Raw genomic sequence first — 57,671 nt, 5'->3', positions numbered from 1 at the left:
GATTATATTGTTGTTGGTACATATGATATTTATTCGGTAGATGAGACGCTGAAAATTTTAAGCGAGATTTTAGATCTGGATGTGAGACGCACTGATAGTGTGATAATGGTAGCCCGCGGCAACAGTGTTGATTTGTAGAAAGATATTCGTTTAGCTATTTGTGCTGCGGGATATTGTTGTGTAATTTTGTGTAGGCTTTATATGAAAGGTCGCCTTTTTTAGGTGGCCTTTTTTTGTGATAAAAAGGTAAAAAATAATTTTATGTCATAAAAAATTCACTGCGCTGGCCTAAATTGGTGGCGCTCAATAGAGCTTTTTTATCCCCTTCAGTATTTTTGTGCGACAAAAATATAACCCATTTCTTAGTGGTGAGTATTTTAGGGGTGATAAAGGTGTTGTCACGGATGGGCTTTTTGGCTCAAGGGGGGGGGTATGCGTAGGTGGTTTTTTGTTTGTACATTTGCAGGTGCTGTATTGGTCGGTACGAACGCGTCAGCATCTGATTTGGTTGTGCGGACGATAAAAAAAAGCGAAGCGATAATTATGCCCGTTACAATTAATGGGCGGATTCTGAAAACGGATCTAAACGGCAAGTTGCGTGAGACAGGTTTGCAGCCTGGTCGGTACGATGTCTCAATAGGCGAAGGTGAGAATATTCTCGAGTTTACTGTTGAGCTGAAAGAGGACCAGATCATTTATTTATCCGCCGTTGTGGATAGTTCAGGGCACATACGGGTAGGTTCACGTAAAGCGCCGTTGAAAAAGGACGATGCCGCCACCGGAGAAGTGAGCTTGTCGGTAAAAAATTCCAGTGGAACGCCCCTGGAAAACGCTGCATGTTTTTTAGCCGATGGTGTCGCATTGGGACAGACAAATTCAAAAGGCTTACTGACGTTTGGCTTGAAGGAAGGCCAATACGAAATAACGGTTAGCCAGGATCGCTATGATGATGTCCTGGTGTCAGTCGACGTTGTTGCGGGTATGGATCTGACCATGGACGTGCTTTTGCCGGATTCAGATAGCGGCGAAGGACGGGTAGAGGAGGTTATAGTTAGAGCAGAGTACCAGCCATCATCAAGTTTGACTTTAATGCGTGATGCGTCTGCAGTTGTAAATGTTTTGGATATAGAAGATATCTCTCGGGTGGACGAATCAAGTATTGCCGGCGCTTTGACGAAAGTGAGTGCGGTATCTCTTGAGGACAACCGGTTTGCAGTGGTTCGTGGCTTGAAGGGGAGATATGTATCCACCACCATAAACAATGCAGCCTTTGGCGGTACGGATCCTTACCGACGCGATATATCTCTGGACCTGTTTCCTTCGTTCATACTTACCAACATCGAAGTCCAAAAATCATTCAGCGCGAATAAATCCGGCGAGTCAACTGCGGCAAATATCAATATTAATACGCCTAAAATCCCCGATAGTGGGTTTTTAAAATACGCTTTTTCAACCACGCAAATCGATAGTGTGACCGGAAAATCTGCACCATCGCACTACGGGAGTGAATCAGACTGGCTGGGGCGCGATGACGGACTCCGTGATCGACCTGATATTGTTGTTGAAACCACGGGCGTCACCAATCTCGGTAGTCGTGATCTGGCGGTCATAAATGAAGAAATAGCTGAATCGTTTTTACAGCGTAATGAGGTGACAGACCAGGAAATACCGTGGGATTTAAGCACGTCTGTGAATACCGGTAGTCGGTGGAACTTTGGTGGCGGAATGCACCGGTGGGGTTTTGTTGCAGGTCTTAAGTACAGTAACAACTGGGATCTGAGGCATGAAAACCTGAAACAGGTAGAAGATTATACCGCTGATTCTGACGATGACCCTTCTATACGGGTATTCCGTCCCTTTTCCCGAGGGACAACGGCGCGTGAGCGTTCGAGTAATAATGTTGAATGGGGAGGTATTTTTACCCTATCAGCAGAGCTTTGGGAAAGTCAGCAAGTTACTTGGAATACCGTTTGGGTTCGTGACGCGGAAAAAGTTACCAGCGTTGACTATGCAACGACATATTTTGCAAGCACTGGCGATACTGCGGTTAGTGGGCCAGACAAGCTCAATCCATCGATCTATGAAACTGGTCGTAACGTTGTATTGCAGTGGACAGAACGGGAGGCGGTGCTGCAACAGCTTCTTGGTGATCACAGCATATCTGCGATTGGAACCTCAATTTCGTGGCAGGCCAGTCGCTCGAACACGACGTACAACCAGCCAGATCGAATTGCGTACCGATTTATGGTTGATGGCACTGCCCGCAACTCCACCGGCAACCCGGTGGAACCCATCTTCGATACGTTGCAATATATTCGCAGTTACGAAAATCTCGATGATGAATTGGAGCAGCTTGGCATTCAGGTCGAACAAAACTTGTTTGAAACTGAACGATTTCAAGGCAGCTTGGCTATTGGTGGCGGATATCTCGGGTCTGAAAGGGGGTTCCGTCGCTACACCTACGGTATTGCACTGCCGACGGGCTTGTCGCCACGGCAATCGCCGATCATCGCGTGTGGGGAAAATTGCGATCCTTACGCATTGAATCCTAATGACTATTTACGCCCTGCCACGTTCGGCGCTAATTATTTCTTCGAAGATCTTTCCAACGAGGGCCCAACAAATATTGGCCTTTACGACGCTGATTACAGCATACGCTCGCGTTTCGCGACGCTCAGTTTTTCGTGGATCGATCGACTTGATCTCTCCGTCGGACGTCGGGAAGAAATATTCCATCAGGGTATATTGCCCTTCGCGCAGGATAAAGTGTTCGCGCCTCAGTTTGTTGAGGAACCCGATACGATCGACAATAGCATTATTGATTCGGACGATTCGCTAAGAGCTTTAAACCTTACGTTTTATTTGCCTTATGAAACCCAGTATCGTTTTGCTTATTCCGAGACCGTAGCTCGGCCAAGTTTAACCGAAGCGGCAGATGGCGCTTTTAACGATACTGATCTGGGGGTGCGCATCTATGGTAATCCGAACATAAAAATCACCGAAATCAAAAATTATGATTATCGCATAGAGCATTATTTTTCGACTGCCGAATCCGTATCACTGGCCTATTTTAGAAAATATTTTGTTAACCCCATTGAGCTTGCTCATTTTCGAACATTGCACGATGCGAATGTCGAGGAGTACACCTACGCCAATGCGGATTCAGGGCATGTTGAAGGCTTCGAAGTTGAGGTAGTAAAAACGTTTTCTGTTGGTGACGGCGAAATATTTGCGAATTCGAATTTTACACTTGTCGATTCTGAACTGGTGCTGGGCCAAGCGTTTGACGTGCACCAAGTGAATGCCGAGGATGAAGGCGATAGTGAAAAAAACGTTCGGCAAATGAGTTATCAGCCCGATTCTATTTTTAATTTTACAATTGGGTACGACTATTTTCCTTGGGATTTTTCGGCCACGCTGACGTACAACAGAACCGGAGAAAAATATTCACGCATACTTGATCCCGATCTTGATCTGATTTCTGAAGATGCGACTGAAAACGTGAAGCTCCTTTTTCAGAAGAAAATACAGTATGGGATTTCTGATATTGGTGTTTCGTTTTCGATTGATAATTTGCTGGAGAGTGAGTTTAGCGAGAGTATCGGTGATTTGCATGATTATCGGGTTTACGACCGTGGTCGCGCTTACAAACTTAAGCTTTCTGCCGAAATTTAATACGCCGTGGAGTTAGTATGTTTAGCTTAGAAACTTTAGTTACAAAAGGATATTTGATTGCTTCGCTGGCTTTGGTAACACTGATAGCCGGTTGTGGAGGTTCCGATACCTTTAAAAAACCGGAGGAAAAAACTGTAACCATTGGCGAACATGTGGTGCCAGCCGGGTCTGTTTGCGCGGGTGTAGTTGGAGCGACGCTGATTGATATACAGGTCAGCGAAAGCGTTTCAGTCGATAGTGACGCCGGTAATACTGATAATTATATGACCCAGCTCTGTGAAATCTCTGGTGTATTCGAAAACCGTAAATTACATCTTCCTGCGATCAACAGTGGTTACCGTATTCAGTGGATTATTGTCGGTGATGTGGTTGTGACCGGTTCGAGTGCGGGCTTTGTCGTCGAAGATGGCTATGTGCTCAAAGCGCGCGAAGGCGCATCGCTAACTATTGGCGATGGCGCGGATTTCGATGTGGGGTTCAGGGGGGTGCCTCCCAGGACGGGCGGGCATGCGATCAGTCGCGATTTTGATGTTGGCCTGCGTATCGAACCTTATCAATCGGGAGGAACCTGGAACGGCTTAACTCTGAGTGGTGGCGACGCGAACTATAGCCAGCTCAAAGTCGAAAAGCTTGTGCTGATGGGGGGCTCATTAACCATTACCAATGTCAATGATGAAAATACATTGAGCCATTCGTTTAAGACAATTCAGATCGTTGACAGTCCAGCTAGTGCGTTAAACATTATTAACTCTGCGATTGATCTGGATGAGGTGGCTATCGTTAATGCCGGCGCTGCAGCGCTTGATGTAATTGGGCCTGCACTGCCCCGGTTTAAACGCTCACTATTTCATACAACCGCAGATAACGCAATTTCTGTCGAGCCGTCGTTGCTTGCTTCGCCTGGTTTGGCAAAGCCCGCTGATTCTCACTCGCGATTGGTGTTAGTGAACTCATCCATTCTCGGTGCAGGAAGCATGGACTCAGTCTCCGCATCGGGTATTGCAGTAAGTACAGGCGATAGCGCCGTATTGCGGGTGTTTAATTCGGTGGTGCTGGGCTTTAATGCCTGTTTCGATTCGCTAGCAGCGGGCGCCCAGCTTAGAAATGTAGCATTGGCCTGCGACGTTCTTACTGCAGGTGAGACTGGACAACAATCTGACGCTGGGAAAGGCATTTATTTTTTGTCCGTAGAACCGGGTGTGGCGCTGTTCGACGGGTTTACAATTCCCGCGCTGGACGTTCAGTCACGCGATTATTTTCCGTTTGATGTTGGTGGTGACAGTGAATTCCCCGACATCGATTTGGCTGACCCTTTCTATCAGGGGGCACTCGATGCGGGTCGATTCTTCGGGTTTCTTACGTCTGAATCGGATACGGGTGAAACTCTGATGAATATCGGGTTCGCGCTCTATCAGGGCGATCCGAGTGAGCGTTGGTATGTGGGTAACGACATCGGTATTGAGATTGTTTTACCTGTGCCTGTGTCCGCATATTGCGGTGGCTTGGGCAGTTTGTCGTCGGCACGTCGCAATGTCAGTGGTGAGTCTGCACGTATTTGTGTGCTTGCCCGAGGTCTTGCGCTCGACGGGCTGAATGCCTTCGTTGCTGATAATCCAGATACGGAGGCCGATGAATCCGGCCGGGTCGTCTGGGTTGTTAGTGAAAATATTGTTGTCGGTGATGGGAACCCGGATGAAGATACCTCGTCATTTACACTGGATGCCGGAGCGCGCTTGTTGTTTTTTAAAGGGGTCGGTATTGTTGTTAACCGGGATGGGCAGTTCGTGGTCGAAGGGACAGCCACAGAGCCTGTGGTGTTGTCGTCATTCGATACCGATTTTGCTCTTGCAGAAGGCATACTGAAAAGCACCGGCGAAGTTGACGACGATAATCGGGATATTCGCGAGCCAGTATTTAACAGCGAATGGCGGGGTGTTGTGGTTAATGGTTCTGCGCCGAATAATCGGTGCAATGGCGAGACACCGGCTGAAGCGCCTTGCCTTGTTGACGGTGAGTTTACGCACGGCGGCGACGACAACACTCGTGTTAACACCCGCATTCAGCACATGCACGTCTACGAAGCCGATGTTGGTTTAACACTAAATAGTGTGAGTGCTGCATCGGCGTTGGATCATTTGGTGCTTGGTATGAACGTGGTTGGTGGATTGATTATTGACGGCGGAGCGCCCTCGGTGCGTGACAGTCGAATTCTCGATAATGCCTTTGGTGGTATTCACTGGAAAAACGGCTACACCGGCGTTATTTCCAAAACGGTCGTTAGTGCTTCGCGTAACCAGTCGGTAACCGACCCTCTGGATAATTCCGCGCTTTACAATACGGTAGATAATATAGCCTCGCCGCTCGTGTTTGGTGAGAGTCATTCCGCCGACAGCAGCGTCTCACCCCGTTCCAACCCGCTGTTAGCGAATGTGACACTGGTCTATGAAAGTACCCTGCTCCAGTACAGTAATCGTCAGATATTACACGGCTTTGGGCCTCAACTGGGGTTGCGCTTGGCAAACGGTTCAGGGGTCAATATTTATAATTCGATTATATCGGCCAGTGATGCGTGCATCGATATTGCAGATGCGGAAACACGCGAGTTTCTGATGTCGCACTCACACTTTAAAAATGTGTTTTTCGATTGTGAAGCCGCCGCGATGGCTGAGTTGGTAGATTCTGAAACTGATTTTACTACGCCCGTGTTGCAGTCCACCGTGTTACATAACACCCATAGCGGAAGAGCGCGAACGCTGGCCTCTCAGGTCGACGAACTGTTTACTGCGCGCTATTTCGCGACTAAGGCATTCGGACCTTCGGATGTTCTCATTTATGATACCTCCGCCATCGGCGCGTCGCAGTCAACTCATGCGCCTATCGATACGCAGGCCTATCCGACCGAGGTCTTGCAACAAACCACCTACTATGGTGCTGTTCCTTATGAACATAAAGTGCGCACCAGCCTTTGCTCCTCGGATCCGTTAGGCTTGCCCGATTGTACGGAAGAAAGCTATCTCGAAGGTACTGCCTGTAGTTTATCTACATTTCCAACCTGTACACCATCCGTGATCTTGAGTGGACAGGCGTGTGTTGTGCGGGCCCCGGTAAGCGATACGGCACCGAGCTTTTATATGTTACGTCTGTCCATTTCTTATGGGGATTTTCCTGAGGCGTATTATCCCGAGTGCACCGCGGAACAGATTAATAATTACAACCCATTAACGGGCGTTATCTCGGGTTCGGACAGTATTTGCTATATTCCGCGCTACGTCGATTTAAATGATGGTTACAAATCGGGTGATTCCGGTACTATCGCCAATTACGAACAAGCGTATTTTGATAATCAGAGCCCAGGTTGCAAGCCAAAACTGGCCGCATGCTCTAGCGATAATCCGGTATTTCCTTGTTTTAATGGTGATGACCCGCTGACACCGGCAAGCCTTCAAATTGATGGCGACACCGCAATCGCGAACTGCGCGAGCGACATCTCGAGTTTGTGTATCGAATTTACCGCATTAGGAACTCCGGAAAAAATTCAGTTCGCTAACGGTCATTCAATGGCCTATGTGGATCGCAGTCTTTTTGCGGATCGCTGTGATGGGGTTGACAACTATCCGTGTGTGAACATTTTTCCGGATGCAAATACGTTTGCTTCGGTGTGGCTCAATCCGTTGGTGCAAGTTCCCTCATGTATTGAACAGCCGGATGCCACGACCTGTGCTGAGTTTCTCAAAAGCGAGGAGGGGGTTTTCAACCTCAATATCAAAGGGCCGGCGCCACTAGCTATATGCGACAATGCTGGTACGACATTTCCGTGTCTGTTGTTGACGAACAATTCGGTAGAGCGTGTAGAGATAGACGTTTCCAATAGCATACCAGTGTGTCGGGATGGCGAAGATTTTAATGTGTGCCTGATGTTGGATGACAGTTTGAACCCGGGGTATTTTAAACGTAACGGTCGCGAAACTAATGTACTGCTGAGTGATTTCTTAAACTGGCCTGCTGAGTGTGGTCAGTCGCCACAACCGGTCTGTATAAATCGCGTGTTCGGTATCGATAACATCGTAACGGTATTTCTTTCGAACGACGAGCGCTTCACTCTTGCGGAGCGTACTCTTCCCGCTTGTAAAGACAATGGGGATACAGCCCCGTGCGTGGTTTTTGATGATGACGGTGCTCTGATAGGCATCTTGACCAATGACCAGGTGTTTTCCATAGCACAATACTTTTCCCTGTCGGCAACGGTGGGCATTCCGGAGTGCGACGACGCCACGGGGCCACTGCCCTGCCTACTAATAAATGGCGATTTGGGCCCCTTTCGCTTGTTGCTGGACGCGGAGCATTCGGCGTTGTTCGCCTGTTCAATTAATTCCGCAACGCCCTGTTTTTCTACGGAGGCGTCGGATAATTTTAATTCGGGTAATATCACGATTACAACGGCAGCGGGGCAGATCACGTTGGGCGATTTCGCCGAAGACGAAGGTATTGACCTGACGCCGACACCTGAGCCTGATTCAGTCGCTATCCCCTTGTGTACGGAAGGAGCCGGGCCCATGCCGTGCGTGATTGTTAACCCCAGCCTCGGCATATATCGGCTACCGCTCACGCAGGATCATCTATTGTTCGCCTGTAACATCAGTTCTGTGCAGCCGTGTTTTACCAGCGAGGTAACGGAGAACTTTACCGATCTTAATATTCAGATCAACACGCCGGATGGCGCGGTGAACTTGCGGGTGTTTGCAGAGAATGAGGGAATTAATCTTGCACCCGAACCTGAGCCGGATCCCGTGCCGATTGCACTGTGCACCGATGGCGCAGGGCCCATGCCGTGTGTGATTGTTAATCCCAGCCTCGGCATATACCGGCTACCACTCACGCAGAATCATCTGTTGTTCGCCTGTAATATCAACCCTGCGCAGCCGTGTTTTACCAGCGAGGTAACGGAGAACTTTACAGACCTTAATATTCAGATCAACACGCCGGATGGCGCGGTGAACTTGCGGGTGTTTGCAGAGAATGAGGGAATTAATCTTGTGCCCGAACCTGAGCCGGATCCCGTGTCGATTGCATTGTGTACCGACGGCGCGGGGCCCATGCCGTGTGTGATTGTTAATCCCAGCCTCGGCATATATCGGCTACCACTCACGCAGAATCATCTGTTGTTCGCCTGTAATATCAACCCTGCACAGCCGTGTTTTACCAGCGAGGTAACGGAGAACTTTACCGATCTTAATATTCAGATTAGTACGGCTGATGGCGAGGTAAGCTTGCGGGCGTTTGCAAAGAAAGAAGGGATTACGCTCCACTAGACGATAATCAATATCCTAACGATCATCCGATTCGATAAATTTGATGTGATTTGCGGCTCCAATATTGGTTTTGCATAGATAGTTGATAACCAAATTAGTGTTAGCAGGCTAGATTGGCGAACCTTTTTGCGATATATCGATTGAAATATGTACAGTCGTGACTGGCTTTGCTCCCAGCTAAAGCCAGTCACTTATAGATTGCCCTAGAGCGTAAGGGCCTCCGGTTTGTCTAAATCATTGATAACCTGCCAGTTGCCTCCGCCGCCGACCACTTTATCGCTCCATTGGCTCAGTCTGTTCAGGTACGCTTGCGGGTTCTGATTATCGGCGCGCAGTTTGGTTACATTTAGTGCCTTTACAGTAAATCCATCTAAGGTCAGATCGAAGTCGCGTACGTAACCTGTGGGAAGGTCTTCTTTCAGGTCTGAATAAATCATAATGGTTTTACGTCCAACCTTGGCTTCGTTCAGGTACTCCACGCCCTGCAAAATACCCCCGGAAATATCGGTATAAGCGCTGCTTTTTACCTGTTTGACAAAAATATCAATTTGTCGGGCAAAATCCCGTTTCTGTTTGTTTGCTGTCGACGGCCGACCGTCGAGAACCACTTTGGCTATGATGTCTTTTTCTGAGAAGCTGCCGCTGTCGATCCGCGCCACCGCGAAGGCGTCGCCAGCTTCCAAAGTGGCCAGCAAGTAATTAATAACCTGTTGCGCTTTGGCCAGTTCTTGTGTGTAGGTGCCGGAGGTGTCCAGGAGTAAGTAGATCCCTTTCGCGTAGCGGGCGTCTGGCGAAGATTCACCGCAACCTGCGAGTAAAAACATAGTCAGCAAACATGCTCGAAAGCCCCACGGTTTTACACTAATAATTGCACTAGTAAGTTGTCTCATGGAGTGTCCCTCAAAATTCTTCGGTTTGCGCCGCGTATTGATTTTCTGCTTTGCGCTGTTTTTGCCGGATAAGGTTTTCCACCCACAACGGGGCGGCAATAAGTAGATCATAAAGGCCGATGACCACAACACCGGTATGTTTAATTCCCGAAGCGGTTAGACGCAGAATGCTCACCGACGCCGCCAGGAGAATTTCGGCCAGGCTGCCCAGCAGAGTGCGCGCGGTTTGCAGTAAGTATTCAAGCGGAATTGCGACCATGGTCAGCGCCAACGGCAGGATGAACCCAAGCACCATATTCGCAGCCAGCGGTATCCAGCTGTTAATTCCACTGTGCCCTTCAGCACTGTCTACGCCGGCGAGAGACGCCCGCAGGTTCGCGAGATCTAACGCAATTTGATCGCGCATAAATGCCAATGCGGACTCGGTGCTGGCGAGTATTAACAGCAAACAACTTGCACAAATCATGATGGCTCGCCGCACACGATCGTCCATGCTGCCAATAAGCGGGAATAGTTGAGTAATGCGCAGGCTTTCCAGCAGAAATATACCTGCGGTGGTCTCCAGACAAATAATGACCAATGCCGCTAAGTCCGCAACTTTTACTCCGCCAATCCGTTGGGCGGAACCCACCATCTCGGACATTGGCAGGGCAATTAAATGAAAGTTAAAGAAGGCGCCCCCCGCAGCAACGGCTATCACCAAGGCGGCGATCACAAACTGAGTGATCGAAGAAGCTTTCAGTGCGCGCTCTGCCTGGTGGGTACCTGCAACTATCTCGTTAAATTTCAGCATCTGCTGATCAATACTTTGTGCACGCGTTGTTATTTCTTTTAGCCGATTGCCCACCTCATCCACGCTGTATGCAAGCTTGCGCCAGTAGGGCGTCATCGCTTTTAGAATACGATGACGGTTGGCAGTGCTTTTTCGGTAAGCCGCGAGATTTTCCTTGTGCTGAACGTCGGCAGAGTGATGAATTTGCTCGAGGATTCTACCGTTTGTCGCCGCCGCCGGGTCGGTCTGTTTAATGGTCGCGATTGCGTTGACGGCTTCCAACCAGTCAGGTGCCGAAGTCGGCACCTCCCGGCTATTGTCGTAGTCATCCCGGATGCGGTTCACGGTTTCCTGGATGTCGCGTTGCAGTTGGGGGTAGCCGCCAAGGTCGTTTTGGACGAATTTGTTTATCTCGAAGAAGGCTTTTTCCAAGTCGCGCTCGGCATGCTGACGACCTTGTTCAAGCAGCACATCCCGATTTCGGTTGGCTAGTCGTTGGCGGGTTTTGTTTACAGTGCAGGCACAAGTGCGCAGCATCCGGTAGAGAGCAAAAAACACAGCGTTGATTGTCTGATGTGCCGGCTGCCTGGCAAGATAGAGCGCCAGTGTGGCACCGAGTAAAAGAATTAGGAAAGTTGGCCACGATCCCAGCGCGGCTTGCAAGTTGAGGGTGGTCATAGTCGCACCTCTGCGAGTATTGGTTGTACGGGACTTCCAAGTGAGCTGGAAATCCATCCGCAGCAGAGGTTAGTGGCCAAAAGTGGGTATGAAGGGGTGATTTCGTGTCAGAGAGTGATCAATTATGGCGAATTGTGGCAGTTAGCCGCTCATTGAGGGAGGTCCGGCCTCGAGCTAGCCGGGAACTCTCTTCCATAAACCAGTCAAAGAAACAAGCTTTCACAAACCAGTCAAAGAATCAAGCAAATCAGTTACAATGCGCCACCTTACTGGGAATGTGGTGCTTTAGTCTCAATTGAGACTGAAATGGTCGTAGAATGTTCGGTTTTGACTGACGTGCGCCCCCAGAAGTAAATAAGTCGAGAATAATTTTCTTAAAATCGGATAACGGACAACCTCTAGAATGCTGTGTCGTAAAACCTATCTATTTGTAACCCTACTTTTACTGTCGTTTCTGCAAGCCTGTGGCAGCGATAGTGGACGCTCTAAGACCCCGGTATCCGATTACGAGAATTATCACGATCTTCACCTCAGCTCGCTGACATTGACTATCAATGGCGAAACTGTGGAGCTGATGCCGTCATTCACCTCTGAGCGCGGTGGCCCTTACCGTATAGATGTCGACGAAACCGTAACCTCGATTACGCTGCAGCCAGTCGCTATGGAAGAGGAGAGTGTGATAACCATCTCCCGTAAAGGCATTTTGTATGAGGATGGCGAGCCAGTTAAAGACAGTAACGGCAATTTCCAGATGTCCAGTTATGGCGACGAGACCATTCTGGCGAGTGGTGAAACCGACACCAAGAGTATCTATGAAGGGGATAACCTGATTGCCGTGCGTGTGTTCTCGGCAGATAAGTCATCCACTTTTGTTTATACCATCATGGTTCGCCGCCCCAGCACCGAAGCTAAACTGACAGATCTTTTGGTGCGTGATCTGGCGTATTCAGGCACAAACACAAGTCAGTATTACCTCACTCTGGACCCGGCGTACGATCCAGATGTAACAGAATATAGCGCGAGCGCTGGCTACACCTCGTGCACTGTTGGGGCCTTGGTGCGGACTCCTGACAGGAACACCCAGGTGACGGTAAATGGAGCGCGTCTTTCCAATCTGAGTATCCGTCCTGTTGATCTGAATGTTGGTGCCAATACGCTGGAGATTGTTTCTACCCCGGAAGTCGGAGCGGGCATTCAGACGTACACCATAGAAATTACCCGCGCGGCAGGTACAGAGGCGGAACTTGCGGCGGACGCCAATCTTGCTGCTCTCACTGTCGACGGCGGCGAACTCACACAACCGTTCAATTGTCTGACCCGCAACTATGCGGCGCTGGTTAACAACGGTACTGCAAGCGTCACAGTGACGGCGTCGCCTGCCGCTCCGGGCGCAACAATGCGCATTGGTGACCCGATATATAACTCGTCGACGGGCGCCTTGGTCGGAGTGACAGAAGACGAGGAACTGGTGGCCGGGCAGGCGGTGAGCATTGACCTCGAAGTGGGTGTTGATTCAAAGGTCATTCAAGTGGTCAGTGAAGACGAATCCGCGGGCCGGCTTTACCTTATTAACTTTAATCGCCTGCAGACCAACCGTGTGTACGCAGAAAATGCCGCAGAGTTGCAAGCTGCGCTGGAGAACGCGCAACCGAACGATGAGATCGTGCTGACAGGTGTAATCTACGAAGGCGGGAGCATCGCTTTTGGCGAGAGTGGCGAAACCGCGAGTTTTTACAGCACCGCCAGTGGTACAGAAGACAAGCCTATTTACCTGCGTAACGCTGTTTCCGGTTACAAGCCTCTGATTACAGGTGAAGGTTCCTCGACGTTCGTGCTGGGTGGTGACTACTGGCGCCTGAGTAACGTCGAGTTTGATGGCGGTCGCGATACCCTGGTACTTGATGGCGCTAACCACAATACGATGACCGGTTTAATAGTGCGCAACGCGGAGGAGCGCGGAGTTCACATTCGCAACGGTAGCTCCTACAACATCTTGCAACGATCAATTATTCGCGATACTGGCTCGCTGCCACGAGTGGGCTACGAAGACTACATTGAGGGCCTGGTGGTCGGCACCGCTTCTGAGGAGTGGATGAGTGCACCTAACGGCGACTCAGACAAGCAGGACGACTTCAACATCATCGCTGGTAACGTATTTGGCCAGGGTATTCGCGGTGAAGCGATAGATATAAAGGCGGGCACTACTGGCACGCGCGTAGTTCATAACGCGTTTTTCGCAGAGGGCACCACTGCACTCGCTGAGGGCGGGAGTTTTGTTCTTGCGCAGGGTAACGATATTGAAATTGCCTATAACCGGTTTGTTAACGAATCGGGCTCTGGTCTGGATACGGTGGTTACCCTGAACAAAGTTGATCGTGAATGGGTTGGCGATAGCTGGGGCGAGGATTCAAAAACCTACCAGAATATCGCAGACTTCGCCGGCGGCGAGATGACGTTTGTAAACAGTACTGATGTGATTAACGCTTGGGTTGGCGACAATCGTCGGGTAGACGATTTGGATGTTGAGTACGCGGGCTTGGGCATCGACTCCACTTTTACAACGCCGATGGTGCGTATCCGGTTAGGTAGTGATAACGATCTTTGTCTCGCGGAGAGTATTTCTGCTGGTGCAAATTCTGGCTTCTTAACCAGCCAAACCTGTTCTGATGATGCGTCCCAGAGCTGGCAGCTGGAGAGTGATGACAATGGTTTCGTGTATATTTCTAGTGCGGGCGAAAATGAGAGAATTCTTCAGCCACAGGTGCTGAGTTACATAAATCAGCTTGCGACTACGCCAGTACTCAGCGCCCCACGTGGCGCAGGAAATACCGCAAGTGGGAATGTATACCGGTGGCAGGTTCTTTACAGTCAGACAGGTGTAATGCTGGCAAATAAGGGCTACAGCGGCACTGTTGTCTTGGAGGCTTCGGATGAGGTTGACGGAATTGCGCTGATGCAAAGTTTCAGTGGCGCAGACGGTCAAACATTGGTTATCGAAGACTTTTAGACGCGGCCTCTAATTCAAAATTAGACAAGGCATCCCCCGAAAAGCGCACTTTAAAAAGTGCGCTTTTTTTATCGGCGATAGAATAGTGGTGATTGATAGTCTAGCGCTCGTAGACCCAGTTTTGAGTTACGTTATCGCAAACGATAATGGTGCTGGTTAAAAACTGGCAGGCGGTAATATCTTGCGGGTAGTTCTGGTTGTAGCGTGTTCGTATGGCATTGTGGGATTTTTCTGTTTTTAGCATCTCATACATCTCTGCAAAACGTGTATTGAAGTCACCGCCAGCGTCTTCCACTGCGTCGTAGGTGGCTGCAAATCGTGTTAACGACATGGTTGAATCCCCAAGACCAATCGCCAGCATCTTCTCGATATACTGCGGGTAGATCCTGCTTAAAAAGTCCAATTGCGCCTCACCTGTGTTTCGAGCAGGGAACGACAATCGGTTTTCAGCACTGAAGACCGCTGGCGTTAACGCATCGTTCTGTAGATTGACTCGAAGCAGGTAGTAATCGTAACCGCATTGAATCTGGTTTTTCAGCAAACTGCAGCGGTCGATACCGCTGAAGCTTGGCCGCGCCGGGGGCGCGCTAGGGCGGGACGTAGGCGTAGGGGGAGACTTGTTCGTTTTTGCTTCGTTGCTGTTAGGCTCCTGTATACTGAGTTTTTTGTCCGCTGCCGTGCCAGACGGTTTGTGTTCGCGATCAGCGTTTTGCTCAGGTATCTCGACCCCGGCTTTTTTCGCGGGTTTTTTGAGTATCAGCCGCTGCATGCTGGGCGTGTTTTTACGGAAATCCCCCAGGCTGGGCAGCTTTTTTCCTGCTGGCGTTGCACGCACGTCGCAGTAGGCGGCTTCCAGATCGGTGCGCGCCAGCGCGTGGCAGTTTGCGTCTGCGAGAGTTGCAATGCTAATTGCTGTGCAGCTAGCACCTATGCTGAACGCCAGTAAATCAGCGAGCTGCCATTTTCTACAGATTTTTGTTTGCCATCGCGGCTTTTGCGTAGTCATAGTCATCTTGCGTATTAATATTAAAAAACGGCGGCAAACTTGCTGTGTTCGTGCGCGAAAACTCGACTTTTACGGCATTCTGTCCGCACAGGAATTGACTCACTTTGCGCTCCCCTGAGTCGAGGTAATGCCGCAAGTCTGCCAAACAGTCTCTATGCCAGAGTGCTGCAAGGTAATAAGGGTTGTTGTCGCACACGGCAAAGGCACATTTGGCATCCACAGATTGGTGGCGGCGAATGGAGTTCATCAGCAATTCGCTGAAATTGCGTGGGATGCAGAGGGTGTCGCCGGGAATTGTTAGTAGCCAATCCGAATCTGTGTGTTCCCGATTGAGCCAATCGAGAGCACTGACCACGCCGGCAAGCGGCCCCTGTTGAATATACTGCTCACCGCATTGCGCATCTGTCACAACTGCGATGTTCGAATGGGCCAATAGGTTGGCAACCCGTGCGGTGCTTACGAGTAAAGAGCGGGTTTGAGGTTTCAATGCTGCTATCTGAAGCTCAAGCAGACTTTTGCTGCCAATCGTAAGCAGGGGCTTGCAAACGCCGCCCATGCGTTCGCCTTTACCGCCGGCTAGAATGCAGCCAATTGGGGAACTTGCGTAAACCATGCTTCTGACGATTGCGTAATAAAGTCGATAACATTAGCATTTGTGCCCTCTCATCAACCAGTATCTACGTTCAAATACATGAATCTTGAAGACATTCGGCGTGAGTATCTGCTCGGTGGTTTAAATCGGGAAGACCTGCTACCAAACCCCATTGATCAATTCAACGTCTGGCTCGAGCAAGCGATTGCCAGCGGTGTGCCAGACCCTACGGCAATGACACTAGCTACCGTATCGAAGAGCGGTCAGCCCAGCCAGAGAATCGTGTTACTGAAACATTTGGATCAACGCGGGTTTGTGTTTTTTACCAACTACCGAAGTCACAAGGCTGAGGACATAGCGGGGAACCCCTGCGTTAGCCTGCATTTCCCGTGGCATTTCATGGAACGGCAGGTCAAGGTACAAGGCGAGGCAGTAAAAATTTCGACCGCCGAAACCCTGAAGTACTTCCTTACGCGGCCGCGGGAAAGTCAGCTTGCTGCCTGGGCGTCAGAGCAAAGTCAGCGAATAGATTCGCGCAAGGCACTGCTCAGCCAGTTTGAAGCGATGAAAGCAAAGTTTACGAAAGGCGAAATCCCGCTGCCGGATTTCTGGGGCGGGTACGTGGTGAAACCGCAGGCGATAGAGTTCTGGCAGGGGGGCGCCAGCCGTCTGCACGACCGCTTTTTGTACTGCAATGAAAATGGATCGTGGCAGATTTCACGCCTTGCGCCATGATCTTTCACCAGTCATTTGTTCGTCACAATAGTGAAATAAGCTGACGTCCGTTTCGTTTTGACTATCAGGACTACCTGCATGATTAAGAAAAACCGCGGATTCACCCGTTTGGTAAAGGCGTCTCGCTATTCCTACAAAGGTGTTGTCGCAGCCATTCGCAATGAGGCTGCCTTCCGCCAGGAGCTGGCCGCCGCGACGGTGTTGCTGCCAATCGCGTTTTGGTTGGACGTGACCAAGCTGGAAAGAATCGTGATGATTGCAACGGTTTTCGTGGTTCTGATAGTGGAGCTACTCAACAGTGGGATTGAATCAGTTGTGGATCGAGTTGGCTACGAGCACCATGAATTGGCTGGTAGAGCGAAGGATATGGGCTCAGCTGCCGTATCACTCAGCTTGCTACTCTGGTTGTTTGTGTGGGCGGGAATTCTATTTTTCTAGCGGTTGGCTTACGAGTCGAGTGCCGTACCAGCTCAGAGCCGCGGCCAACAGCTTGGATGACGACTGTTAGCTGCTGTTGCTTATTTCACTTTTCTCCTGTTTTCTGAATACTATTTCGAATACGCATAAGGCGCTCGCGTTACCTTTGGTTGAACAGTGCGCTACGCCCCCTGAACACTGAGTTCCATACAGTCTCCTGCCAATCCTGCAAGTCAATAATTTTAAAAATTTGCGCTAGAACACTTTTTAGTTATAAAGTCTGAATGCCTTCTTGAATACTGGTACTTATGTGCTAAATTAGAAGTTGTTAACGTATTTTGACTCAGATCTCCTGCGGGTATCGTTCGTTAAGTTGTCAGTTTTCAATCTGGTATTATGTGTTACTAGTCCCAGCCCACCTTATGGTGGGCTTTTTTTTGCCCGTTTATCATTCCAGTCGTAGCGGCTACAGGGGCAGACTGGTGGTGAATTTAATCTGTTTCAGTGCAAATACTGAGTTGACTGAGGCCACATTGGGCAGGTGAACCAGCGTACTTTTCAACAGCTTTTCGTAGTGGTCAACACTTGCTACCACGATTTTCAGCAGGTAGTCCTTGTCGCCTGTGATGGAGTGACATTCCACGATTTCAGCGACCGGTTGGACGGAGGATTCGAATGCGACAAGAGAGGATTCGTCGTGGCTTTTGATAGTGATGTAGGCATGGACTGCAACACCCAGGTCGAGTTTGGCAGCGTCTAACAACATAACATTGCCGCGAATATATCCCAATTCCTCCAGGCGCTTAACTCTTCGCCAGCAGGGGGTGTGGGATAGGCCCACTTTTTCTCCCAGTTCATTCATTGAGATGCTACCGTCCATCTGCAGCAAGCGCAGAATTTTGTAATCGTGGTGGTCCAGCTCGCTTGAGGCCATGGTCTGTCACCGGTTTGCAGGGTAGAATCGACGCCTTTCACTTTAACTACTTACTAGCGTCCACACAATCTATGTTTGAGAGCCTGCAGCCGCTTGCCGCGGACCCGATACTCGGCGTTATTGCACAATTTAATAACGATCCTCGTAACAACAAAATTGATTTGGGGGTGGGTGTTTATCGCGATGAACAAGGTAACACGCCCATACTTGCTGCGGTGAAGCGCGCAGAAGAGATGTTATTTGCGGAGTCCACAACTAAAGCCTATGTCGGGCCGTTGGGAAATATCCAATTTAATCAGCTTCTCGCGGGCTTACTGCTCGGAGATGCGCATCCATCAACGAGTTCACTGTCGCTGGTGCAGACGCCCGGAGGCTGCGGTGCTTTGCGCGTGGCCGCAGAGTTCATTAAGCGATCGAACCCCTCAGCGACTATTTGGGTCAGTGACCCTACCTGGGGTAACCACGTTCCATTGCTGGGGGATGCGGGAATTAATTTGCGCTCTTATCCCTACTACGATTTCGCTACGCATACGTTAAAATTTGATGAAATGATGTCTGCACTGGAAGAAGTCAAGCCTGGCGACCTCGTACTCCTGCATGCATGCTGCCACAACCCCAGCGGGACAGATCTTTCGGTGGAGCAGTGGCAAGCAGTGGTAGATCTTGCACAAAAGCGCGGCTTCGTTCCGTTTATCGACATTGCATACCAGGGCTTCGGACAAGACCTGGATAGCGACGCTTATGGTGTACGTTTAGTCTGCGAGCAATTACCCGAAGCCATCGTTGCCATTTCCTGTTCCAAAAATTTTGGCCTGTATCGTGAACGTGTGGGCGCAGTTGCAGTATTGTCACAGGCGCCTGCGGTAGCGAGTTCTCACATCGCCAGTATTGTTCGCGGAATCTACTCTATGCCGCCGGATCATGGAGCGGCGATCGTTGCCCGAATTTTAGCAGACGAAGATTTGCGGAATACTTGGGTAAATGAGCTGACCGCGATGCGTAGTCGCATTCGAGATATGCGAGTGAGTTTAGTTGGCGAGCTCCAGAAACATAGTCTTGCCCAGCGGTTTTCGCATATCGAGCGACAGCAGGGCATGTTTTCTTTTCTGGGCCTAACTCCCGAGCAAGTGGCCAAACTCGCCGATGAGCACGCGGTGTATATGGTGGAATCTAGCCGGATAAACCTGGCGGGCTTAACACCGACAAATATTCCGGTATTTGCCGACGCCCTGAGTCGCACACTCTAAAAACCTGCAAGGGCACGCCAAACAACTATACTGAATCAATGGTCGCGCGGGGAGCGACCGTGTGTTCTGAGCAGTTGAACTTGGTATGCAGTGAGTGTGTGGGGAGACATGGCAAAAACTGTCAAAGTGCATGTCAGCGACTTGCGGGTCGGGATGTTTGTTTCAAAACTGGATCGCGACTGGCTCGATACGCCATTTATTATGCAAGGCTTTCTGCTCGAACAGCGGGAAGATATCGATATTGTTTCTGAGTTTTGCGAGTACGTTTGGGTCGACGTCGACCATCGTGACTCAGGTAGCATGCATAGCTCCAATATCGGGTCAGCGACTCAGGCTCGCCAGCGTAATTTTGCCGAACCTAGTGTCTCTGTGGAGGAAGAGCATCGCAAAACCTACCAGACCTTCCGCGAAGCGCGTAGTATCACGCGTACTCTACTCGACGATATTCGTCTCGGCGGTGCACTAAATGGTGATACCGCGCGGGATGTGGTGAACGACTGTGTTCAGTCAGTTATTCGCCACCCAGATGCGTTGCTGTGGATGGCGAAAATCCGCGAAGAACGCGAATACACCGCTGAACATTGTTTGAACGTCTGTATTTTGGCAATAGCCTTTGGTCGTCAATTGGGGATGGACGAAGCGGATCTGCACAATTTGGGGTTTTGCGGTTTATTACACGATGTTGGCAAGGTGCGCGTGCCGCGCGAAGTGGTAGACAAGCCCGCTAGGCTAACCACTAAAGAAATGCGCATGATGATGGCCCACACGGTACATGGCCGCAACCTGTTGATATCAGGTAAAAATATCTACTCCGGGGCAATCGACGTGGCCTACAGCCACCATGAGCGAATAGATGGTGAAGGCTACCCGCGCAAATTACCCGGTAAAGGTATATCGCGGTTTTCGCGAATTATTTCTCTTGTCGATGCCTACGATGCAATGACCGCCGACCGCTGCTACGCGCCAGCAAAAACCTCTACCGAAGCCTTAAAAATTATTTACAACGAGCGCGGTAAGCAATTCGACGAAGAACTCGCGGTTAAATTTATCGAAACCATCGGCCTATACCCGGCAGGTAGCTTAGTGGAGCTCTATTCCGGCGAAGTCGGAATTGTGATTGAGTCCAACACCCGTTTCCGCCACCTGCCACGCGTCATTCTCTTGCTGGATAGCGAAAAGCAACCACTGCAAAAAGAGCTGGTAAAAGATCTGGTGAATATTGAAAAGGGCGAGTTGCCACGCAAGTATTTAATAAAACAAGTTTGGCGGGACGGTAGCTTTGATATTCGATTGCGGGATTATCAGAAAAAAGGATTGATTCTGAAGCGTTAAGTAGATTCGTTTTGTAAAAATCAAATATTCCTCCGGTTTTCGCATGTTAAAAACCGAGTGACCATGCTTTTTGTGGTGTGCATGGGGAGCTGGTACACTGCTTTGCTTTGGCGCGGAGCCACATACAGGGGAATTGATTTTCCTTTGGTGTAGCGTGATACTTTACTGAAAATGTTGTTTTGTAGTGATAAGTTGCTGCTTGTTGGTGTCGCGCTACAACTAAAAATAATCCGGATATATTCTGGGCGCTAAAGTTTAGGTGTTAAATTTATTTCGCATTGTTGGCAATTTTTACTTTTTTTATTTTCAACGCTACCCAATTTTATATGAGTACACCACTAATCACCGAGGAAGGTCTGACTAAGCTTAAATCCGAGCTGGACTATCTATGGCGAACCGAGCGGCCCGAAGTTACAAAGAAAGTTACGTGGGCAGCGAGCTTGGGCGATCGAAGTGAGAATGCTGATTATCAGTATAATAAAAAAAGATTGCGGGAGATAGATCGCAGAGTTCGATACCTTCGTAAACGAATAGACTCGCTGAAAGTAGTGCGTTATGCAAAAGAACAAGAAGGTAGTGTGTATTTTGGTAGTTGGGTAAAAATTGAAAACGAGGCCGGCGAAAATAAAGAGCTTCGCATTGTGGGGTACGATGAAATTTTTGGTGAAAAAAACTATATATCTATTGACTCGCCAATGGCAAAGGCATTGCTTCGTAAAAAAGTGGGGGACGAAGCTATTGTCAAGACCGAGGTGGGTGAATTTTGTTGGGAAATAATGGAGATCTCTTATCGATGAAATGTGGGATTTCGCTAGCAGCTATTTTGATTTTGAAATTGGGGGTATTGATGTGCCTTCATGTGGGCCATGGTAGTGTTCAATATTAATAATTGATTATAGGTATCAAATACTTCTATATATTTAACAAGCAAAACAGCGCCTAACTTTAAGGGTGTTGCCAACATTTAGCGTGACCCTAGGATACGCTAAGCATCTCACAGGCAATGCCGCGCGCTCACTTTCCCCGTGTAAACATTGTGAAAAATCTTCTTATCCGAATCCTTATTTCGCTTGATGTTTAAGTCTAAGCATATTGTGTCAGTAGCGTAAACTTATCCTCCGATTTTAATTGCCCCTTCTAACTGTTATTCATCCCGTTCCCGTTGTTCGCTAAAGTGATCTGATAAAGCTTGGTGACATGACCCGTTTCGCTTGAAAGCCGGTCGTTACGTCTTTGAGCTAAATATCATGGTGTTGTAACGTCGTTGCCTTAGGGCGTGCTCGATGATCTGTGCGTACTTTGAAAACTGAATAACACATATTTTCTCAGTTTTTACGTGATGGATAAATCGTGCAGATTCCTTGAGGTCATGAGGTTTGAGTTACGTTTTACTGCTTTTTGGGATGTCCTTGTAACATTTAACTGTGGCGCCCTTGGTATATAGAAATGCGCATACTGAAACCAGACCCAAGAGATAGGATCTCCTGGAGCGAGTGGGCGGCAAGTTATTTTAGTGGAGCCTTAGAGAAGCAAGTCAAAAGAAAATCGGTATTTAAGATGTGTTTGAGAACGCACAAGCGAAAATTGATATTAGGGAATGAGCTTATAGCTCTTGTCGTTTAGCAATATCAGTGAGATTCGTTATGTCTGAATGGTTCTGCCGATTTGGTGCCGTGGTTGATGGCTAACATGTAGTGTGGCACCTATTACATATAGTGCTTATGAGACTAACGTAGATATACTTGCCATCTCAATGGTTTCTGACGACAGTATTGTTCTACTTAAGCGCTGATCTGTTAATTGATGAATTCTAAGGGTACAGCTTGGAAGGTTTTTCAGGACGATAATTTATTTCTGTATCCAGTAAGAAAATAATAGTGTTCTAGCGTGTGCGGTCGATTGCTTTGCTTAAAAATAATTCATCTGAAAAATAGATGATGTATGTGTCATGATGAAAATGGAATTGGGTGTTTGTTATCACTTTGGATATTTTATAAGTGTGTGGTGCTTCGCAAATTGGAGTAGCCTAAAAAAGAAGATATAAAAGTTCCTTTATAAATAAAGGAATAATCTGTATGAATGGGTGCCAAAATTTTATTTGATATAGATTTATACAAATTAACATGTATAGAATGGCGACAAATAATAATCGTATAGAAAATTTAAGTGCTCGAGCGAGGTTGAGGTGTGGTGGCGCTTGATTGGTCGGGCGTCCTTTCTCGAAGCTCGGTCGAAGATCCAAAAACGCAATATTTTTTAAAAAATAATCTAATAGGTTGTAAGGCATACCAAATGCGGCGACGTTTCAAAATTAAAAAATAGCTGGTCCTCAAAGAATTAGACGTTGGTATATAAATCTATAAGTATATAAATATAAAAAAATTCATTTCCCAAAATTAAATCAAATTTAATTTTTCCATATATTTAAATGGGGTGGCGTCTATGCGCGTAAATAAAGTCAACACCGACAGCGGGGTTGAACTCCATTTCTCGGTAGAAAAGTGTGGCATCGAACGTCCGTGGTTGGTTTTTGTATTGCCGTTCGGGCTTGAGGTTTCTTCGGCAGCCGCATTTTTTACGGCATTTCAAGGTCAATTTAATGTGTTGACCTGGCAGTGCAGGTTAATTCTAAGCGATGAAGAGCTTAAGCAAGGTCAAGATTCCTTTTCCATATCACAGCATGTCAATGATCTTAATGTACTGCTTAATGATCAGGGTGTAGAGCGTGTCATTTTGGTTGGCTATTGCTCGGGTGCTGGCGTCTCGCTGGCGTATGCTGCCGCACATAAAGATATGATATCCCAGTTGGTGCTAATAAATGGCGACTATGTGATTCTGGATGAGGCGGATTGTGTAACTCAGCATGGCAAAGATGTTGATAGTCTTTTTCCCTTGGCTGCTATGGATCAAAAAAAGTCTGCGTTTGTTTTGGACCGTATAAATCAGAGCGATGACGACGGGGAGCGTGCCAGGCTTGGCTTGAACAAGCCATTCAGTTCGCCACTGTATTTTCAGCGATACGCGATGAATTATTTGTCCTATAGAGAGGCCAATTTTAAAGAATTAGCTAAGTCGATAGAGCACCCCGTGCTAGTGATAGCAAGTGGCATGGATAAGCAGGCTAACGTAACGAGCTCTAAACGAATTGTTGAATGTCTGCAAAATGCAGAGTTCTACCTGGATGCAAATGCAGATCACTACGAGCCTTTGCGGGAGGGGTCTCATATACTCGCCTACCTTTACGATTATTTATCGAGGATTAACTATGACGGTATCGGCTAACTCAGGCGTAAGCCGCCGTTACAAAACGATCATCGAAGCATTCGAAGAGGCAGTCTTAAGGCACCCGGAAAAAATAGCCGTTCGTAAGCAGGATGAAATCTTAAGTTACCTTCAGTTGCACCAAAAATCCAATTCGGTGGCCAGTGCACTAATATCATCGGGAGTTCAACCCGATGACGTCGTCGCCTTGTATCTATCGCGATCTATCGACTTGATCATTGCCATGTTAGGAATATTGAAAGCCGGAGCAGCTTATTTGCCGTTGGATAAATCTGACCCACCTACGCGCATAAGCAGTATTTTGAATGCGGCGCGCGTTTCTGTCGGGATAGGCGATAGTGGGGGGCCAGACGAGGTGCAGATAGTAGAGCAATGGGTTTCAGTGCGCGAGTTGGTTGAGCTCGGAAACGAAGTCCCCAATGCTATCTTTACCAGTGCTACACCAGATAATAAATGCTACGTAATGTTTACCTCTGGCTCGACAGGAGCGCCAAAGGGTGTCGTTATACCCCACCGCGCCGTAACGCGATTGGTTTGCAATTCAAATTATATTGATATTGGTGCCGACGATGTGTTGGTGCTCTTCTCTCCAATTACTTTTGATGCCTCGACATTTGAGATATGGGGGGCACTACTGAACGGAGCAGAGCTCGTTCTCTATTCTGCTGACGTATTCAATCCCAAACTTTTTCATCGTGAAATTGATAAATATGGCGTGACGATACTCTGGTTGACGGCCGCACTCTTTCATATGGTTGCTACGCGCTATATAAAACTTTTTGGGGGTTTGCGAGTGTTGCTCGCTGGTGGCGATGTACTTTACCCACATGTAATTAATGCAGTGTTTGATAGTTACCCTGATTTAATCATTATCAACGGTTACGGTCCCACCGAGAATACGACATTCACTTGTTGTCACGCTATGACGACCAAGAATAGGCCGGCGGAAAGTGTGCCAATTGGAAAACCGATATCAGGTACTGAGGTATTTATTCTGGATTCAGAGGGCAACGATATTTTTAGCGGCGATACTGGAGAGCTGCACGTTGCGGGGGCCGGTGTGGGGTTGGGCTATATTAGCTGCAATGCCACCGCTAATATGGATGATAGTGAAAACCCGTTTTATGTCGATGAGGACAAGGCATCTGGGCTTCTCTATAGAACGGGTGATCTGGTTTACAGGTCTGAAAATGGTGATATTTTTTTTGAGGGAAGACGCGATTTCCAGGTAAAAGTTCGTGGCTACCGTATTTCGCTAGAAGAAGTGCGACTTGCGATAGTTAAAATAGAGAATGTTGACGACGCTATTGTGTTAGTTGACAAGCTAGAGAATGGCGATCAGCAGCTGGTCGCATACCTACTTAAAAATAGTGTCAGCAATTTATCCTCTGATTCAATAAAGAAAATACTAGCTGAAAGTCTACCGAAATATATGGTTCCAGATCTTGTATGTTTAAGGGAGGATCTTCCTATTAACAAGAATGGGAAAATAGACCGAAAAAATGTTATTGAATTACATAAACGGGGTGTGCCAGAAACTGCTTGAGCGATCGTAGTGTATATGGCATGTCTGCCAAGCTATGAAAATAGCTGTTTACAGAAAAATAAAGGAATGCTGTGTCGTAAATTAATCAATGGCTGTAGTTTTTTCAACGTGAGGAAAATGAGAATGAATAGCGATGAAATTCGTAAGGTGATCGTTTCCGTTTTGGATACAAAACCTATCTTAAAAGGTGTCTCTCCGGAAGCTGATTTTTTTGATCTAGGAGCATCTTCTTTGACTGTAGTCGATCTGCAGCTTCAGGTAGAGGAGGTGTTATCTATTGAAGTTGATACAGCGCTTCTAATGGCAACCCCAACATTGAATGGGTGGGTGAAAATCTACATAGAGTCGACCCCAGCCGGAGCAGAAAGTAACGATGAAGCTGCAACAGCTACTGCTTAACAAAAATTGAGGATATTATGAAAAAGTTTAGTTTAACCGCAGAAGAGCTGGAATCATTCCGAAAGAATGGGTACGCAGGTCCCTTTGATTTGTACGAGGAAGCTGAAATTATAGAAAAATACAAGGCGATCCGTCCGAAGCTGTTTGATCGCTCTCATGCGGCGTATGATTTGGATAATAAAAGCGTAATTTCTGGGTATGATCGCCATCTGGATATCAATGAGCTGAGTGAGCATATTAGTCGGCGAGAAATTGTAGATCGATTAGAAGGTATTCTTGGCCCGGATATTATCTGTTGGCGTTCCGAAATGTTCCCTAAATATCCTGGAGATGAAGGTACAGACTGGCATCAAGCGGACACCTTTGCGCATGCATCTGGTAAAAAACAGATTGTCTGGCCGACGAATACAGATTTTGGTGGAGCAATAACCGTTTGGACGGCACTGACCGAGGCGAGTGAAGAGAACGGTTGTCTCCGATTTATACCTGGTACGCATGAAGAAATGTTTTATGACGAAAGTAAAGGTATGAAATATGCGCCAGAAGAGGTAAACAAACTCGATAAAGACGGCGTTAAGCGCGGATTTTTTGGGTATGACTACCGGAACCTGCAAAAGGACCCAAGTTTTAAACCGGACGAATCGAAGGCCGTTTCTATAGAAATGCGGGCCGGTCAGTTCATTATATTTTGGTCTACTTTGATGCACTCTTCGCTACCAAATACGACACAGAATAGAACGCGCCTGGGCTATGCATCTCGGTACGTTCCCGCTAGTGTCAGCGTATATCCTGATGTTAGCAGCTTCGAGGAATATGGCAGCGAGATATCACTGGATCGTTTTGGCGTTGTAGTCGTATCGGGTAATGATCCTTCAAAGCACAACCGGGTCGTACGCGAAAACCTTCGGGGTTACGCATTCGCAAGCTAAGGGTTGTCACCGCATTGGGTTAGAAGTTTTCTTACAAAGCGGGATAATGGATTGTTGTACGGTCCATTATCTCGTTAGCAAATATTTTTGGATGGGTCATGAATGCGATAAAAGTAGTCTACAAAAAACACCCTATCCTTATTCTTTTTATTGCTTTTATTGTACTTCCTTTAGTTTGCACACTTACTATATTTTGGTCTCTAGCGCTGGAGACCTTACCGGGGGATGACTATGCCTTTCTGTCGCCCAAGGTTAAAGCGGATGTTTCTATTTCCAGAGATAGGCACGGTGTTGCTTATATAGATGCTATATGGGATGAGGATGCTTTTTTTGGCGTTGGGTATGTGCATGCCCAGGATCGTCTTTGGCAGCTTGAGCTGATTCGGCGTATGAGCCGGGGAGAGCTTAGCGAAGTGCTGGGCAAGAGTACACTTGGGTTAGACCTTTTCGTACGCACGCTAGGCTTGTCTCAAGCTGCGGATAGTGCGTGGCAGTCTTTAAATGAAGATTCTAAAAAAGCTTTAATCAAGTACACAGAAGGAATTAATGCGTGGCAGGAGCAAGTAACGCATTTGCCGATAGAATTCCGCTTGTTAGGTATGAAGCCAACGCCATGGCAGCCGAAAGATGCCCTTTGCTGGATGAAAATGTTTGGCCTGGGCCTCGCTGGCAATTTTCAAAAAGACATCAGGCGCTTTGCGGTGACTCAATCGCTGGATATCGCTAAGGCCAATAACCTCCTTGATATCGAATCGCCAATAAAAAGGCTTGTCACACACTCATCTATGGATTTTGGTTTGACTGAACTGCTGATAGGGATGCAGGAACTTAACTCCATTTCCGAAAAATGGCAACTAAGTGGAAAAAATCTAGGGAGTAACGCCTGGGTGATTGGCCCAGAGCTAACAGCTGACGCGCATGCGGTGTTGGCCAATGATCCACACCTAAGTACTCAGATCCCTTCCCAATGGTACGCCTTACAAATTCATACGAGGCGCTTAAACGTGCAAGGGATGAGTTTAGTCGGTCTTCCTTTTGTTATGCTGGGCAGCAATACAAATATCGCATGGGGCGCCACGAACATGATGGCGGATACCATGGATCTATACTTTGAACGCACATCCTATGATGCTGGCGAGAAATACCTTTCGAGTGAAGGATGGAAACCATTCCATGAACGTGAAGAGATTATATCGGTACGAGCTGATTTCCCGCATTTTTTAAGAACACCCCTTAAGCCTGTTAAGCTCAAGGTGCGAGAAACCGAGCGCGGCCCACTAATTTCTGATTTGTTTCATGCGTTTTCTATGCCGGTATCGCTTAGCTGGACGGGGCTTCAAAAAGGGGATACCTCCTTTGAGGCTTTTTTGGCATTACAGTATGCAGAGAACTGGAAGCAATTTTCCAACGCGATGAAATTACATGTCTCGCCTGCAATGAATATGCTTTACATTGATAGCAATCAAAATATCGGCTATCGAGCTATTGGAGCCGTGCCACTCAGACGTGCAGAGGTGGGGATGTTTCCAACAGAAGGTTGGTTAGCCACCAACGCATGGAATGGGTATATACCCTTTGACGAAATGCCGAGTGCTTATAACCCAGAGTCATCAATTATTGTTTCTGCCAACAACAAAATTGTAGATGATGATTTTCCCTATTATATCTCCAATGACTGGGCGCCACGGTTCAGGGCTCAAAGAATAGAAACACTTATAAATAATAGCCTGGATACTAAAGGTAAGATCGACCGTAGTGATATCAAGCAACTGCAGTTGGATACCAGAGATGAATCAGCGCGTGCATTGAAGGGGCTCTTAGAACACGTCACGTTTGCTGATGATGATATGCAAAAAATGGCAGATTACATCGTTGCCTGGGACCAAGTCGCGGATATCGAAAGTGTCGGGGCAACTGCTTATTACACCTGGGTGCGGCATTTAAAAAGTCGGCTATTAATCGATGACTTTAAGAGCTATTGGAACGAGAGAGAGCTAAGGCAACAGCAACGAGAATTTTTGCAGGAGCTGGAAACCGCTGAGCTCGTACGTCTGATGGAAGACGAATCGCTGGATTGGTGTGACGACCAGAGCACCGTGACTGTCGAGGCGTGCGCCGAAACGGTTGAAAGCGCTCTTAGGGATGCTTATGTCGAGTTAAAAGGGCTGCTAGGCGGTGATGTTGAAAATTGGGCATGGGGGAATGCTCATACAGTTGAATTTGAGCATATGCCATTCAGTAGCGTAAAGGGTTTGGATTTATTGTTTTCCCGAAAGGCTGTACGTGGCGGGGCTCCCGATGCTGTTAACGTGTCTGGTTTTAAATTTTTTACGGACCAAGGCTATAGGCAGAAAGTCGGTGCAACTTTTAGGCAGATTGTCAGTTTTGGAAACAACGGCGGGGAGCAGGAGTACGTGATCGCTACGGGACAATCTGGGAACGTTTTTAGCGAGCATTATGACGATATGCTTTCATCGATGGCTAAAGGTCAATTTTACGTTTTTCATAATAAATACGTTGGTGCGTGTGAACTACGATGTGTTCGCATCTTGGCGGGAAATAATAATCTATGAAAATATTCAAAACGCTGACCGCCGAGGCGCCGGAAAAGGTGTTTGTCTCTCTGCTGCTTGGTGTGTTTTCAGGGATAGGCTACGCGTTTTTAATACCACTTATTCTAGTCAGTTTTAATGGGGATTCTGCTTTTGAGGTAATCGCTCCAGCGGAAGGTGGCTCGAGTATACTCGAAATCAAAAATGCCAAGTTTGCTTTGGCATTTTTCAGTTCGTGTCTGCTGATCATTTGTTCCAGAACCATTTCTCAGTTGATACTCACGCGAGTTGCAATTGATGCTACGGTGGCGCTCCGGACCAAATATTACGAATCAATTCTTTACGCTCCACTTGAGTGTTTGGAAAGGGTTGGTGAGTCAAGACTTATCGCATCAATTACTAACGATATTCGTTCGGTGATTCAGGGGGCGCAGCTGATGCCGGACTTGTTGATAAGTCTGGTAACAATCACTGGTATGATGGGTTTTTTAGCGTATCTGAATATCGATATCTTTAGATTTATTTGCTGGGCGATATTTTTTGGAGTGATCAGTTTTCAGATTCCAATGATCCTCGCGGGAAAACTAGTAAAGAAGTCGAGAGAGAAGGTTGATGATCTTCATGAGTCCATCAATGGCGTTATTAAAGGAGTGAAAGAGCTAAAGCTTTCGTCTGATAAACGACATTACTTTTTTAAAAGCAACCTTTTGGAATCGGAGTCGCAGCTAAAGAAATCCAGCAAATCTGCATTGTCTGTTATGCGCGCGGCTATTAATTACGGCGATATGATGAGCTTTTTTGTGGTCGGATATATTGCGTTCCTTTTTGCCAGCTTCAACCTAGTTAGTGATGGCGAATTATTTGGCGCAATAATGGTGTTGCTGTATATAACTGGTCCGATTAGTGTGATTATGAATGCATTGCCGCAAATAGTCACATCAAACATTTCTCTGGATAAAGTTGAAAAAATATTTGGCGATATGCCCAAAGAAACTGTTTTACAGCATAATTTCAGCTTTTCTGAGTTCAAAAGCATTCATTTTAAGGATGTACGTTACTGTTATGAAGATCTGTCAGGGGGCGGTGCATTTGAGGTAGGGCCCTTAAGCTTTTCCATTAAAGCGGGTGAGGTGATCTTTATAGTGGGCGGCAATGGATCGGGTAAGTCAACGCTCGCGAAAATGATAACTGCGCATTACAGGCCATCTGCGGGTGTAATAAATGTTGGTTTGCAGGCTGTGGACGATAAGACCATTGTTGGGTATCGCAACAATATCGCTGCAATTTACACGGATTACCACCTGTTTGAAAATATACTTGGTGACACGAGCGAATCGTTTGATGCGTTTGTTCGTGAATTGTTGGTGCGGCTAAAATTAGGTCATGCGGTGAGTTACCAGAGAGGACGTTTCTCTACGTTGAAATTGTCGGACGGACAAAGGAAAAGACTTGCACTTATATGCGCTTTGCTTGAGAACAAGCAACTCTATCTATTCGACGAGTGGGCTGCCGACCAGGACCCGGAATTTAAGCAAGTCTTTTATCATGAGATCTTGCCTCACCTTCGCTCACAAGGAAAAATTGTAGTAGTCATTAGTCATGATGAAAGATATTTTTCGTCAGCAGATAGAGTAATCGAGCTGGAGGATGGAAAAATATCGAAAGTAACAGTGATGTCTATCGATGCGCCAGGTAGGTCAAGGCCTAACGAGAGTGTTGCAGACGCAAATATATTATAAGAACCAAATTGGGAGGTTGCTTCCTCGTGAAAACTGATCGCTTTCCACTAACACTCTCACAAATCGATATATATTTTAATCAACTCCACAATCCAGATAACCCTTTGTATAACGTAGGCGGTTACATTCGTTTACCTGCTGTTGATCGAATCCGTTTGTCCGAGGCTCATGCATCTCTAGTTCGTAGTCATGACGCATTTGGTGTTCGTATTTACCCAGATATTGATGGTGTTAGCCAATATATCAGCGAGGTGCGTACGCATAAGCTACAGTTCCTCGACCTAAGCGCTGAATCGAATTCAATAGAGGCAGCGCAAAATTACGTGAACGATTTTTTCGAAACGCCTATGCCGTTTACGGAATCAGAGTTGTTTCGAGCTTGGCTATTAAAGATAGCGGAGGATGAGTATTGGTATGTCGGTCTCGCACACCACCTGTGTATGGATGGTTTTGGGTTTGCAAATTGGGCTAAAGAACTTGGACTACTATACGATAATGAGCAAAATGAATTGCGCCAACCGATATCGATTAAGGAGTTGGTGCTAGACGATATATCCTACATGGAAGGTGCACGTTGTAAAAAGGATAAAGAATATTGGTCCGCTAAAAAAATCGATCGTAAAGAAGACTATTTTCCGATAAAACCTGTTGTTGTAGATAATAAATCTATTAGAAGTGGTCGTATAACAAAACGCTTGGATATTCAACAAGTCGCACAGGTACAAAATCTAGCGGAAAAACTGAATGTTGGAATTCATGTTATTTATCTGTCCTTATTTGCCATATATTTAGGGCGGATGTATGGTTTGCGCGAAGTAATCATAGGTATCCCAGTACACAATAGAAGGGGGTTTGCACAAAAAAATATGCTTGGAGTGATGGCAAATATTACTCCGTTGAAAGTTGTGGTTGAGCTTAGTCAACCTTTCGATAGTTTTGTTAAATACGTAAGCGACCTTCAAAAACGTGATTATCGGCACCAGCGGTATCCTATGGGTCACATCTCTCGCGATTCAGGTGTTGGGCATGACATTGGAGGCTTGTATAAATCGGTATTTAATTATTTAGCCTTGGATAGTGAGTTGAATATAGGTGGTTCAGATTGTGAGTTGGTATATTGCCCACACAACCACGAAAAGAATCCCTTGATGTTCACACTCTGGCGGTACGCTGCGGGCGATGTATTTGTCCACCTTGATTACAATCATCAATATTTATCAAGTGCGGAAATTGAAAACCTCTGGGCCTGCCTAGAACAGGCGTCTATCAGTGTTAGTGCAAACGATGCGCTGCCGCTTAGTGAGATCGAATTTCTTAATGCTGAGTCTCTGAGTATACTTAAAAAATATTCGATTGCGCCCAAGATTCCGTGTAATACCTTTCTGGAAATCCAACAGTCTTTTGATTATTGGGCGAAGAGTACGCCCCGAGAAATTGCCGTAAAGTCGAAAGGGGAGCATCTCACTTACGAGCAACTGGGTATTCAATCGGACATGCTGGCATCGCAGCTCTATGAGCTCGGGCTAAAAGACAACGAAGCGGTGGGCATCTGTCTCTCACGCGACTTGACTCTGCCTGTGGCTATCTTGGCCGTATTAAAAGCTGGAGCGGCTTACGTCGCTCTCGATCCGGCTTATCCTATTGATCGACTGAAATATATTGTGAACGACGCGTCTATCAGATTTGTAATATCAAGACCTTCCATTTCTGTTGTTTATCAGCTCGGTGTAGACACAATTCTTAATCCGGATGATCTCGATTCTAAACCAGCACGAAGTGGTGACAAGGACCCTGCAGCCACATATCATCTCGAGCGCTCCTATAAAGCAAATAATCTCGCCTATATTCTATATACCTCGGGTTCGACAGGCTATCCAAAGGGTGTGCTCATTGAGCACAAAAGCGTGATCGCATTGCTAGAGTGGGTTAAAAGCGCCTTTTCTCAGAATGAGCTGCGTGATGTTTTATGTAGTACGTCCATAAACTTTGATCTGTTCGTTTTTGAGTTTTGGGCTGCCCTGGGCACCGGAAACCAGCTTACGCTGGTAGACAACCTGTTCGATATTCTCGAATTCACCAATCTAACTCCTACGCTCATTAACACTGTGCCTAGCGCGATAGCGGCTGTGGTGGAGAAAACGATGTTAATGGAAACCGTTGCGACGGTGAACATTGCAGGCGAACCGCTTAAAAGGTCGCTCGTAAATACCTTATTTGAACGGTCCAGGGCAAGTCGGATACTTAATCTTTATGGGCCGTCAGAAGACACCACATACAGCACCTTTGCTGTCTTTGAAAACAAGTTAGAGGTTGAGCCTACGATTGGAAAGCCAATAGCGAATGGTGAGGCTTTCGTGATCGATAACGGCGGTCAGTTGTGTCCGGTTGGTGTAACTGGCGAGCTTTTCTTGTCCGGTACTGGATTAGCGCGTGGGTACCTGAATAAGCCAGACCTAAATTACGAAAAATTCGTAGATGTAGCGCTGCTCGGGCAGTCTCGTCGATGCTACAAAACTGGCGATTTGGCGCGATGGAATTCTGATGGTCAGCTAGAATTCCTGGGAAGAGTGGACCACCAAGTCAAAATACGTGGATATCGAATTGAGCTTGGAGATATTGATAGCGTTCTACAAAGAAGTGATCTTGTGAGCGATATCGTTACTGTCGCAGTTGATGAGGCAAGTAAATTAGTTACGTATTTTGTACCTAGATCGAAAGTCGATAGTGACTATGCTATAGATGCGGAGTTGAGAAAACTGGTAGAGCAGTACCTGCCCGCTTATATGATGCCCGCCTTTTTTTTTAGATTAAATTCTCTCCCCCTAACACCTAACGGAAAGATAGATCGTAAAGCCTTACCTGCGGTGGATCTAAGTTCATCTTTGGGATCTACTGGTGAAAAGCCACGCACGTCGCGGGAGAATCTTATCGCGAGCAGCTGGAGTAAAGTGTTGGGTATTCCGCTCGATACAGTGGATATCGACAAAGACTTTTTTGAAGCGGGTGGTGACTCCATTATTGCTTTGCAGTTTGTTGCCAAGTGTAAAGAATCCGGTCTCCAGATAAATTTGCAGGATATCTTTAGACGCAAAACTATACGGAAATTGGCTGCTCTCGCTACAAAAAAACAGGCGTTTGAATCGGCTGCAAGCTTGCCTAGCGAAGGTGAGCAACAATTGCTACCTATTCAATCATTACTTTTTCGGGATGAAGTACACTCGATACGTAGTTTCAACCATTACGTGACCTTGAAAATCGATGTGCCGGTAACGCTGGCAAAAATTAAGCGTATTGTCAACCTATTAATAGGAATGCACGATGTTTTTCGCCTGGATTTCGTGAATGATGATAAAGGTTGGAGTTCGCGTTACCTTCCTACAGAAGAGATAGATGTAGATAGTCATATAGCTTTTTATCAAATAACCCCGCCACTTGCCGGTGGCGATAAGCGCCAAAGAATCGCAAAAGTAATAAAAGAGCAAAACCGCGCAGTTGATTTGCTGCGAAAGAATCTTTTTAAATTTGTACTCATTGATGACGCGCGCCATAGTTACCTTTCTATTATTTGTCATCACCTGATTGTCGACGGCGTCTCTTGGCGTATTCTAACTTCTGATATTGAGCAAATTCTTCAAAATAATGAGCTCAATGATATTGTTAAAAATTACCAGATATCAACCTACCAAAGCTGGGCTGAGCTGTTATGGGGAGACAAATCCAGCGCAATATTTTTGGCCGAAAAGCCATACTGGATATCCCAGTTGGATAGCGCAATTGTTCGGATGCACTGTGCACAACCAGGGCGGTCTACTAAGCACTTATCTACACGCAAACATCGTTGGAGAATGCCCCTAGAACAGGCCAGTAGTGTGTTCGCTGTTGTATTCGAGCGATTTCGTTGTGAAGCGCATCATTTGTTGCTAGCCGCTATTCTGTTATCGCTGCATCGTTGGTCATCGCAGTCTGCCTTTTGCGTTGGCCTTGAATCGCATGGTCGCAATTCGCTACTGGATAATGAATACGAACCCAGCACTATAGTTGGTTGGTTTACCAGTTTTCATAAGCATGTTCTTAGACTGCCAGACTGTTGCCAGTATGAAGATGTACTTTTGTACACTAAAGAAGTACTTCGAAAAATTCCCAATGGTGGAATTGGCTACGGCGTTTTAACGGAAATCATTAAAGACGAGGAATTTCGTATACTCGATGCTGAAACGCCTGTCGATCTTTTGTTTAATTACCTCGGCCGGATGGATCAGGCTTTCGCGAGGAGTACCGAAATAAGTCTTGATGCTGACTTAAGTGGATATTATGTAGATCCACAACGCAACAGAGATTGCTTGTTGGGATTTAATGGCATGATAGCTGGCGGGGAACTCTTCTTTGATATTGATTATTCATCTGAGGAATTTTCTGAGCAGGACGTGAAGTGTATTGCAGATGAGTTCAGTAATGTCTTATTTGAGTTTGGTTCTTTAGGGCTTGCTAAAGATTTGCCGCGTTATTCTCCAAGTGATTTTCCGGCTGCCCGCGTAAATCAGACGCAGCTTGATTATTGGGTTGAGGAATACGGTAATATTTCGGATATATATCCCGCTACGAAGACACAGAAAGGAATGCTTTATCATAGTAGTGTCGACGCGGGTGCCTACATTACGCAAATTGTTCTTCGTTTTAGTAAGGATCTGCATCCAGCCCTTTTCAAAAACGCCTGGAATGATATCGTCAAAAAGTACGCGGTTTTTCGTACCCGTTTTTCCGTTGACTACCTCAATCAGATTGTTTTGCTAGAAGATGACGTTTGTTGGGAGGAGGTTTGTGACAGGTCGAATAGTATTGCTGCCGATACGATTTTGCATCGAGATAAAAAATCGATTGAAGATGGTTCAATTACGCCCTTAGTAAGATTTACTTTGGTTCAAAAGGGCGATTGTTGGGAGTTTTTCTGGACGTTTCACCATGCTATTTTAGATGGTTGGTCGGTTGCGCTTGTATTGTCGGATCTCTACCTATTTTATCGTGATTATAAAAATGAAAGAGTCCCTAAGCTAACTGAAAAGTATTCTTATAAGAATATAATTCTTTGGCTCAATGCTCGGTCGACTGCTGATTCAGTAGCCTATTGGAAAAAACAACTTAATCAGTTTGAACACCCTTCAACGTTTAGCTTTGAAAAGCCAATACGCACCACAAGTACGGCGGCTATATCAGACGAGGTATCGATCAGGTTGAATGCCGAGCAGGGTATGGTTCTAGCTAAGTTTGCCAAGTCGGCAAAGGTGAGTTTGAGTAGCGTTTATAAAGCTGCTTGGTCAATATTACTTGCTCGCCTGGGGGGCGACATGTGTGTATCTTTCGGTGAGACTCATTCGGGTCGAAATATATCCATCGAAGGTGCTGAAAGTGTTGTAGGGCTTTTATTAAATACCGTGCCGGTTATTGTCGATGTTCAATTGTCCTCAAGTTTAGAGAGTTTTCTTCGGTGCGTGCATGAAGATAGCCTGATTCGACAGGAACATTCGCATTTACCCCTGATCGATATCATGAGTTGTTCCCCAAAACCTGGCACTGCACTATTTGATACAGTTATTGTTTTTGAGAATTATCCGTTAGACGAGTTATTATTTGAGAAAAACAATGAGTTGAATATTTTAGATTTCAAGGCTTATGAAAGCACACACTACGGATTAACAGTTCAAATTTATCCGGGTGATTCACCAGAAATCTGTCTAAAGTTTAATTCATCGCGATACGATGCGCTGCGGATGTCACAGTTATTACGCTATTTTGTGAGTCTGCTGCGTGTATTTCCAAATGCCGTCGATCAATCTATTGGAGATATTCGCTACCTCGAGGACGAGCTGTATCAGAAAATTCTTAACACTTGGGGTAGGGGTTATTCGCTTAATTTAATATCAGCTGAAAAATTAGATACGCATATTTATCGTCTTTTCGAAAAACACGCAGAAACGCAACCGACGTTACCGGCCCTCGTTATGGGCGATACCCAGGTCAGTTACGCTACATTGAACGCGCGAGCCAATCAGGTAGCGCACGCGCTCATTTATCAAGGTATCGTACCGGGCCAGCGAGTGGGATTGTGTGCGGAACGCAGTCCGGACATGATCATCGGTTTATTAGGTGTGTTAAAAGCCGGTGGTGCCTATGTGCCGCTGGATCCGCAATACCCCGTTCAGCGGTTGCAGTTTATGTGTGAGGATGCAGACCTTTCAGCGGTGATCTGCCAGCGCCAACTTGCTGATCATCCGGCGCTGAAGCCTTACAATATTATTTTTGTTGACGAGCCTGCTTACGCCTCAACCTATCCGGAGAGTAATCCCAATGTGCCAGTCCAGGCAGAGGGTCCTGCTTATATCATTTACACGTCGGGTTCCACAGGAACCCCAAAAGGGGCGTTGCTCGCGCACCGGGGCTTAACGAACCTGGCACTGCAACTGCGGGGACAGTTGAATGTTGGCCCACAAAGTCGGGTTTTACAATTTGCCTCAATCTCTTTCGATGCTGCGACCTTCGAATGGACGCTGGCACTGTGCTCGGGTGCGCAACTGCATTTAGTTAGCGCAGAAGCTGCCGCTACCCCGGCGTTATTGGATCAGGCGGTGGCAAGCGCACAAATAACTCATGCGTTGCTACCGCCCATCTTATTACCGCTGTTGGATCGGCAGGCGTGGGCGAGTGTGACTTGCCTGTTGATCGGTGGGGATACCTGTCCCCAAGTCTTGGCCGATACCTGGAGTGACGGTAGGACGTTATATAACGCGTATGGCCCGTCAGAAGCGACCGTCATCTGTACCCTTGGTCAATACCGTGCAGGTCAAGCGGAGCTCCATATTGGCAGACCGTTGGGCCTCTGTCAGGTGTATGTACTGGATGAACGAGGCCACCCGGTGCCGGAAGGGGTTGAAGGCGAGCTGTATGTCGGTGGTGTTGGGGTGGCGATGGGGTACGTCAACCGGCCGGAATTGACGGCGCAGCGTTTTGTTGAACCGGCGGTGCTCGACTACCTTGATGAGCGATTAAGATCGCCCTTGTATCGTACCGGAGATCGGGTGAAGTGGTTGGCCGATGGCAACCTCGCCTATCTCGGGCGGGTCGACAACCAGGTGAAAATTCGCGGTTTTAGGGTGGAGCCCTCCGAAGTTGCAAATCATCTGATAGCCGCGGATTTTATCGATGATGCTGCCGTCACTGTCGAGGGAGAAGGGCTCAATAAACACTTGGCTTGTTATGTTGTTCCAAACAGAATCGCTATGTCCGAATGGGTTCTGTCTGAAGCTAAACATAGTTTTGTCCAGAATGTTAAAGTGGAATTAGCACATGCTTTCCCGGAATACATGATCCCAACCCATTATGCTGTGCTTGACTGCATACCTATTTCGCCAAACGGAAAACTGGATAGAAAGGCACTGCCAGAGGCAGATGTGCTACCGGCAAACGACGTGTTTGAAGCTCCGGAGACTGAGATTGAGTTAGAAATTGCGGCTCTTTGGTCTCAGCTCCTGGAGATAGACGGCGATATCGATAGGAACACCTCTTTTTTTGAGATTGGAGGTAATTCTCTTAGTGCGGCACAAATTGTTGGTCTCATTAACCAAAATTTGCGAGTAGTAATTTCCATTAAACAGTTTTTTGAGCACCCAACAATTAAATTACTCGGTGAGCAGGTCTGTGGTAGTCGACCTTCGATTTCGCAGCCAATTAGCTTGGTGGATAGAACGCAGCCGCTGAAACTTTCGCCTGCACAGCAACGGCTTTGGCTGGTAGATCGAATCAGCGGCGGCAGCCCGCAGTACAACATTGGTGCTTCGCTGGAGTTATCCGGCGTAATAGATATAGCAGCGCTTGAGCATTCTTTCCGGACGATTATTCAACGGCACGAGGTGCTTCGAACTGTCTATCAATCGAACGCAGTAGCGCAACAAATTTCTATCAGTCAACGCGATATGCAACCGGCTTATCAATGTATCAGGCAGGATTTTGAATACCGTATGGGGGTAACGGATTTAAGGGGAAAAAATACTTCTGCTGAAGAGATTAGTGTGAAGACTCGCATTAAGCAGCAGCTTGAACAGCCTTTTGATCTAACCGACGACTTGGTGGTAAGAACACATTTTATTTGGTTAGAGGAGAGGTTTGGGATTCTCGTTTTTACAGTGCACCATATCGCAGCCGATGGCTGGTCCATCAACATACTTGCGCAAGAGTTTACCCAGTTATATTCGAATTACGTAAGCGGCCGCGTTATAGAGCTAGAAAGCCTCGACATCCAATATGCTGACTATGCGCACTGGCAAGCATCAGAATACGAGAACGCAGATTCTTTGGACTATTGGCTGCACACGATTCAAGGCGTACCTCCGATTCATAGTTTACCGGTCACCAAAGTATTCGGCGCTACTGGCACTTCGGCAGCCACCTATCAACAGACAATTCCTAAGGAATCGTTGTTGCTACTAGAGCGCTTGAGCGAGCGGGAAAATATAACACTTTTCACTATTTTACAGACGATTTTTGCGCTTACTCTAGCTCGTTTTGCTGGTGTAAATGATATTGTAGTTGGAGCCCCAGTTGCGAATCGAGAACGTGCCGAACTGAGTAGATTGGTTGGATTTTTCGTCAATACTGTCGTCCTACGAAATAAAATAAATATCGATTTGTCTTTCATCGAACTACTTCACAACTCCAGGGATATGGTCGTTAATGCGCTCGATCATCAACAGGTATCGTTTGATAAAATTGTTGAAGTGTTAAATCCGGAAAGGGTCAATACGCACGCACCGCTCGTGCAAGTAATATTTGCGTTGCAAGAGGATTATGGCAAACATTTGTCGATGCCAGGTATCGACATCAGTATTAATGAATACAGGAACAGTCTCGCGAAATACGATTTAATTCTCAATGTGCAGCGCAAAAGCGACATTCTGGTTGCCAGCTGGGAATATAGGACCGATATCTTTTCCAAAGATTTAGTTGAAAGGTTGGGCGGTTATTTTTCTAATCTGATAGGCGCACTTTCAGCAGATATTTATGCACCTATAAAAAGCTGTATTCTGTTTCAACCATCGGAGCCGACAGGATATGAATTGGATGATGGGTTTTATCCTGGCGAAGCCTTGGCGTCACTTCTTCGCCAATGCAGTAATTTGTTGTGGTTAGCTGATGAGTCTCACTACCCCGTGCCGGAGGGCGCTTATGGCGAGGTCATCATTGATGGGAGAGTCAATTCCTGCGGTCATGCGCATTTATTGGCTAACGCGACGAATAAGTTGTCGGTCTTCACCCTACCTTCCGATAAAACAAAACAAGGCTACGCGACAGGTTTAATTGGGCGTATTTCCGAGCAAGGTAAGTTGGTACTGCTGTGCCATAAAAGTAGTTATGTTTTGATGCGCGGTGTTCGAACGTGTTTGGATACACTCGAGGAGTGCTATACGAACGACACCCCTGCCGTGAGCGCGCGCTACATCTTTACTGAATCACGACCGCAACCCGATTCTCATCAGGCTCCGTCAGAGGGCCATGGTGTTATTCCTATAGTTTGCATCGAGCTGGTTGACTCGGTAGCTTCTGACGGCTTTTCCGAAGATAAAAATTTGGCTTTACAGGAGCTATTGCTTGAAATACACCAAACCGTAAGCCGTAAATTGTCTCCACATTGTTTGCCCGAGGGTTATGTGGTTGGTGCGTGGCCGGATATCCACACTGAAGTGCACCTGGACGATCCTGTGAATGGCTCCATTATTTGGTTGGAGCAACTGAAATCATTTCCTCCTCAGAATACTACAGAGATTCAGTTAGCCGAGATCTGGTGCGATCTTTTGTGTTGCCAGATCCCCGGCCGAAACAGTCACTTTTTCGCATTGGGCGGCAATTCACTGACACTGGTTCGTTTAGAGTTCGCGATCCTCGAAGGTTTTAGCGTTGCTGTAAGTATTGGTGAATTGTTTAGTCACCCCACGCTTTCCGAGCAGGCGCGTCTGATTCACGAAAAAGAACAGTTGGCCGCATTACCGCAAATTGCCCGATTACCGCAAAATGTTCCAGCGCCCTTGTCCTATGCTCAGCAGCGCCTGTGGTTTCTGGATAAAATGGACGGGCAAAGTGCGCAGTACAACATGCCTCTGGCGTTGCGGATTGCGGGCAAGCTCGACTCTGCCGCCTTGCAATTTGCCTTGCAGCAAGTCATCGAACGCCACGAAGTGCTGCGCACCTCTTACCACAGCAATAGTCAAGGTGATCCAATATTACACCTGCGCGATAGTATCGCTTTTACTCTGCGCCTTGAAGACGTTAGCCTCCGTGAAAGTGGTGAACGCGAGGCAGCTGTCAAAGCCTATATCGATGCTGACGCGCGGCGGCCATTTGACCTCAGTCGCGATCTTATGCTGCGCGGTGCACTTATCAAAGTGGGTGAGGATGATCATGTCCTGTCTTTGGCGGTACATCATATCGCGGCGGACGGTTGGTCGGTTGGTCTCATACTCGATGAGTTTGTCGCCCTCTACCAGGATGCCGTTGAAGGTCGCAGCCCCAGCTTAGCGCCGCTAAAAATTCAGTATTCAGATTTTGCCCATTGGCAACGGGAGCTATTGGCTGACGAAAAATATCTTGCGCCCCAGCTGGATTATTGGAAGTCACGTTTGCACGGTGCGCCACCCGTACATGGACTACCTTTGGATAAACCGCGCCCGGAAGTTGCTACCTTTAATGGTGCTGTCCATCATCAGCAGTTGGGACGGCAGCTGAAAGAACAACTCAACGCCCTTTGTCTGGCCAGTGATAGTACATTGTTTATGGTGCTGGATGCGGCCTTTGCGGTATTGCTTTCACGCTTCAGTCGCGAGTCCGATATTGTCATTGGGACGCCGATCGCCAATCGCAGTCACAGTGATATCAGTGAACTCATTGGATTTTTTGTCAACACCCTGGTGTTGCGCCACACCATTGATTTAGGGCAGAGTTTCCGGGATTTTCTCGCAGACGTAAGAACACTCGCATTAGAAGCATACGAACACCAACATGTGCCCTTTGAGATGCTGGTGGAATCGTTGGACGTTACCCGTAGTAGCCGTCACAGTCCGGTATTCCAAATTATGTTTGTTTTACAAAATGCGGAATCGGGAGACTTAACTTTACCGGGCTTATCGATTACGCCTTTAGAGCAGGCGCATACGGTCGCCAAATTCGATTTAACCTTAAGTATAAAAGAGACGGCGCAAGGGTTAAGTGTTGCCTGGGAATACAATACCGATTTGTTTGGTCCCGATACTATTGCTCAGTTGGCAAATAGCTTCGATATGCTATTGCAGCATGTTGTTGCTAACCCCGATGAGTCTGTATCCCGTTTGAATCTGGTGTCTGAGAGTCATGCGTTTAAACTGCTTGAGCAATGGAGTAACAATGGCATTCGTTTTTCTCACCAAGAAGATAATGCTGCGTTTACATCCGTATATTCACGTTTTTCGGACGTTGTAATATCGTGTCCTACAGCAATAGCTATTATAGATAATGGCCGGACAACCAGCTACCGTGAACTGGATGATTTGGCTAGCGTTACTGCCTCGCGTATTCGTCAGCGCGAGTTGCAGCATAAATCAAGAATTGGTGTATTTTGCGATCGCTCTGTGGATATGGTCGCAGGTATTCTTGCGATACTGAAATCTAACGCAACGTACGTTCCGCTTTTACCTGACCTCCCTGATGCGCGTCTTGAATTTATTGCAAAAGACGCTGACCTCGACCTGGTTGTTATCGATAAGAATAATGCCGAAAGAGCTTTGGCACTATTTAACAATACTTTGTTAATAAATGATGCTCGTGTCCAACCAAATGATACTTTGGATGAGGGGCGTGTATTGCCAGCGCTGACGAAACAGGCGAATGATGGTCTCGCTTATATCATTTATACATCTGGGTCAACAGGTGTGCCCAAGGGCGTGGGTATTACTCATGATAATTTATCCTCCTATATTGAATATGCTATTGAAACGTACAACCCAAAAAAATACACCAGTGTGGTTAGCACTTCCATTAGTTTCGATGCAACAGTAACAAGTCTACTGGTGCCATTATTCTCTGGGGGAACAATAGAGCTCGTCTCTGATCAGGGGAATCACGAACTTGAAAATCTTGCTGCGCTTATACAACGAGCTGACACTCCATTGTTACTTAAGCTGACTCCTGCGCATCTTCATGCACTCGAGGCACTGCTGGATGGGTTTTCCTCAGAAATACCGCACTTGCTGGTGGTTGGTGGAGAGCAACTTTACTCGAAAACACTGATTTTCTGGCGAAAACATATTTTAGTTACGAGTACGTTTGTTAACGAGTATGGCCCGACAGAAGCTACCGTTGGTTGCAGTACATTTTTTGTGGCTGGCGACGCTGATCTAGCTCTTTTACCGCTGGCAGTTCCAATCGGTAAACCCATAGATAGTGCGCGCCTCTATGTTCTGGATTCAGAACTCAAATTATTGCCAGCCGGAGCCATTGGTGAACTTTATATCGTGGGGAAAGGCGTCTCGCCGGGATATGTAAATCGTGCTGAACTCACCAGCGAGAGATTTATCAATATACGTCTTAGTGATGGTAATCCGCAGAGGGCATACCGCACAGGAGATCTGGTGCGCTGGGGTGCAGATGGTAATTTACAGTATCAAGGGCGCATCGATGAGCAAGTTAAAATACGTGGTTATCGCATTGAGCTGGGGGAAGTGGAAACTGTATTGCGGGCGATGGAAATTGTTGACGATGCTGCTGTTGTGGCGAGGGATGAGCCGAGCAGACTTGTAGCCTTTGTTGAACCTAAAAGTACCGATGACAAATCGACAAAAAATACAGAAATATTAAAGCGACTGCGCGCACTTTTGCCATCTTATATGGTGCCTGACATTGTTGTGCTGATGGAACATCTGCCATTGACAGCGAACGGTAAAGTGGACCGTATATTTCTCCGTCAAATGGAAGTTGAATTTGCATCCGAAGTCGCCTACGAAGCGCCGCATACTGAAATTGAAATTATGCTATGCGAGCTTTGTTGTGAGTTGTTATCTATTAAGAATATTGGAATTCATGATAATTTTTTCGCACTGGGTGGAAATTCGTTATTGGCGATAAAGCTCATTGCACGGGTAAATGACCAATTTCAGGTATCTATCAATGTTAGCGATATATTTCGTTTACAGACAGTATACGAATTGGCTGAATGGGTAGATGGTGAGAAAAAATTGAATCAAGCGTTGTTGGAGACAGAAGAAACAACCATCGAAGGAGAAGAAGCGTGGGAGATTTAAAATCGATATTATCTGACTTCGTTTCACGCGGGTTCAAATTTGCTGTTAATGGCGATAAGTTGCAAATCAAAGGTGATCTAGACGCTCTGAGTGATTCTGATAAGGAGTTTATTAAGAGCCATAAACAGGCGCTCATTGAATTTATCGCTGAAAGGGACGCCGTACGCAAGAAACATCAAGTAGTTATTCCGCAAGCAAACCGCGACGGTGAATTACCTTTGTCCGTGGCACAGCGAAGGCTTTGGTTTGCTGAGCAGATGGCGATAGATAATGAAGGCCAAAATCGCACTTCACGCTATAACGTTCCTGTTGCATTAGAGTTGACTGGTAAGCTAAATATTGTATGTGTGGAGTATGCGCTAAATACAATCATACAGCGCCATGAAATACTTCGAACTGTCTATCGGAAAAATAGCAGAGGGGAGCCGGTTCAGGCGGTTCTATCAGGTAAAAACATTGAATTCCGCACGGTCGGAAAAGGGCTAAATAAAACCGAGCTTGAGAGAATATTGGCAGAAGAGGCTGCACGTCCTTTTGAGTTGGCTGTTGATCTTATGTTAAGAGCGCTGCTCGTTTCTGTGGGTGCTGACGTGCACATTCTATTGGTTACCATGCACCATATTGCTTCCGATGGGTGGTCCTTAGGTGTTCTCACACAGGAGTTTAGCCATCTCTATAACGCAAAGCTTACGGGCTCCGAGTTTCGTCTTCCTAAATTATCGATCCAGTATGGCGATTTCTCTGCTTGGCAACATCAGCAAATTGCGTCGCAAGAATTTCCGATTGATAAGGAGTTTTGGCAAAAATATCTGGCAGACATGCCACAACTCCACAATCTTCCTTTGGATTACAATCGAAACTCCATACAAGGCGCGATTGGTGCCGTTCATCAAAGCAGGATTTCACCTGAGACTCTTAGAAAATTAAGAAATCTTTGTGTTTCGGAGGGTGTCAGTCTATTCATACTTTTGCAAACTGTTTTTGCGCTCTTGCTGGCAAAATTCAGTCGTAGTAATGATATTGTAGTTGGAACTGTAGTCGCGAACCGGGAGCATCCTCAGCTTGGCGATCTTATTGGTTTTTTTGTCAATACCGTGTTGATTCGTACCCGAATCGATTGGGGGGAGTCGTTTTTCGACTTGTTACGAAAAAATGCCGCAGGTATTAATCAGGTTTTCGATCATAGTACTGATTCATTTGACCTTTTGGTTGATCGTTTTCACTCTGCGTTAAACAGCTCTCATAACCCGCTATTTCAAGTGTTATTCACCGTTGACGAAGGCATAGATTTTACACTAAGACTCGATGACCTTGCTGTACAACCACTCGAACTTCCACAAGATACCGCTAAATTCGAGCTTTCTGTAGCAGTCAGTATCAAGGATGATGCGTTGTCTGTTCAATGGGAGTTCAACAAATCACTATTCAACGAAGACAGTATCTACTGTTTGAGTAGCGCGTTTACTCACTACGTTGCACATTTGGTAGAGTCCCCGGCGTTACCCATTAGCGCGGCTACCATCTCAAAAAACAGCTCGAAGGTGTGCCTCGATAAAGCGGACAGTCAGATTGTCAGTTGTTTACACGATCAATACGGTACTGATCTTGATTTTTATACACAGGTTGCGTACTTGTTAGATGAATCTCGACTACCGGTTTTAGAGGGGGCATCGGGTTCGTTATGGCTCCCTGAATCTATTGTCGCGAAGCATACCAATTTGAAAGTTGGCGCTGAGGAAATCAACCCTAACGACGAGCGAGTCTGTCTTGTGGACACAGGTATTTTGGCGCGGTTGATGCCCGGTGGAGCGCTAAGTTATAAAGGGCTAACCTCAGAGCACGCTATCGTTGATGGCTACCCAGTCAATTTTGCTGACATTACACCTTTTGTGCTTGCCCACCCATTAGTTGAAAACGCGTTTATCCGAACAGGTACTCCGACCAATACGTTGTCTGCGGCAGAGAAGTTGATTTTATATGTGCTCCCTAAAGAGCCAACATCAGTGGACCTACTTGCGCAAGCTGTTTTTTCTAGCTTAAGGGCGTCGTTGCCGAGTTATCTGATGCCCTCGGGTTTATCTGTACTTGAATCGCTAGAAGCGTTTCGCGCGTGTCGTTCAGGCGCGGTGAGCGCCCCCGAGCCGTTTTGGTATGAAATTGTCGCGTATTTGCCCCCTGAACGACCCGAGGAAGTGGCTTTGGCGGCAATCTGGTGCGATCTCTTACAGCTTAACCGGGCCAGTTTAAATGATAATTTTTTCGCGTTAGGCGGCAATTCACTGACACTGGTTCGTTTAGAGTTCGCGATCCTCGAAGGTTTTAGCGTTGCTGTAAGTATTGGTGAATTGTTTAGTCACCCCACGCTTTCCGAGCAGGCGCGTCTGATTCACGAAAAAGAACAGTTGGCCGCATTACCGCAAATTGCCCGATTACCGCAAAATGTTCCAGCGCCCTTGTCCTATGCTCAGCAGCGCCTGTGGTTTCTGGATAAAATGGAAGGGCAAAGTGCGCAGTACAACATGCCTCTGGCGTTGCGGATAACGGGCAAGCTCGACTCTGCCGCCTTGCAATTTGCCTTGCAGCAAGTCATCGAACGCCACGAAGTGCTGCGCGCCTCTTACCACAGCAATAGTCAAGGTGATCCAATATTACAACTGAGCGATAGTATCGCTTTTACTCTGCGCCTTGAAGACGTTAGCCTCCGCGAAAGTGGTGAACGCGAGGCAGCTGTCAAAGCCTATATCGATGCTGACGCGCGGCGGCCATTTGACCTCAGTCGCGATCTTATGCTGCGCGGTGCACTTATCAAACTGGGTGAGGATGATCATGTCCTGTCTTTGGCGGTACATCATATCGCGGCGGACGGTTGGTCGGTTGGTCTCATACTCGATGAGTTTGTCGCCCTCTACCAGGATGCCGTTGAAGGTCGCAGCCCCAGCTTAGCGCCGCTAAAAATTCAGTATTCAGATTTTGCCCATTGGCAACGGGAGCTATTGGCTGACGAAAAATATCTTGCGCCCCAGCTGGATTATTGGAAGTCACGTTTGCACGGTGCGCCACCCGTACATGGACTACCTTTGGATAAACCGCGCCCGGAAGTTGCTACCTTTAATGGTGCTGTCCATCATCAGCAGTTGGGACGGCAGCTGAAAGAACAACTCAACGCCCTTTGTCTGGCCAGTGATAGTACATTGTTTATGGTGCTGGATGCGGCCTTTGCGGTATTGCTTTCACGCTTCAGTCGCGAGTCCGATATTGTCATTGGGACGCCGATCGCCAATCGCAGTCACAGTGATATCAGTGAACTCATTGGATTTTTTGTCAACACCCTGGTGTTGCGCCACACCATTGATTTAGGGCAGAGTTTCCGGGATTTTCTCGCAGACGTAAGAACACTCGCATTAGAAGCATACGAACACCAACATGTGCCCTTTGAGATGCTGGTGGAATCGTTGGACGTTACCCGTAGTAGCCGTCACAGTCCGGTATTCCAAATTATGTTTGTTTTACAAAATGCGGAATCGGGAGACTTAACTTTACCGGGCTTATCGATTACGCCTTTAGAGCAGGCGCATACGGTCGCCAAATTCGATTTAACCTTAAGTATAAAAGAGACGGCGCAAGGGTTAAGTGTTGCCTGGGAATACAATACCGATTTGTTTGGTCCCGATACTATTGCTCAGTTGGCAAATAGCTTCGATATGCTATTGCAGCATGTTGTTGCTAACCCCGATGAGTCTGTATCCCGTTTGAATCTGGTGTCTGAGAGTCATGCGTTTAAACTGCTTGAGCAATGGAGTAACAATGGCATTCGTTTTTCTCACCAAGAAGATAATGCTGCGTTTACATCCGTATATTCACGTTTTTCGGACGTTGTAATATCGTGTCCTACAGCAATAGCTATTATAGATAATGGCCGGACAACCAGCTACCGTGAACTGGATGATTTGGCTAGCGTTACTGCCTCGCGTATTCGTCAGCGCGAGTTGCAGCATAAATCAAGAATTGGTGTATTTTGCGATCGCTCTGTGGATATGGTCGCAGGTATTCTTGCGATACTGAAATCTAACGCAACGTACGTTCCGCTTTTACCTGACCTCCCTGATGCGCGTCTTGAATTTATTGCAAAAGACGCTGACCTCGACCTGGTTGTTATCGATAAGAATAATGCCGAAAGAGCTTTGGCACTATTTAACAATACTTTGTTAATAAATGATGCTCGTGTCCAACCAAATGATACTTTGGATGAGGGGCGTGTATTGCCAGCGCTGACGAAACAGGCGAATGATGGTCTCGCTTATATCATTTATACATCTGGGTCAACAGGTGTGCCCAAGGGCGTGGGTATTACTCATGATAATTTATCCTCCTATATTGAATATGCTATTGAAACGTACAACCCAAAAAAATACACCAGTGTGGTTAGCACTTCCATTAGTTTCGATGCAACAGTAACAAGTCTACTGGTGCCATTATTCTCTGGGGGAACAATAGAGCTCGTCTCTGATCAGGGGAATCACGAACTTGAAAATCTTGCTGCGCTTATACAACGAGCTGACACTCCATTGTTACTTAAGCTGACTCCTGCGCATCTTCATGCACTCGAGGCACTGCTGGATGGGTTTTCCTCAGAAATACCGCACTTGCTGGTGGTTGGTGGAGAGCAACTTTACTCGAAAACACTGATTTTCTGGCGAAAACATATTTTAGTTACGAGTACGTTTGTTAACGAGTATGGCCCGACAGAAGCTACCGTTGGTTGCAGTACATTTTTTGTGGCTGGCGACGCTGATCTAGCTCTTTTACCGCTGGCAGTTCCAATCGGTAAACCCATAGATAGTGCGCGCCTCTATGTTCTGGATTCAGAACTCAAATTATTGCCAGCCGGAGCCATTGGTGAACTTTATATCGTGGGGAAAGGCGTCTCGCCGGGATATGTAAATCGTGCTGAACTCACCAGCGAGAGATTTATCAATATACGTCTTAGTGATGGTAATCCGCAGAGGGCATACCGCACAGGAGATCTGGTGCGCTGGGGTGCAGATGGTAATTTACAGTATCAAGGGCGCATCGATGAGCAAGTTAAAATACGTGGTTATCGCATTGAGCTGGGGGAAGTGGAAACTGTATTGCGGGCGATGGAAATTGTTGACGATGCTGCTGTTGTGGCGAGGGATGAGCCGAGCAGACTTGTAGCCTTTGTTGAACCTAAAAGTACCGATGACAAATCGACAAAAAATACAGAAATATTAAAGCGACTGCGCGCACTTTTGCCATCTTATATGGTGCCTGACATTGTTGTGCTGATGGAACATCTGCCATTGACAGCGAACGGTAAAGTGGACCGTATATTTCTCCGTCAAATGGAAGTTGAATTTGCATCCGAAGTCGCCTACGAAGCGCCGCATACTGAAATTGAAATTATGCTATGCGAGCTTTGTTGTGAGTTGTTATCTATTAAGAATATTGGAATTCATGATAATTTTTTCGCACTGGGTGGAAATTCGTTATTGGCGATAAAGCTCATTGCACGGGTAAATGACCAATTTCAGGTATCTATCAATGTTAGCGATATATTTCGTTTACAGACAGTATACGAATTGGCTGAATGGGTAGATGGTGAGAAAAAATTGAATCAAGCGTTGTTGGAGACAGAAGAAACAACCATCGAAGGAGAAGAAGCGTGGGAGATTTAAAATCGATATTATCTGACTTCGTTTCACGCGGGTTCAAATTTGCTGTTAATGGCGATAAGTTGCAAATCAAAGGTGATCTAGACGCTCTGAGTGATTCTGATAAGGAGTTTATTAAGAGCCATAAACAGGCGCTCATTGAATTTATCGCTGAAAGGGACGCCGTACGCAAGAAACATCAAGTAGTTATTCCGCAAGCAAACCGCGACGGTGAATTACCTTTGTCCGTGGCACAGCGAAGGCTTTGGTTTGCTGAGCAGATGGCGATAGATAATGAAGGCCAAAATCGCACTTCACGCTATAACGTTCCTGTTGCATTAGAGTTGACTGGTAAGCTAAATATTGTATGTGTGGAGTATGCGCTAAATACAATCATACAGCGCCATGAAATACTTCGAACTGTCTATCGGAAAAATAGCAGAGGGGAGCCGGTTCAGGCGGTTCTATCAGGTAAAAACATTGAATTCCGCACGGTCGGAAAAGGGCTAAATAAAACCGAGCTTGAGAGAATATTGGCAGAAGAGGCTGCACGTCCTTTTGAGTTGGCTGTTGATCTTATGTTAAGAGCGCTGCTCGTTTCTGTGGGTGCTGACGTGCACATTCTATTGGTTACCATGCACCATATTGCTTCCGATGGGTGGTCCTTAGGTGTTCTCACACAGGAGTTTAGCCATCTCTATAACGCAAAGCTTACGGGCTCCGAGTTTCGTCTTCCTAAATTATCGATCCAGTATGGCGATTTCTCTGCTTGGCAACATCAGCAAATTGCGTCGCAAGAATTTCCGATTGATAAGGAGTTTTGGCAAAAATATCTGGCAGACATGCCACAACTCCACAATCTTCCTTTGGATTACAATCGAAACTCCATACAAGGCGCGATTGGTGCCGTTCATCAAAGCAGGATTTCACCTGAGACTCTTAGAAAATTAAGAAATCTTTGTGTTTCGGAGGGTGTCAGTCTATTCATACTTTTGCAAACTGTTTTTGCGCTCTTGCTGGCAAAATTCAGTCGTAGTAATGATATTGTAGTTGGAACTGTAGTCGCGAACCGGGAGCATCCTCAGCTTGGCGATCTTATTGGTTTTTTTGTCAATACCGTGTTGATTCGTACCCGAATCGATTGGGGGGAGTCGTTTTTCGACTTGTTACGAAAAAATGCCGCAGGTATTAATCAGGTTTTCGATCATAGTACTGATTCATTTGACCTTTTGGTTGATCGTTTTCACTCTGCGTTAAACAGCTCTCATAACCCGCTATTTCAAGTGTTATTCACCGTTGACGAAGGCATAGATTTTACACTAAGACTCGATGACCTTGCTGTACAACCACTCGAACTTCCACAAGATACCGCTAAATTCGAGCTTTCTGTAGCAGTCAGTATCAAGGATGATGCGTTGTCTGTTCAATGGGAGTTCAACAAATCACTATTCAACGAAGACAGTATCTACTGTTTGAGTAGCGCGTTTACTCACTACGTTGCACATTTGGTAGAGTCCCCGGCGTTACCCATTAGCGCGGCTACCATCTCAAAAAACAGCTCGAAGGTGTGCCTCGATAAAGCGGACAGTCAGATTGTCAGTTGTTTACACGATCAATACGGTACTGATCTTGATTTTTATACACAGGTTGCGTACTTGTTAGATGAATCTCGACTACCGGTTTTAGAGGGGGCATCGGGTTCGTTATGGCTCCCTGAATCTATTGTCGCGAAGCATACCAATTTGAAAGTTGGCGCTGAGGAAATCAACCCTAACGACGAGCGAGTCTGTCTTGTGGACACAGGTATTTTGGCGCGGTTGATGCCCGGTGGAGCGCTAAGTTATAAAGGGCTAACCTCAGAGCACGCTATCGTTGATGGCTACCCAGTCAATTTTGCTGACATTACACCTTTTGTGCTTGCCCACCCATTAGTTGAAAACGCGTTTATCCGAACAGGTACTCCGACCAATACGTTGTCTGCGGCAGAGAAGTTGATTTTATATGTGCTCCCTAAAGAGCCAACATCAGTGGACCTACTTGCGCAAGCTGTTTTTTCTAGCTTAAGGGCGTCGTTGCCGAGTTATCTGATGCCCTCGGGTTTATCTGTACTTGAATCGCTAGAAGCGTTTCGCGCGTGTCGTTCAGGCGCGGTGAGCGCCCCCGAGCCGTTTTGGTATGAAATTGTCGCGTATTTGCCCCCTGAACGACCCGAGGAAGTGGCTTTGGCGGCAATCTGGTGCGATCTCTTACAGCTTAACCGGGCCAGTTTAAATGATAATTTTTTCGCGTTAGGCGGCAATTCACTGACACTGGTTCGTTTAGAGTTCGCGATCCTCGAAGGTTTTAGCGTTGCTGTAAGTATTGGTGAATTGTTTAGTCACCCCACGCTTTCCGAGCAGGCGCGTCTGATTCACGAAAAAGAACAGTTGGCCGCATTACCGCAAATTGCCCGATTACCGCAAAATGTTCCAGCGCCCTTGTCCTATGCTCAGCAGCGCCTGTGGTTTCTGGATAAAATGGACGGGCAAAGTGCGCAGTACAACATGCCTCTGGCGTTGCGGATTGCGGGCAAGCTCGACTCTGCCGCCTTGCAATTTGCCTTGCAGCAAGTCATCGAACGCCACGAAGTGCTGCGCACCTCTTACCACAGCAATAGTCAAGGTGATCCAATATTACACCTGCGCGATAGTATCGCTTTTACTCTGCGCCTTGAAGACGTTAGCCTCCGTGAAAGTGGTGAACGCGAGGCAGCTGTCAAAGCCTATATCGATGCTGACGCGCGGCGGCCATTTGACCTCAGTCGCGATCTTATGCTGCGCGGTGCACTTATCAAAGTGGGTGAGGATGATCATGTCCTGTCTTTGGCGGTACATCATATCGCGGCGGACGGTTGGTCGGTTGGTCTCATACTCGATGAGTTTGTCGCCCTCTACCAGGATGCCGTTGAAGGTCGCAGCCCCAGCTTAGCGCCGCTAAAAATTCAGTATTCAGATTTTGCCCATTGGCAACGGGAGCTATTGGCTGACGAAAAATATCTTGCGCCCCAGCTGGATTATTGGAAGTCACGTTTGCACGGTGCGCCACCCGTACATGGACTACCTTTGGATAAACCGCGCCCGGAAGTTGCTACCTTTAATGGTGCTGTCCATCATCAGCAGTTGGGACGGCAGCTGAAAGAACAACTCAACGCCCTTTGTCTGGCCAGTGATAGTACATTGTTTATGGTGCTGGATGCGGCCTTTGCGGTATTGCTTTCACGCTTCAGTCGCGAGTCCGATATTGTCATTGGGACGCCGATCGCCAATCGCAGTCACAGTGATATCAGTGAACTCATTGGATTTTTTGTCAACACCCTGGTGTTGCGCCACACCATTGATTTCGGGCAGAGTTTCCGGGATTTTCTCGCAGACGTAAGAACACTCGCATTAGAAGCATACGAACACCAACATGTGCCCTTTGAGATGCTGGTGGAATCGTTGGACGTTACCCGTAGTAGCCGTCACAGTCCGGTATTCCAAATTATGTTTGTTTTACAAAATGCGGAATCGGGAGACTTAACTTTACCGGGCTTATCGATTACGCCTTTAGAGCAGGCGCATACGGTCGCCAAATTCGATTTAACCTTAAGTATAAAAGAGACGGCGCAAGGGTTAAGTGTTGCCTGGGAATACAATACCGATTTGTTTGGTCCCGATACTATTGCTCAGTTGGCAAATAGCCTCGAGCATGTGATTCGTTCGGTGTTAGAAAACCCTGATGCAGATTTGGATAAAATTGTCCTGTTGAGTGAGAGCGAGATAGCGCCGATTATCGCACGGTCGTCGTCAGAATATTCTTGCGCCGATCGTTTTAAGGGGCAGTGTATTCACGAAATCTTTGCCAAGCAGGTGGCTGCTAATCCAGAAGGAACGGCAGTGGTATTTGGTGAGCAGCGACTTACCTACAGGGAGTTGAATGAGCGGGCGAGCAAACTAGCACTATTTCTTCAAGCGCACTATGAAATGTACCCAGACCAATTGATCGGCATTTGTTTGCCAAAATCAGTTGATATGATCGTCGCAATCTTGGCGGTACTGAAAGCCGGTAGCGCTTATGTGCCCCTTGATCCAGATTATCCACTTAAACGATTGTTGTACATTGTTGAAGATGCGTCTTTAAAACTTGTTATTACTAATCACAATGTGGAACTTGCGCGGGAGCTCAAAAACGAACAGCGGGTTTACATTGATGATATCGAAACCATTCGAAAAATTGAGAGCGTCGATATTAGTGATGTGCAATTATTGGAACGTCTTTCCCAGGAGATTTCTGACAATAATTTAGCGTATGTTATTTATACTTCCGGTTCGACCGGGAAGCCGAAAGGGGTTTTGGTGGAACACCGTCAGGTCGCTCGTTTGTTTGACGCCACTGCTTTTGGCTTCCATTTTGATTGTGACGACGTCTGGTGCCTTTTTCATTCGTTCGCGTTTGATTTTTCTGTATGGGAGATCTGGGGCGCACTGTTTCATGGCGGTCAATTAGTTGTAGTACCAAAAGACGTTGCACGTTCATCTCAAGAATTTTACAAGTTTTGTCGGCAGTCCGGTATTACCGTTCTTAATCAAACTCCAAGCGCATTTAATCAGTTTATTGCCGCAGATCAGTACCAGGGAGATTCTGCCAATTCAGCTCTGCCCGCGCTGAATCTTCGTTATATTATATTTGGTGGCGAAGCTCTGGTATTGTCGAGCATCGTACCGTGGGTTGAAAAATACGGCGATAGTGCGCCAGAGATAATCAACATGTACGGTATAACAGAGACCACCGTGCATGTTACATACAGGAAAATCTTACGCTCGGATGTGATGCCAGTGTCTAATGCGAGCGTTATCGGTCGGCCGCTAGCCGATCTTTCCGCGTTCGTATTGGATACGTCAATGCGTCCGGTACCATTTGGTGTCGCTGGCGAGCTATTTGTTGGCGGCCCCGGCATAACCCGAGGTTACCTTAATCGCCCGGATTTAAACCGGGAACGCTTTGTAACACCGGGTGACTGTTTGACATCAGCGGGCGTAAAACTTGATCTGTTGTATAAAACCGGGGACTTGGTTGTTTTTCGACGAAATGGTGATCTCGAATATCTAGGTCGCATTGACAATCAGGTTAAAATTCGCGGTTTTAGGATCGAGCTGGGTGAAATTAAGGAGGTCTTGCTCCAGTGTAGTTTGGTCCAGCACGCGGTAGTTGCTGTTGCTGGCGCGGATGCGGACAAGCAACTTAAAGCGTTTGTTGTGCCTGCGAATGGCAATTCGCTGGCAGAGGAACAGGTTAAAGAAAAAATCAGGCTCACATTGCACCAGTATCTGCCTGAGCACATGATTCCACGGTCATTGGTGTTGATAGATGAAATTCCGTTGACTGCGAATGGCAAAACAGATAATCAGGCGCTTCTTAATTTAGGGAAAAACCATTCGAGTGAGGTATTTCAAGCGCCGGAAACCCCAACCGAGATAACGCTAGCAAAAGTATGGCAGGAGTTACTTAACCATCCTCAAGTTGGGAAAATGGATAACTTTTTCCAACTTGGCGGTCATTCACTAATGGTGATACGTCTGATATCACGCTTACAGAAGGAGCGGGTCAGACTGGACGCGCACGATATATTTAAATATCCCGTGCTTTCTGAGCTGGCTCGTTGCATAGACGAGTCTGGACTGCGCCCTCAAGATGACGTTCCGGAAAATAGAATACATTCAGACTGCGAAAAAATAACGCCGGACATGTTGCCTCTTGTTACTCTGTCCGCGCAAGAGCTTGAATTAATAGCGGAGAACATTCCAGGCGGCTATAAAAATATTCAGGACATATACCCTCTGGCGGCGTTGCAGGAAGGTCTATTATATCACCACGTAATCGGCGACGGCAGTGACCCATACATTCTCCCCGCATTATTTAAATTCGACAACACCCCTGCATTGGATGCGTTTCTCGGTACGCTACAGAGGGTGATAGATCGACACGATATACTGCGTACTGCGATTATATGGGAGGGACTGTCGCAGCCCGTACAAGTGGTGTGCAGGCGAGTAGCGGCACCACTTGAATATATTAAGGTTCCTGAAGCTGAGGATGGAGATATTCTGAGCATTATGGAGCAACACTGTTTACCGCAGCACCAATGGATGGATTTGACGCAAGCGCCACTGCTTAGGGTAAAAGTGGCGGAAAAAGCAGTGGGGCAGACGCGCTATGCATTATTGCAGCTGCATCATCTGATTGACGACGTTACAAGCATTCAAGTGTTGCAGCAAGAAATAGCGCATCTTTTAAAAGGTGAGGCTCAAGCATTGGCCAGGCCTGTGCCTTATCGAAATTTCGTCGCTCTTTCCGCCCGAAAGAAGGACGCTTTGGCAACAGAAGAATTTTTTGCTTCCTATCTTGGTGATGTTGAGGAACCATCTTATCCATTTGGCTTGAAGGACGTTCAATCTCAAGCATTGAATATCATTGAGGCTAAAGCATCAATTTCGCCGGGGTTAGCGCGGATTATTCGCATGCAGGCGCGGCGAGCTGAAGTCAGTCCGGCGACGATTTTCCATTGTGCGTGGGCGATGGTGATAAGTTTATGTTGTGGGCGTGATGATATTGTTTTTGGAACGGTTCTGTCCGGGAGGATGAGTAACATACCCGGTGCAGACACCATGTTGGGTATGTTTATAAATACCTTACCTGTTCGCGCAAAAACGAACGGAGAGTCCGCTCTAGGATTTGTACAGGGCATGCATCGGCATTTGCAATCTCTAATACCTTATGAGCATACATCGCTCGCGCTAGCTCAGCAAATGGCAGCGCTACCTACAGATACACCGCTGTTCAGTAGTCTATTAAACTATCGGCACGTGGCGAATGTTCCGATTGATAAACATGAGCCAAGTGCGAGCGACTTCGGTATTTCGCTCGTTCATGTTCAGGAGCGTACTAATTACCCTGTGAGCATGTCGGTAGCCGACACTGGTGTTGCATTTGAGTGCGACGTACAAATAGCAAACTCATTTGATCCACATGCGGTCTTAGGCTATGTATTTGAAGCTGTATTTAGCATTGCGACTGCATTGGCAGCCGATTCGCCAATAGGGATATCTGCGCTTTCTGTGCTGCCGGAATACGAAATGACATGCATGTTACGTTTAGGAAAGGCAGCTGAGCTGGCTTTGGCTCACGATACGATCATCGCGCGCTTCGATCAAATCCTAACCGGGTTCGCAGACAATACTGCAGTAAAATGGGGAGATGTACACCTAAGCTATAGTGAGCTGGAAAGCAAAGCGAATAAGCTGGCTAATTTTTTAACTAGTACTGCTCAGGTGAAAAAAGGGGATATTGTCGCATTGAGTTTGCCGCCGTCGACAACGCTCGTTGTCGCGGTTTTAGCTGTTATGAAGGCAGGCGCAGCCTATTTGCCAATCGATGTTAAAATGCCCGAGGATCGGGTTAAGTACATTCTGGACGATGCGAAAGTATCATCTATTCTTACGGTTTCCAGCTATAGCGCGGCGTTACAGGGTTTGGTCGAACACACCGTATGTCTTGATGCAGAAAAGACTAAAACGGTTATTGAGAATCAGCCGCTTCAAAAACCTGCTGCGCACAACGATGCGCAGAG

At 46.9% G+C, this 57,671-nt stretch carries 23 protein-coding genes (2 of these 23 only partly in view); 18 read left to right on the top strand and 5 right to left on the bottom strand.

The window, feature by feature from the left end:
• The 3 genes from TERTU_RS12740 to TERTU_RS12730 form a co-directional block, all read left to right on the top strand.
• Window positions 1-138, top strand: the 3' portion of a protein-coding gene (locus TERTU_RS12740) for a FecR family protein (protein WP_038003075.1). Its footprint begins 567 nt before the window's first position; 138 of the gene's 705 nt are visible here — the last part of the coding sequence; its start codon lies off the left edge, out of view; it ends in the stop codon at window positions 136-138.
• Between the two features lie 405 nt (window positions 139-543).
• Window positions 544-3,675 (top strand): TonB-dependent receptor plug domain-containing protein, encoded by a 3,132-nt coding sequence (locus TERTU_RS12735; RefSeq protein WP_228378148.1) that lies wholly within the window; start codon window positions 544-546, stop codon window positions 3,673-3,675.
• A gap of 17 nt (window positions 3,676-3,692) precedes the next feature.
• Window positions 3,693-8,984, top strand: a complete 5,292-nt coding sequence (locus tag TERTU_RS12730) for a hypothetical protein (protein ID WP_015817281.1) — start codon at window positions 3,693-3,695, stop codon at window positions 8,982-8,984.
• Window positions 8,985-9,187: 203 nt separating this feature from the next.
• Here TERTU_RS12730 and TERTU_RS12725 read toward each other — a convergent pair whose 3' ends face one another.
• Together TERTU_RS12725 and TERTU_RS12720 are read right to left on the bottom strand one after the other, a co-directional pair.
• Entirely contained in the window at window positions 9,188-9,808 is a 621-nt protein-coding gene (locus tag TERTU_RS12725) for a vWA domain-containing protein (RefSeq protein ID WP_015817227.1), read from the bottom strand.
• A gap of 76 nt (window positions 9,809-9,884) precedes the next feature.
• On the bottom strand, window positions 9,885-11,324 hold the full coding sequence (locus TERTU_RS12720) for a hypothetical protein (RefSeq protein WP_018015782.1): 1,440 nt from the start codon (window positions 11,322-11,324) through the stop codon (window positions 9,885-9,887).
• A 403-nt stretch (window positions 11,325-11,727) separates the two neighbouring features.
• Between TERTU_RS12720 and TERTU_RS12715 the strand changes: the two genes are divergently transcribed.
• On the top strand, window positions 11,728-14,331 hold the full coding sequence (locus TERTU_RS12715) for a cadherin-like beta sandwich domain-containing protein (protein ID WP_015819031.1): 2,604 nt from the start codon (window positions 11,728-11,730) through the stop codon (window positions 14,329-14,331).
• Between the two features lie 100 nt (window positions 14,332-14,431).
• Here the strand turns inward: TERTU_RS12715 and TERTU_RS12710 are convergent, their stop codons facing one another.
• Both TERTU_RS12710 and mobA read right to left on the bottom strand, forming a co-directional pair.
• A complete protein-coding gene (locus TERTU_RS12710) occupies window positions 14,432-15,337 on the bottom strand; it encodes a hypothetical protein (RefSeq protein ID WP_015820645.1) in 906 nt (301 codons plus the stop codon).
• A complete protein-coding gene (gene mobA / locus TERTU_RS12705) occupies window positions 15,297-15,950 on the bottom strand; it encodes a molybdenum cofactor guanylyltransferase (RefSeq protein ID WP_015819990.1) in 654 nt (217 codons plus the stop codon). The genes TERTU_RS12710 and mobA overlap by 41 nt, the downstream gene beginning before the upstream one ends.
• Before the next feature lie 78 nt (window positions 15,951-16,028).
• Here mobA and pdxH point away from each other — a divergent pair, with 78 nt between their 5' ends.
• Both pdxH and TERTU_RS12695 read left to right on the top strand, forming a co-directional pair.
• Window positions 16,029-16,664 (top strand): pyridoxamine 5'-phosphate oxidase, encoded by a 636-nt coding sequence (gene pdxH, locus TERTU_RS12700; protein ID WP_015816835.1) that lies wholly within the window; start codon window positions 16,029-16,031, stop codon window positions 16,662-16,664.
• Window positions 16,665-16,742: 78 nt separating this feature from the next.
• On the top strand, window positions 16,743-17,102 hold the full coding sequence (locus TERTU_RS12695) for a diacylglycerol kinase (RefSeq protein ID WP_015819807.1): 360 nt from the start codon (window positions 16,743-16,745) through the stop codon (window positions 17,100-17,102).
• Window positions 17,103-17,547: 445 nt separating this feature from the next.
• Here the strand turns inward: TERTU_RS12695 and TERTU_RS12690 are convergent, their stop codons facing one another.
• Window positions 17,548-18,015: an Lrp/AsnC family transcriptional regulator gene (locus tag TERTU_RS12690; RefSeq protein WP_015818310.1), complete on the bottom strand. Its 468-nt coding sequence runs from the start codon at window positions 18,013-18,015 to the stop codon at window positions 17,548-17,550.
• Window positions 18,016-18,086: 71 nt separating this feature from the next.
• On the opposite strand from TERTU_RS12690, the gene TERTU_RS12685 reads away from it, so the two are divergent.
• From TERTU_RS12685 to TERTU_RS12625, 12 genes are all read left to right on the top strand, one after another.
• Window positions 18,087-19,262: an amino acid aminotransferase gene (locus TERTU_RS12685; RefSeq protein WP_015819313.1), complete on the top strand. Its 1,176-nt coding sequence runs from the start codon at window positions 18,087-18,089 to the stop codon at window positions 19,260-19,262.
• 108 nt (window positions 19,263-19,370) lie between these two features.
• Window positions 19,371-20,594: an HD-GYP domain-containing protein gene (locus tag TERTU_RS12680; RefSeq protein WP_015819642.1), complete on the top strand. Its 1,224-nt coding sequence runs from the start codon at window positions 19,371-19,373 to the stop codon at window positions 20,592-20,594.
• 326 nt (window positions 20,595-20,920) lie between these two features.
• Window positions 20,921-21,391: a transcription elongation factor GreB gene (gene greB, locus TERTU_RS12675; RefSeq protein ID WP_041590430.1), complete on the top strand. Its 471-nt coding sequence runs from the start codon at window positions 20,921-20,923 to the stop codon at window positions 21,389-21,391.
• A gap of 1,645 nt (window positions 21,392-23,036) precedes the next feature.
• Complete coding sequence (locus TERTU_RS12665) at window positions 23,037-23,876, top strand: alpha/beta fold hydrolase (protein WP_015817523.1); 840 nt, start codon at window positions 23,037-23,039, stop codon at window positions 23,874-23,876.
• Entirely contained in the window at window positions 23,860-25,422 is a 1,563-nt protein-coding gene (locus tag TERTU_RS12660) for an amino acid adenylation domain-containing protein (RefSeq protein ID WP_015820967.1), read from the top strand. Before TERTU_RS12665 ends, TERTU_RS12660 begins: the two co-directional genes overlap by 17 nt.
• Before the next feature lie 123 nt (window positions 25,423-25,545).
• A complete protein-coding gene (locus TERTU_RS12655) occupies window positions 25,546-25,821 on the top strand; it encodes an acyl carrier protein (protein WP_015818422.1) in 276 nt (91 codons plus the stop codon).
• A gap of 17 nt (window positions 25,822-25,838) precedes the next feature.
• Window positions 25,839-26,750 (top strand): chlorinating enzyme, encoded by a 912-nt coding sequence (locus tag TERTU_RS12650; RefSeq protein WP_015819475.1) that lies wholly within the window; start codon window positions 25,839-25,841, stop codon window positions 26,748-26,750.
• 98 nt (window positions 26,751-26,848) lie between these two features.
• Window positions 26,849-29,323, top strand: coding sequence for a penicillin acylase family protein (locus TERTU_RS12645; RefSeq protein ID WP_015818915.1), 2,475 nt, complete (start codon window positions 26,849-26,851; stop codon window positions 29,321-29,323).
• Entirely contained in the window at window positions 29,320-31,041 is a 1,722-nt protein-coding gene (locus TERTU_RS12640) for a cyclic peptide export ABC transporter (RefSeq protein ID WP_015820182.1), read from the top strand. The genes TERTU_RS12645 and TERTU_RS12640 overlap by 4 nt, the downstream gene beginning before the upstream one ends.
• A gap of 26 nt (window positions 31,042-31,067) precedes the next feature.
• A complete protein-coding gene (locus TERTU_RS12635) occupies window positions 31,068-44,354 on the top strand; it encodes a non-ribosomal peptide synthetase (RefSeq protein ID WP_041590236.1) in 13,287 nt (4,428 codons plus the stop codon).
• Window positions 44,342-50,050 carry a non-ribosomal peptide synthetase gene (locus TERTU_RS12630; RefSeq protein ID WP_041590235.1) on the top strand — a complete coding sequence of 1,903 codons (5,709 nt, stop codon included), beginning with the start codon at window positions 44,342-44,344 and terminating at the stop codon, window positions 50,048-50,050. Before TERTU_RS12635 ends, TERTU_RS12630 begins: the two co-directional genes overlap by 13 nt.
• Window positions 50,038-57,671, top strand: the beginning of a protein-coding gene (locus TERTU_RS12625) for a non-ribosomal peptide synthase/polyketide synthase (RefSeq protein ID WP_015817883.1). Its footprint extends 14,707 nt past the window's final position; 7,634 of the gene's 22,341 nt are visible here — the first part of the coding sequence; it begins with the start codon at window positions 50,038-50,040; its stop codon lies beyond the right edge, outside the window. Before TERTU_RS12630 ends, TERTU_RS12625 begins: the two co-directional genes overlap by 13 nt.

Origin of the sequence: Teredinibacter turnerae T7901 (genome assembly GCF_000023025.1) — a bacterium.
Taxonomy (GTDB): domain Bacteria; phylum Pseudomonadota; class Gammaproteobacteria; order Pseudomonadales; family Cellvibrionaceae; genus Teredinibacter; species Teredinibacter turnerae_B.
The sequence above is the reverse complement of the archived record's forward strand: the minus strand, read 5'-3'. Positions and strand labels throughout refer to the sequence as shown.

Bases quoted from the DNA above. Each gene is read 5' to 3' on its own strand.
- TERTU_RS12650 (WP_015819475.1), top strand. From the start codon at position 25,839: ATGAAAAAGTTTAGTTTAACCGCAGAAGAGCTGGAATCATTCCGAAAG.
- greB (WP_041590430.1), top strand. From the start codon at position 20,921: ATGAGTACACCACTAATCACCGAGGAAGGTCTGACTAAGCTTAAATCC.
- TERTU_RS12665 (WP_015817523.1), top strand. From the start codon at position 23,037: ATGCGCGTAAATAAAGTCAACACCGACAGCGGGGTTGAACTCCATTTC.
- TERTU_RS12660 (WP_015820967.1), top strand. From the start codon at position 23,860: ATGACGGTATCGGCTAACTCAGGCGTAAGCCGCCGTTACAAAACGATC.
- TERTU_RS12640 (WP_015820182.1), top strand. From the start codon at position 29,320: ATGAAAATATTCAAAACGCTGACCGCCGAGGCGCCGGAAAAGGTGTTT.
- TERTU_RS12710 (WP_015820645.1), bottom strand. From the start codon at position 15,337: ATGACTACGCAAAAGCCGCGATGGCAAACAAAAATCTGTAGAAAATGG.
- TERTU_RS12730 (WP_015817281.1), top strand. From the start codon at position 3,693: ATGTTTAGCTTAGAAACTTTAGTTACAAAAGGATATTTGATTGCTTCG.
- TERTU_RS12690 (WP_015818310.1), bottom strand. From the start codon at position 18,015: ATGGCCTCAAGCGAGCTGGACCACCACGATTACAAAATTCTGCGCTTG.
- TERTU_RS12655 (WP_015818422.1), top strand. From the start codon at position 25,546: ATGAATAGCGATGAAATTCGTAAGGTGATCGTTTCCGTTTTGGATACA.
- TERTU_RS12680 (WP_015819642.1), top strand. From the start codon at position 19,371: ATGGCAAAAACTGTCAAAGTGCATGTCAGCGACTTGCGGGTCGGGATG.
- pdxH (WP_015816835.1), top strand. From the start codon at position 16,029: ATGAATCTTGAAGACATTCGGCGTGAGTATCTGCTCGGTGGTTTAAAT.
- mobA (WP_015819990.1), bottom strand. From the start codon at position 15,950: ATGGTTTACGCAAGTTCCCCAATTGGCTGCATTCTAGCCGGCGGTAAA.
- TERTU_RS12645 (WP_015818915.1), top strand. From the start codon at position 26,849: ATGAATGCGATAAAAGTAGTCTACAAAAAACACCCTATCCTTATTCTT.
- TERTU_RS12735 (WP_228378148.1), top strand. From the start codon at position 544: ATGCCCGTTACAATTAATGGGCGGATTCTGAAAACGGATCTAAACGGC.
- TERTU_RS12720 (WP_018015782.1), bottom strand. From the start codon at position 11,324: ATGACCACCCTCAACTTGCAAGCCGCGCTGGGATCGTGGCCAACTTTC.
- TERTU_RS12685 (WP_015819313.1), top strand. From the start codon at position 18,087: ATGTTTGAGAGCCTGCAGCCGCTTGCCGCGGACCCGATACTCGGCGTT.
- TERTU_RS12715 (WP_015819031.1), top strand. From the start codon at position 11,728: ATGCTGTGTCGTAAAACCTATCTATTTGTAACCCTACTTTTACTGTCG.
- TERTU_RS12695 (WP_015819807.1), top strand. From the start codon at position 16,743: ATGATTAAGAAAAACCGCGGATTCACCCGTTTGGTAAAGGCGTCTCGC.
- TERTU_RS12725 (WP_015817227.1), bottom strand. From the start codon at position 9,808: ATGTTTTTACTCGCAGGTTGCGGTGAATCTTCGCCAGACGCCCGCTAC.